Here is a 56,041-nt window from a genome sequence, read left to right on the forward strand (position 1 = left end):
AACGGCCAGGAGCCGGTCGTCATGGTCAACGACGACCCGCTGTTGTCCAGCCTGCGGCTGGAGGACTTCGACAACATCGTGGTCTCACCCGGCCCTGGACGACCGCAGAACCCCCGCGACGCCGGCCTCGTCGGCGACCTGCTGCGCCGCACCACCCTGCCCGTGCTGGGCGTCTGCTTCGGGCATCAGCTGATCGCGCACCTCGCCGGGGCGGCGGTGGTCGCCGCGCCCGAACCGAGACACGGGCACCTCGCCAAGGTCACCCACGAGGGAGACCCGCTGTTCGCCGGGGTTCCGCGGGAGTTCGTCGCGGTCCGCTACCACTCGCTGTGCGTGCGGGAACCGCTCCCCGAGGAACTCGTCGCCACCGCGTGGGCGGACGACGGTGTGCTCATGGCGTTGCGTCACCGCGATCTGCCGCAGTGGGGCGTGCAGTTCCACCCCGAGTCGATCGCCTCCCAGCACGGGCGTGAGATCCTGCGGAACTTCGCCGACCTGACCCGCCGGACGCGGCACGAACAACGACCGTCCGTCACCGTCACCGACCTTGCCACCGGCCCCGCACTGTCCGACGACACGCCCGGCGCGGCCGGGGGACTGGGGACCGTCAGCACGGTGGTGTCGACCCCCGCCGATTCCGAGGCCGTGTTCCTCGAACTCTTCGACGACGTCCCCTACTGCTTCTGGCTGGACAGCAGCCGGGTGGAGAAGGGCCTGTCGCGGTTCTCGTTCCTCGGCGACACCTCGGGTCCGCTCAGCGAGGTCCTGACCTACCGCACCGGCAGCGGCGCCGTGGAAGTACGCGATGCACACGGCGTCCGCCTCGTCAGCGGCAGCGTGTTCGACGTCCTCGAACAGCGGCTGCGCGCGCGGCGCGTCCCCGACCCGGACCTGCCGTTCGACCTGACCGGCGGCTACGTCGGTTACTTCGGCTACGAACTCAAGGCCGAGTGCGGGGCCACGGCCCGCCACACCGCCGAGACCCCGGACGCCGTCTGGATGTTCGCCGACCGCGTCGTCGCGTTCGACCACCAGGAGGGCCTGACCTACCTGGTGGCCGTCCACGACGAGCGGACCCGGAACGACGCGCAGGAGTGGGTGGACCGGACGGCCGCGCTCCTGACGGCCCTGAACCCGGCCGACGCCGAGCCGCCGGACGACCCCGCCGGGGGCCCTCCCGCGCAGGCCGAGGAGCACCTCCGCCGCGACCGCGGCCAGTACCTTGCCGACATCGCGGAGTGCCGGCGGCAGCTGAACCGGGGCGAGAGCTACGAGATCTGCCTGACCAACAAGATGCACCTGCCGTTCCATGACGACGACACCTCCTTCTACCTGCGGCTGCGCCGGGCGAACCCCGCACCGTACGCCGCGCTCCTGCGCCTCGGCGACGTCACGGTCTTCAGCTCCTCACCTGAACGGTTCCTGCGGATCGAGAGAGACCGCACGGTCACCAGCAAGCCGATCAAGGGCACGGCCCCTCGCGACGCCGACCCCGTGCGCGACGCCGAACTGGCCGCCACCCTCGCCTCCAGCGCCAAGACGCAGGCCGAGAACCTGATGATCGTCGACCTGCTCCGCAACGACCTGGGCCGGGTGTGCGAGGTGGGCAGCATCGAGGTCGACCCGTACCTGGCCGTCGAGAGCTACCAGACCGTGCACCAGCTGGTCTCCACGGTCCGCGGACGGCTCGCCGACGGGGTGAGCGCGATCGACTGCGCCCGGCGGTGCTTCCCGGGCGGCTCGATGACCGGAGCGCCGAAGCTGCGCACCATGGAGATCATCGACGGCCTGGAGACGGAGGCCCGGGGTGTCTACTCCGGTGCCCTCGGCTACTTCGGTCTCTCCGGCGGCACCGACCTGAACATCGTGATCCGCACCGCGGTCCGTGTCGGTGACCGGTTGACCATCGGAGCCGGCGGAGCGATCGTGCTCGACTCCGACCCGGACGACGAGTACCAGGAGATGCTGCTCAAGGCGGCGGCCTCGCTCCGCGCCTGGCGCGCGCCGACCGTGTCGTACCTGAGCGGCCCCCGGCGATGAACACCATGGCGGGCACAGCGACGGGGACGGCGCCGGGCCAGGGCGTCCGCCGGTGGTGGGACGCCGACGGCGGATGGGCGCCGGCCGACGCCGCCGGGACGGTCCTGGTCGCCGACTCCTGGCTCGTGGACGAGGGACGGGTACGGGGACTCGACCGACACGCCGGACGCTTCGGTTCGGCCTGCCTCCGGTTCCCCGGACCGGCAGCGGACACCACGGACCGGTTCCTGCGCGCGGTCGCCGCGGCACTGCCCGCCCGAGGCCGATGGTTTCCGCGCGTCGAACTCGTGGGGACCGGACCGGGAACACGGCTGCGGATGTGGCTGCGTCCGGCGCCACCGCGCACCGCGACCGTCCGGCTGTGGACCGCGCCGGGACCCGACCGACGACGGCTGCCGGCCGTCAAGGGCGCCGACCTCGACCACCTGGCCGCCCTGCGCGCCGCCGCGGTCGCGGCGGGAGCCGACGAGGCACTGCTGGTCTCGCCCGAAGGCCACGTGCTCGAAGGGGCGACCACGAGCGTCGTCTGGTGGCGGGACGACACGCTGTGCGGGCCACCACCCGGTCCCGGCCTGCTTCCCGGGATCACCCGCGCCCTGCTCGGTGAACTCGCCGGCACGGCAGGCCACCCGGTCGTCACCGAGCAGGCCACTGCCGCGGATCTCGCCGGCGTACCCGTCTGGACGCTGAACGCCCTGCACGGCATCAGGCCCGTCACCGAGGGCCTGGGCCGGTTCCAGGACACGGACGTCGCGACGGCCGAACACTGGCAGTCGCGCCTGGCTGCGCTCGCCGTCCCGGCGGACGCCGCCCTGATTCCCGTGGTGAACCCATGAGGGAGGTTTCCCGATGACCGCGGCACGTGAAGAGCCCGCCTACGAGCGCGACCTGCTGGTGCAGCTGACGCGCCGCTGGGGGAAGCGGGTGGCCGTCAAGAAGGACGAGCTCGACCTCGACGGCCACTTCGACACGACGCTGCCGGACTTCCCCGAACACCTCGTCCCGGTGCTGTTCCTGCCGGGTGCCGACCGGCTCGACCGGGAGGCCCGCGAACGCATCCTGTCCGCGGCGTGGATCTCCTACAACGCCAAGACCGCGGCCATCGAGGACGAGATCATCCTGCCGGCCTGTCGGCTCATGCTCCAGGAACGGATCCCCGTCCGCCGTGACGACGTCGCCGTCGACGCCCTGCACCAGACGATCATCGACGAGCATTACCACATCCTGATGTGCCACAACGCCGTCGGCGTCACCCGCAGGCGGCGCGACCTGGCGGACCTGAGGTTCGCGCCGGACGTCTGGTCGGTCGTCCAGGGGCGGGACGCGGTCCGCGCCGGGCTGTCCGGGTTCGACCGCGACATCGTCGACATCGCGTTCTCCCTGGCCGCGGAGACCACCATCAGCGGGTTCCTCTCCGCGCTCGCCACCGCCCAGGAGATCCAGCCGATGAACCGGATCACTACCGATCTGCACCGCCGGGACGAGGGCGGACACGCCGTCGTGTTCCGCGAGTTGTGCGGCTCGCTCTACCGGAACCTGGACGGCGCACAGCAGCGGATGTTCCGCGAAGCACTCGTCGACGGACTGACCGCGTTCCGCTCCGCGGACCTGGAACCCTGGGTGACCGTGGCGGCCCAGGGCGGCCTGGAGATCGACACCGGTCAGCTGCGCGAGTGGGCCGCGTCCCGTCCCGTACCCGCGCGGGACACCGGCCCCTTGCAGCTGCTGCTCGACGACCTGGGCATCAGCCACGACCTCGTCGAGACGGTCCGGCGCTGACCGCCCCGCACCGCCCAGCCATGAGAAGCGGACGGAGACCATGGTGACCCGCACCGGCGAAGCCGCCGCGCACTGGCGGACACTCGTCGCCCACCAGCGGCCGGAGTGGCCCAGCCCGGCCGAACTCGGTGACGTGGTGGACCACCTGGCCGCCCAGGCCCCCTTGGTCACGCCGGAGGAATGCGACGTGCTCACCGCACGACTCGCCCAGGCGGCGCAGGGCAGAGCGTTCCTGTTCCAGGGGGGCGACTGCGCCGAACGCTTCGACCGCCTCTCGACGCAGGCGATCCACGGCAAACTGCGCCTCCTCCAGCAGGTGGCGGTGATCCTGTCGCACGCGTCGGCGGGGCCGGTGGTCACGGTGGGCCGGATCGCCGGACAGTACGCGAAGCCCCGGTCCCGTCCCACCGAGACAGTCGACGGCCGCACGCTCCCCGTCTACCGCGGCGACGCGGTGAACGGCACCGGCTTCAGCCAGGCCGAACGGCGGCCGGACCCGGGCCGGCTCCTGCGGATGTACGACGCCTCACGCCACACCCTGGACGTCCTGCGCGACCTCACCCGCGACGGCCCCGACCTGCACCGGCTCCACCAGGAGAACCAGGACTTCGTCTCCCGCTCGCCCGCCGGTGAACGCCACGGAGCGCTGGCCGGCCGCATCGGCCAGGCACTGTCCCGCAAGGACGCGCAGGCCGGCGAACCACCGGGCGGCACGGAGGTGTTCGCCAGCCACGAAGGACTGCTGCTCGACTACGAGGCGGCGCTGACCCGCCGTCACCCGCGAACCGGCCGACGGTACGCGGGGAGCGGCCACATGCTGTGGATCGGCGAACGCACCAGACAGCTCGACGGCGCCCATGTCGCCTACTTCGCGACCATCGACAACCCGATCGCGGTGAAGCTGGGCCCTGCGGGCACGCCCGCGCAGGCACTGGCCCTGATCGACCGCCTCGACCCCGATCGGCGGCCGGGCCGGCTGACGTTCATCGTGCGCATGGGAGCGCACCGGGTGCGGGACCTGCTGCCGGAGCTCGTGGAGAAGGTCACCGCTTCCGGTGCGCCGGTGGTGTGGGTGTGCGATCCGATGCACGGCAACACCTTCGAGGCGCCCAGCGGACACAAGACCAGACGGTTCGACGACATCCTCGCCGAGGTGGCCGGCTTCTTCGAGGTGCACCGGGCACTGGGCACCCACCCGGGCGGACTGCACGTGGAGCTGACCGGCGAGGACGTCACCGAGTGCGTCGGCGGTGGCGCCAAACTGGGTTTCGAGGATCTGCACCGCAGGTACGAGTCGGCGTGCGACCCGCGCCTCAACGGCGACCAGGCGCTCGAACTGGCCTTCCAGGTAGCTGAGTTGTTCACCACCGGAGCGTCCGGCGCCGTGGCGTCGGACGCAGCGGTGAGTGCCGCGGCCTGGAGCGGACGTCAGTGATCGCCGCCTTCCTGCGACTGCGTCCCTCGCCCGGCTGCCGTGGCCTGCCCCGTGAGTTCCCGCCTGGCGGCACGTGCCCTCGCCAGCACCTTGTCCCGGTAGGGATGCGCTGCGCTCGCCCGTACGACCATGTCCTGATCCATCGATCCCCCTCCGTCCCTCACCCCACCTGCACCCGTCCCACGACGAGACAGCACGACGAACGCGTCGGCACCCGAACGGGATGCCGACACGAGGCGTAACCGGTTTCCGGCCAGGTCACAGCAGTGAACCGAACTGCCCCCTGCTTACCCCGAAGCGCGTGCCCGGCGCGTCAACTGTTGTGCCGACGGCGTAAGTCGCTCACGGTCGCGCCGAATTCGCGTTTCAGGGCTCTGCCCAGGTGTTTCACGTCGTGCACTCCCCACTTGGCCGCGATCGCGGCCGTGGAGATGCCGGAGGAGGCCGGGGCCACGAGGTCGAGGCGGATCCGCTGGAGGCGTTCGTGCCGGACCCAGGCGGCGAACGTCAGGTCGCTGCCTTTGAAGAGGGAGTGGAGGTGACGGACCGAGATGCGGTGCAGGCGTGCGACGCGCTCCGCGCTGAGATGGGGATCGCTCAGGTGGGCCAGCACGTAGGCCCGGATGCGGTCGACGAGACAACTGGTGACAGAGGTCCGCTCGGGACTCGTGTCGGTGAACGCCGCGAGCAGGAGCGCGACGAGAGCGTCGGCGAGATGCGCACGAGCCGCACCGCCCTGGACGCCGCCGCCGTCGACCGTGGACAGTGCGTGACCGAGGAGCCCACCGATCCCGTCCTGCACCCAGACGGGGTGTGCGGTGCGTCTGCTGACGGAGTCCGCGTGCCTGCCGAGACGTGCACGCGGTACGCACAACACGGTCATGTCAATCGGGCCCGCACCGACGAGCCGGTAGGGCCTGGTGTTGTCGCAGGCGAACAGCTGGCCCGGCTTGACGGTCGCGCTCCGGTCGTCCTGGACCGCGGTGAGCGGACCGCGGTGCTGGAGGTTGAAGTGCATCCACTCCACGTCGCTCGAGGTGATGCTCCGATCGTCCCGGGTCACCGTGGCGGCAGTGGCGTTGATGTGAGCAACGGTCACGGGCCCCATGACCACGTGGTTGACCACCGCTTCGAAACCCGGAGGGCCCGCGTCGCCGACGCGCAGGGGTGCGAACAAGGCTGAGGCGACCGTCTCGAACGCCTCCGTCCCTCGTAACCGGAATCCTGCGCAGTCTGTCATGACGATCTGCCTCCTTGGCTGTCCAGCTTGAACGGGCACCGGCTCGCGTGGTGCGCTGTGCACGAACTGGGGTGGCTCGGTGCACGTATTGGTGCCTGCGAGCTGCGGCTTGCTCCTACGGTCGTCAACAGCGGTGCACATGGCCGACTGTGCCGCGAACTCACCATGTCGACAACTCAGTTCGTCGGAAGCCGGCCCCCTCCGGCCGGTTCGGTCACGGTCATGCGCCCCGACGCGCCGGTCTCCGCTGGAAAGGTGAAGGATGATCAAACGTGCTGTGGGCAGAGGCCTCGCCGGACTTGTTGCCGCCGTCGGTCTGCTCCAGGGCACCTCGGGTGTCGGCCACGCCGAGCAGGCGGACGTCGTCGGACCGGGCGGTGTCGCCGTGTCGACAGGCGCCGGGCCATCGGCCGCGGTGCTGTCGGCGGCCGTCGCGCCCCGTTATGACGTCGTTCCGTACAAGGACGCCGACGTCCTCAGCCTCCCGGGCACACGCGGGGTCCACGTCGCCACACTGTCTGCGGGCAGGCCCTATCCGGCCTGGTGCTGGGTCGTCGGCGAGACCGTGGTCGACCACGGGGTCAGCAGCAACATCTGGATCGTCTTCGCCGAGGGCTACGTCAGCGCCCTCTACTTCGACGGGGGCGAGTACGGGGGTCTGCCGCCCGAAGCCCGTTGCTGACGCCGCCGACGCGCCTTGCGTTGCGTCACACATCATGAAGGAGAAGCAACATGCGTCCTCGTTTCCTCACATCGGCCATGCTCGCCGCCCTGGCGACGGCGGGGCTCATGGTCACCGCCCCGCAGGCTCTGGCCGCCCCGCAGGTGCCCCATGCGCCGGCCTCGGCGGCCACGTACAACCTCACGACCGTCATCGACCAGTGGACCCACTGGAGCCCGGACGCGAACACCTCGTCCCATGCGGGCACCCTCTACCGCGGCACCAGCTACTTCTACTGCTGGACGTACGGCGCCACCTACTCCAACAACGGCCACACGGACAACGTGTGGCTCAGGACCGACGACGACACCGGGAACCGGGGGGTCTACGTGAGCGACGTCAACCTCGACCTTTGGGGTTGGCAGCACGACCAGCAGGTTCTGCCGCAGTGCTGAGACCGCCGGTGCAGTAGTTCCGAGGCCACGGCACGCAGCCTGACATGACCGGCCCGTCCGGACTCGATCCGTCCCTCGCCGCCCCTTTCCCGGGCGGCGAGGGACGTTGACGTGGAAGGCCTCGGCCGGAGTTGTCAGGTGCACGTCCATTGCGGCTCATCGGCCGGACTGTGACATGGCCGGCTGGTCCTTGACCCACGGATCGAACACCGCCAGTCGATGGGCCGCCGAAGGGTAGAACATCGCCAGCTGATCGGCGATCCACGGATCCGTGGGCTGTCGTGCGGAGCCATGGCCCCTGACGCCCGCCGTGGCGCCGGTGACCGGATGATGCGCGCAGGCCTGGGAAGTGGCCGCCACGGCCGAGCCGCCACCGGCCAGTACAGCGCCTCCGGCGAGCGCAGCACAGACGGCTGCGCCGGTGATCCGTCGCGTCAACTTCATGCTCTTCTCCTCCTGGCTCCGTCCGGCCTGCGCGATCACCCTCGCGAGGTGAGCCGCGCCGCGATCCGGAAGCATTTGTTCCGGTTGGTGTGTCTACCCGCGCGTGCTCCGCGCACACCTGTGCCCGCGACGGCGCATCCACTTCCGGGGTGGTTCGGGAAGGAAAGGCGAGGGTTCGGGCCGATGTGCCCGTTCGAGCGCCCGCCGACGCGAGGGATACGGGAGGCGGCGCGCTCCCGGGCCCCTGCGCGGCGGTGCACGGGGCCCGGTCCGAAAGCCCTGGGAGCCGGGCCTGGCTCCGGACCGGGAACCAAACGGGAACGGAGACGGAGAAGGTGGCGGCTGACGGACAGCGGCGGGGTCCGATGCCGCCGCTTCGCCGTTCCTGGACTCGTTCCAGCGACCCAGCGACCCAGCAACCGTTCGGGAGACTCGTATGCACCCCCTGTTGCGTATCAGTGAGGAAGTCGGTGACGCGCTGGCCGAGAACCGGCCCGTCGTCGCCCTGGAATCGACGGTGATCGCGCACGGCCTGCCCTATCCGCAGAACGTGGAGACGGCGCTCGCCATCGAGAAGGCGGTGCGGGACTCGGGCGCCGTGCCGGCGACCGTGGGGCTGGACGGCGGCCGCTTCACCGTGGGCATGTCGCCCGACGACATGGAGCGCTTCGCCGCCGGTACCGGTGTGCCGAAGGTGTCCAGCCGGGACGTCGGTGTGGTGCTGGCGGCCGGCGGGCTCGGAGCCACCACGGTGGCGTCGTCCCTCGTGGCCGCCGATCTCGCCGGCATTCCGTTCTTCTCCACGGCAGGGATCGGCGGCGTCCACCGGGGCGCGGGCGAGAGCTTCGACGTCTCCGCCGACCTGGTGCAGTTCACCCGGAGCAAGGTGGCCGTGGTGTGTGCCGGTGCCAAGAGCATCCTCGACCTGGGACTCACCCTGGAGTACCTGGAGACGCTCGGCGTACCGGTGATCGGCTACCGCTTCGACGACTTCCCCGCCTTCTACTGCCGCTCCAGCGGCCTGCGCGTGCCGCAGCGGCTCGACGACCCCGGTGACGTCGCGCGGGCGCTGCGGATGCACTGGGCGGCCGGTCTGCCGGGAGGCGCGCTGGTCACCGCACCCATCAGCGAGGAGCACGCGCTGGACGGGGACCTGATGGAGGGGGTGATCCAGGAGGCGCTGCGTGCCGCAGAGCGGGACGGGGTACGCGGTCCCGCCGCCACCCCCTACCTGATGAAGGCCGTCTCGCGCGCCACGGAGGGGCGCTCCGCCGCCGCCAACCGCGAGGTCCTCATCAGCACCGCCCGGCTCGCCGGACACCTGGCCTTCGCCTACGCGGCCACCGCCGTGCCCGCGGAAGGAGTCGCGGCATGACCTCCGTGTTCGTCTTCGACATCGACGGCACCCTGGCCGACACGCCCGCCGCCATCGCGGAACTGATCGGTGACGTGGTCCGCGACTTCGGCGCGCGTCCCGGCCGCCGGGAGGTGCTGGCGACCGTGGGCAAACCTCTGGAGGCCTCCCTCGCGAGGCTGCTGGGCACCGGTGTGCACGACGCCGTGACCGCCGAGGCCGCGGCGCGCTACCGCAGCCGCTTCGCCGTGGACGTGCTCAGCCGGGGGCCGGAACTCCTGCTGCCCGGCGTGGCCGAGGGGCTGGCGCGGATGCGGGCGGCGGGGCACCCGCTCGGTGTCGCCACCTCCAAGGTCCACGCCAGCGCGCACGCGCTGCTGGACGCCACCGGAATCCTCGACAGGTTCGACACCGTCGTCTGCCACGACATGGTCGAACGCGGCAAGCCGCACCCCGACATGGCGCTGCGGGTCGTGTCCGAACTGGGCGGCCGGCCCTCGCGCTCCTGGTACGTGGGCGACACCGTCACCGACGTGGAGATGGCGCGGGCCGCCGGTCTGCGGACGGTGGCGGTCTCCTGCGGCGTCGACACCGCCGACGCGCTCACGTCCGCCGGTGCCGACCACGTGGTGGCCGACTTCGCGACGGTCACCGACCTGCTGCTGCAGAAGGCGGCACCCGCCGGGACCCGCACCGCGACCGGCACCGGGCTGACCGGAGTCCGCTCATGACCGTCCGGAGCGAAGAGACCACCGTCCCCGCCACCCCTGCGGCCCCCACCCGGTTCACCGGCCGCATGGCGGCCGCGCTGCTGGCCCTGTCCATCGCCCAGTTCCTGGTGGCGCTCGACTACTCGATCATCTACGTGGCACTGCCCAGCATCGGAACGGGACTGGACCTGGCCCCGGAGCGGCTGCAGTGGGTCGTGTCGGCGTATGCCGTCTTCTTCGCCAGTTTCCTCGTCGTCGGCGGCCGAGCCGCGGACCTGACCGGCCCGCGCAGGCTCTTCCTCGGTGCGCTGGCGCTGTTCGGCCTGGGCTCCCTCGCGGCCGGTCTGGCCGGGGACCAGTGGCTGCTGATCGGCTCGCGTGCCGCCCAGGGCATCGGCGCGGCCGCCCTGACCCCGTCCATGCTGGCTCTGATCGGGGCCGCGTTCCCGGCCGGGAACGTGCGCTCCCGGGCGCTGGCGATCTGGGGGGCGATCGGCGCGGTGGGGCTCGCGGCGGGTGTGCTGATCGGCGGAGTGCTCACCTCGGCGCTGTCCTGGCGGTGGGTGTTCTTCGTGAACGTGCCGCTCATCCTGGTCACCGTCGCCCTGGCCCTGCGGGTGCTGCCGGCCGGCGCCCGCACCAGGGCTTCGGTCCGGGATCTCAACGTCCCCGGCGCGGCCCTGTTCACCGGATCCGTCCTGTGCCTCGTGGCGGCGCTGACCCAGGCCGCGGTGGACGGCTGGACCTCCGGGTCCTGCCTCGGGTGTCTGGCGGCGGCCGTCGCGCTGGCCGCGGCCTGGACGGCGTACGACCGGCGCCCGGCCGCCACCCCCCTCATCCCGCGGCCGCTGCTGCGGGTGCGCTCACTGGCGGGCGCGAGCGCGATGTCGGCGCTCTACATGGCGAGCGTGGGCGCCGAGTTCTTCCTGATCACCCTCTTCCTCCAGGACGTGTGGGGCTACGGTGCCCTCGAGGCGGGCATCGCCTTCCTGCCGCTGACGCTGAGCGTGGTGGCGGGCAACCTCGTCACCGGGAGGCTGGCGCAGCCCTGGGGCATCCGGCGTACCCTCGCCACCGGCTTCGCGGTCGGCGCGGCGGGGCTGGCCCTGCTCGGCATCGGCACGAACGGCTCGGGCTACTGGACCGCCGTACTGCCCGGCCTGCTGGTCAGCGGCCTCGGTCAGGGCATGGCCTTCGCGGGCATGTACATCGGGGGCACGAAGGACGTGCCGGACAGCGAGCAGGGCACCGCGTCCGCGGTGCTGACGACGACGCAGTACACGGGCGGGGCCATGGGCCTGGCGGTGCTGGTCCTCATGCTCGGTGACGCACCGGGCGACGCGGCGTTCGGCCGGGCCTACGCGCTCACCGCCGTGCTCGCCCTGGTCGCCGCCGCCACCGCGCTGACGACGCTGACCACCCGCGCCGAGGACGGCGGGCCGAACGCCCGGGCCGAGGACGGCGGGCCGGCTACCGGGGGCGAGCGATGACGCTGCCCCGGGTGATCGGTCCCGGCGACGGCCCCCGCGCCGTCGTGGGCGGCACCGCCGTCTCGTTCCTGGTCACCGGGGACGACACGGCCGGCCGCTTCGGCCTCACCGAGCACCGGATCCCGCCCCGGGCCCCGGGGGCACCGCTGCACTTCCACAGCGAACTGACGGAGATGTTCTACGTGGCCGAGGGTGACGTACTGCTCACGCTCGGCACGGAGCGGCGGGTGGCCACTCCCGGCACGTTCATGCTGGTGCCACCCGGAACCACCCACGCCTTCGGCAACCCCGGCAGCGACCCGGCCACCCTGCTGGTCATGTTCACCCCCGACGGGGGCCGGGAGAAGTACTTCCGCGAGCTGGGCGAGCTGCTCGACTCCTCGCCCGAGCCGACCCCGCAGATGCTGGAGGAACTGGCCCGCAGATTCGACCAGTTCCCGGCCTGAGGGCCACAACCGACCCACGAAGTGAGGAGAAGACCATGCCTGTCGTGACCGTGGACTGGTGGAAGGGCAACGACCGACAGAAACGAGCCGATCTCGTGCACGAGGTGACGGCCGCCGTGGCCCGGATCGCTGGATGCCCGGCAGCCGCCGTGACCGTCCTGGTGAGGGACGTCGATCAAGATCACTGGGGGAGCGGGGGCGTACTCGCCGACACACCGGCCGGGGCGCCCGCGGACCGGTCACCGGCGCTCGTGGACCTCCCGCACCAGGAGGCCGGTGTGCACTGAAATGACCATGCGCATACGGTGGGTGGCCGACAGCAGCACGCTGTCGGCCACCCACCGTATGCGCCCAGGACGCCGCGGGCGGTTCTGATCGGCCCCGCGGAGGACATTCCCCTCGAACGCGCCGCCTGGGACACGGCCGTCGCGCGCCTGTGTCCCGCAGGAGAGAGGTGTCCCGCGACCGGCGATCGGCCGGCGCACCCGGCCAAGGCCGAGGAGGCTCCGGGAGAGAGCGACGGCTACACACCGTAACGTCCTTGCGGAAGTGCGGGGCGCGGCACACCCACCCTGTCCGCACCCCCGTGCGCCCCCTTCATCGGCCGTGGCGCCCGCCGTTACCCCCGGCCGCCGCCGCCGTTCGCCTCCCGCGGCCCGCCGTACCCCCCGGGCCTGCGCAGGGGGCGCCTGGCACCCGCGAAAACCTGTCCGATATTTAACAGCGTGCCCCCTGGCGCGCCCGCAACCACCACCCACGCGCGCCACGCGGTCCACCGCATGGGTGAGAATGTCGGCATCTACGTCGGCCGCCCTGTGCCGTTCACTGCAGAACGTGAGGGAACGGGAAGCCGTCTCCGGTCCCTCGGTCCCTGTGGTCGCGGTGTCGTGGCAGCCGTTCAGGACCGAGGAGAGGACACGCGCCATGCGCCAGACAGGGCCCATCCGCTTTCGCATCCTCGGATCCCTGGAATGTTGGGACGGGGACGAACGCGTCCACGTCGGAGGACCCGTCAACGAGCGCGTCCTGGTGACGCTGCTCCTCGAACCGCAACGGGTGCTTCCCGTCCACCGGCTCATCGAGGCCGTCTGGGACCAGGACGCTCCCGCGACCGCCGCGCACCAGGTCCGCAAGGCCGTTGCCGAGCTGCGTCAGCGCATCCCCGACGGACGGACCCTCATCGCGACGGACGGACCTGGCTACCGGGCCTCCGTGACCCTCGAACAGCTCGACCTGCTCCAGTTCACCGACGCGCTGCAGCGGGCCCGCGACCACATCGCCGCCGGCCGGACCACGGAGGCCACCGCACTGCTGAGGAAGGCCCTCGCCCTGTGGCGTGGCCCGGTGCTGTCCGGCAGCGGCGGCGCTGTCGTGGACGCGGCCTCCGCCTCCCTCGAGGAACGGCGGACGACCGCGGTGGAGCAGCTCTTCGAACTGAGACTGGAGGCGGGCGAGAGTGCCGCGCTGATCGCCGAGATCCGCGAGGCGATCCGCGACAACCCACTGCGCGAGCCCCTGCGCGGACATCTGATGCTCGCCCTGTACCGCTCGGGGCGCCAGGCCGAGGCGCTGGAGGAGTACGGCACGATCCGCGCCGTCCTCGACGAGGAACTGGGCATCCAGCCGGGCACCTCGCTGCGCGAACTCCACCAGGCGATCCTGCGCAACGACCCCTCGCTGAACGGCCACGCCCCCAAGGCCCCGGCGGCGCCCGCGGTGAGCGGCGGCCGGTCCACCCTCCCCTACGACCTGCGCGACTTCACCGGCCGCGAGGAGGAACTGCACAAGCTCCTCGGCTTCGTCGAGGACGCCGACGGCTCCGGGCCGCTCATCGTCGCCATCGACGGCATGGGCGGCAGCGGCAAGACCTCACTCGCGGTCCGGGCGGCGCACCGGCTCGCCGAGCGGTACCCCGACGCCCAGCTCCACCTCGACCTGCGTGGCTACACACCCGACGAGGAACCGCTGACTCCGGCGGCCGCGGCCGAGGCCCTGCTGCGCATGCTCGGCGTGCCCGGCGAGCGGATACCGGACGATCCGCACGGCCGCATCGCCCTGTGGCGCGCCACCATGATCAAGCACAGGATGATCCTCCTGCTTGACAACGTAGTCGACGAGTCCCAGGTGCGGCCGCTGCTGGCGTCCCCCACCAGCACGATCGTCCTGGTCACCAGCCGCGCCCTGCTCGTGGACCTGGACGCCGCGCACTCCATCTCGCTCGGCACCATGGCGCCGCCGGACAGCGTGGCGCTGATCGTGAGCATCATCGGCGACCGACGGGCCGAGGCCGAGCCCGAGGCGGTCGCCGAACTGGCGGATCTGAGCGGCCACTTACCCCTGGCGCTGCGCATCGCCGCGGCCCGGCTGCGCAAGCGCCCCCGCTGGAGCGTGCGGTACCTCGTGGACCGGCTCCGCGACGACACCCACCGCCTGGCGGAACTCAGCGCCGGCGAACGCAGCGTGGAGGTCACGCTGCGGCTGTCGTACGAGGGACTGGACGCCGGGTACCGCAAGTCCTTCCGCCTGCTGGGCCAGTACCCGGGCGCCGAGCTCGACGTGTACACGGCTGCGGCACTGCTCGACCTCGGGGTCCGGGACGCCGAGGACGTCCTGGAGTACCTCCTCGACATGCACCTGGTGCAGCAGCACGAGCCCGGCCGCTACGCCTTCCACGACCTGGTGCGCAGTTTCGCCCACATGCTGTCGCGCACCCGGCGTTCGGGAGGCACCGGCGAGTTCAGCGAGGAGGCGGCGGGGGCGGTGCGTCGGCTCATGGAGTACTCGCTGACGGCCTCGGACGTCGCCTGCGACCTGCTCTTTCCCGGCCGGGTGCGGATGGCGCGGCCGGCTCCGTCGTTCCATCCCGAGCTGGCGCCCCTGCGCACGCCGGAAGCCGCTCGCGACTGGTTCGAACGCGAGCAGGACAGCCTCCTCGCGGCGATCGCCCTGGCGTTCCGCAGGGACCTCGACCGTGAGGTGGCGCTGCTCGCGGCCAACGTCGTCTTCCACCTCGATCTGCGCGGCCGGCTCGACGAGTTCCTCGCGCTCTGCCATACGGCGGTCGCCGCGGCCCGTCGCCTCGGCGAAGCCGATCTGCTCCGGCTGAGTCTGTCCAACCTGGCGGTCGCCTGCTGGAAACGCGGCCGGTTCGAGGACGGCATCGCGGCCGCCGTCGAGGCCCACGAGCTGGCGGTCCAACTCGGCGACCGCCGGGGACAGGCCAAGGACACCGGGGTGCTGGGCCTGCTCCTGGCCACCACGGGCCGGTTCGACGAAGCGCTGTCGCGGCTGGAGCAGTCCATCGGCCTCAAGCGCGAACTCGGCGCGGAGCGGGCCGAGGCGGAGTCCCTGTCCAACATCAGCGCCGTCCACATGGAGCGCGGGGACTTCCAGGAGGCGGTGCGTACGGCCACCCGTTCCGTCCAGCTGGCCCGCAAGATCGGGGCGCTCGAGAAGGAACTGGTCGGCCTCGGCGACCTCGCGCAGGCCCAGCTGGCGATGGGGGACGCCGAGGCCGCGGCCCGCACGCTGGCCACGGCCCGCGAGCGTATGCCCGCTGTCGTGGCGCCTGCCGAACGGGCGCTGTTGCTCATCCTCTCCGCGGAGGCGGAGGGCCGGCTCGGGCACCGGCAACAGGTGCTGCACTGGGTGGAGGAGGCTCTGGCCACCAAGGGACTCGAGGACGCGCCGGTGCGGGAGGCCACCGTGTGGAACACCGCGGGGCGCTTCTTCCACCGCTGCGGCGATCATCAGCGGGCGCTGGGACTGCACCGGCAGGCACACGAGTCCGCCGCCCGGCTCGGCCACCGGGTGGAGGAGGCCTACGCCCTGGACGGCCTCGCCCAAGCGCTGGCGGCCCTCGGGCACACGGCGGAGGCAGCCGAGCGGAGGGACGCCGCGCACGCGGCGTTCCGTGCCATGGGAATCCCCGGCCGGATTCACCGGGCGGACTGAACGCCGGGAACACGACACGCCGGTGCCCGCCGTTCGTCACGGCGGGCACCGGCCCAGGACGCTCCGCGCCCTCGCTCAGACGGCGACGACATTCGGCCCTTCGTCGCCGTCGGTGCCCGCCTTGATGACGTTGGGCCCTTCGTCGCCGTCGGTGGCGGCCGTGATGACGTTGGGCCCTTCGTCGCCGTCGGTGCCCGCCTTGATGACGTTGGGCCCTTCGTCGCCGTCCGTGCCGGTCGTCGCCGCGTTCGGGTTCCCGGTGCGGGCGTGCGTCGTGGCGACGGTTCGGACGAGCGAGACGCTCGGGACGAGGTTCGGGCCCTCGTCCGAGGTGGGGTGTGTGACCGGCGAGCCGACGGCGACACCGAAGCCGAGAGCCACGGTGATCGCCGCGGTGGCGAAGAAGCCCGCCGGGTTCGTGAATCCCTTGCTGGTCATGATGCCCGCCTTCTGTCGGTCGCGGTGTGCGGTGCTGACAGAAAGAAAGGTCGCGGCCTCCGCTCCCGGCACATTCCGCATCCGTTACCGCGTTGTCGGCCCCGGAAGGGAAGGACTCAGGAACGGACCGGGCGGGTACCGGCCGCCGCCGTCGGCACCGACGGGAACCGCCCGCACAACCCCCTCGGGCCGTGCGGGCGGTCCATGCGGACGGACGCGGTCAGACCTGGTCGGGGCGCCGGCTCACCTCCGCCCGCAACAGTTTCCCCACCGCCGCGACGACCCCCGCGACCTCCTGCGGGGAGTCCGCGGTCAGCATCACGTAACCCTCCCCGCCGTGCCCGTCGCCGGGAATGTCGTCCCCCGACCGGTACGGGAAGTGCACCCGGTGCACCCCCGCGAGCTCGGACACCGCTTCCAGTCCCGACACCGACAACAGCCGCCCCGCCGGCAGACGGTAGGACGCCACCGCCGCGTACCGGTCGGCCGTCGGCACGCCCACCGGTTTGCCGGCCAGCGCCTGCACCAGCTCCTCGTCGGCCCGGAAGCCCGTGGCGGCCTCGATCAGGGAGGCCACCGGCTCCTCCGGGTACGCGGCCCGCGAGCGGACCACCCGCGGTCCGTCGGCCGTCAGCACGACCACGGTGTACGCGTACCCGAACTCGTACCCGGCGAGATCGAGCAGTTCGGTCACGAGCGCGCGCGCCTCGGCCTCGTCCCGCTCCGGCAGGGGCGCCGGGAACAGGTGGCAGCCCGCCTGCCAGGCACCGTGCAGCGCCACCACGCCCACGACACGGTGCATCCCGTCCACGGTGAGCGTCACCACGCCGTACTCCGGGCCTTGCAGATATCGCTCCACCAGGTAGGCACGCCCACCCGCCGCCGACGGGCAGCCGGACTCCTCGGCACCGGACGGCAGCGAGCGTACGGTGACCGGCCCGCCGATCTGCTCGACCGCGGCGGGCAGTTCCTGGGCGGAGCGGGCCCGCGCGGCCGGGACGTAGGAGTGCCGACTGCCGTTGAGCAGCGCCCGCATGGCGGCCGGCTCACTCAGCAGGCGGGCCGCGTCCGCCGGGTTGGGCGTCACCCGCAGCCGGGCCGCGGTCCCGGCCACCGCGGGCAGCTCCGCCGTGCCGGCGCAGGCCAGCAGACGTTGTGTGCCGTGGACCCGGACCGACAGCTCGATCGCCTCGGCCAGCGCGGCACCGTCGGCGAGGTCCACGAGGTCCACGGGCACCCCGGGCGGTATGCGGTCGTCCGGCGACACGGGGGTGTCGGAGATGATCCGGACGACGAAGCCCGCGCCGACGGCGGCGCGTACGAGGTCCGGTGACGGGCCGATCAGCAGCAGCCGCTGCGGAGTGCCGTCCACGGGGCATGGCTCGTTCTCTTGGTCGGCCGTCGCGCTCATGGCTGGGTCCTCGTTTCCTCGTCGGCAGCCGGTATCCGCTGGACGTCGTGCCGGCCCGCGTCCCGGGTGCCCCGGACAACTGATGGTTCGCGCATGGGTATTGCTCTCTCGCACGGGTGGGGCGCCGTATCGGCCGTCCTGGCCGTGCCCCCGCTCGTCTCGGCGCGGAGGGGCGCTCGGGGGGAGTGTCCCTCCGACCGTTCCCGGTTCGCTCCCCGGCCGCTCCCGGCACCGTCCACGCCGCCGCGGTCGCGCGCCGACGACCGGGGACCCGGGCGGGAAGAGAACGGGAACGGCAGCGGCGATGCTCTCCACGATCCCCGGACCCCGCGGCGACCACCGGGTTACCCCTCCCTGCCCTGGGACACGGGTCCCGGCCCCGCCCGCGACCACCCCCTGCGAAGACTGGAGACTCCGTGAGCGCCACCTCGAAGGAGCCCGCGTCCGTCCTTCCGTTCCGGCGGGCCGGCTCGGACGCTGCCCGCGCCGTGCCGTCCGCCACCCCACCCGACACCACCCGCACCGGTCTGCTCCGTCTGATGCGCGAGGACCTGGGCGTCGTGGTCGAGCGGGACCCGTCCGTCCACGGACGCCTGGAAGCGGCACTGCACCCCGCGCTGACCGCGCTGTGGACCCACCGGGTGGCACACCGGCTGCACACCCGCGGACACCGGATGACGGCACGTCTGCTGGCCCGCTGGGCACGACGGCTGACCGCCGTGGAGATCCACCCGGGAGCGGTCCTCGGCCGCCGGGTCTTCATCGATCACGGGGCCGCGGTGGTGATCGGCGAGACCTGCGTCGTCGGCGACGACGTGACGATCTACCACCAGGTGACGCTCGGCGCGGTCGGCTGGTGGAGCGACAACGAGAGGCCGCCGGGTGCCCGCCGGCATCCGGTGGTGGGCCGCGACGTCGTGCTCGGCACCAACGCCACGGTGCTCGGTCCGGTGACCGTCGGCGACGGCGCGGTGATCGGCGCCCAGGCGCTGGTCAACAAGGACGTGCCGGAGGGGACGCGGATGCTGGCCGCCACCGCCACCGGGCGTGTGCCGGGCCGCCCGGCCGAGGACGTCGTCGCGAGCATCGCCTCGGCCGGTTCCTGGTAGCCCCGCGCCCCGTCCCGTCTCCCCTCCCGTTCCCCGCCGGCTCCTCTCCGCCGGAACCGGCCCGCCACCCCCCAGACATGACGAGGAATCACATCATGCGCACCATGACGCCGCATACACCCCTGCCCGCCCTGGTCCGCCCGGCGGTCGCCGACGGGATCGACGACCTGGTGGGCGGCACCCCGCTGATCCGGCTCAGACTCGCGGGACTGGCACCGGGCGCCGAGGTACTGGCCAAGCTGGAGGCGGCCAACCCGATGTCCAGCAGCAAGGACCGGGCGGCGCTGTACATGCTCAGGGCCGCCGAGGCACGCGGTGACCTGGCGCCGGGGGGCACGATCGTCGAGGCCACCTCCGGCAACACCGGTATCTCGCTCGCCGCCCTGGCCGCCGCGCGCGGCTACCGCTGCGTCATCGTGCTCCCCGACAACGCGACCAGCGAGCGGATCCGTCTGCTGTCGGCGCTGGGCGCACAGGTGGTCCAGACCCCCGCCGAGCGGGGCTACCCGGGCGCGATCGAGCGGGCCGAGGAGATCCACGCGGCCACCTCGGGCTCCTGGTTCCCGTGCCAGCACGAGAACGCGGACAACGTCGAGGCCCACTACGCCACGACGGGTCCCGAGATCACCGCCGCCCTCGCCTCGACCGGGCGCCGCGCCGACACCCTGGTCTGCGCGGTGGGCACCGGCGGCACCCTCACCGGCATCGGGCGTCACCTGCGGGAGCAGGACCCCGGCGTGACGATCGTGGCCGTCGAGCCGGAAGGATCCCCGCTGCTCTCCGCCGGACGCGCCGGACGCCACCGCATCCCCGGTCTCAACGGCGGTTTCGTCGCCCCGACCACCGACGTCTCCCTGATCGACGAGGCCATCGCCGTCAGCGACGCGGACGCCCTGCAGACCGCCCGTGAACTCGCCGCAGGTCAAGGCCTGTTCGTAGGTGTGTCGGCCGGTGCCGCGGTGCACGCGGCACGCCTGGTGGCCGGCCGCCCCGAGTACCGCGACCGGTGTGTCGTGACCGTCCTGCCCGACACCGGCGAGCGCTACCTGAGCATGTGGGAAGACGGCTCATGACCCTCCTGGTGTCGACCCTGAAGCGGTTCGGCGACGCCGTCACGGTCCGGATCGGACAGACGACGACCACCCGGTACCTCGCGCTCGCCGAGACCACCGACGGCCGCCTCGGCCTCTTCCACCACCACATGCTGCCGGGCGCCGCCGGAGCGGCCCCGCACTACCACACCCGTATCTCGGAGTCCTTCTACGTCATCTCCGGAGAGGTCACCCTCCACGACGGCACCGGCTGGCACACCGCGCACGCCGGTGACTTCCTGCACGTGCCCGAGAACGCGGTGCACGGCTTCCGCAACGACAGCGACGCACCGGCCGAAATGCTGATCATCTTCACGCCCGCCGAGAACCGCGAGGCCTACTTCACGGGCCTGGCCGAACTCCTGGCCGACGGAAACATCCCCACGCGCGCCGAGATGGTGGCGCTGATGGAGAAGTACGACCAGTTCGAGGTCGACGAACCCTGACACCGCCGCGTACCCGAGTCCCCACCCCACCTCACCCCATCCCTTCCGCAACCTTCAGGAGTCATCGGATGCACCCCGTCAACTGGGCCCGCTTCGGCCTGCTCGCCGCTCTGTGGGGGTGCAGCTTCGCCTTCATCAAGGTGTCGCTGCACGCCTTCGCCCCCCTCCAACTCGCCTTCGGACGGCTCCTGGTGGGCGCCCTCGTCGTCTCGGTGATCCTGGCCGTGACCAAGGGCTCCTTCCCCGGCCGCAAGGTCTGGGGGCACATCGTCGTCGCCTCGGTCTTCGGCAACGTCGTACCGTTCACCCTCTTCGCCGTCGGCGAGCAGCACACCACCGCGAGCGTCGCCGGCGTCATCCAGGGCGCCACGCCCCTGGTCACCCTGGGGCTCGCCGCCATCGCCATCCCCACGGAGAAGCCGACCGCCCGTAAAGTCACCGGTCTCGTGATCGGCTTCGTCGGGCTGATCGTCGTCGTCGGACCGTGGCACACCCACGGGTTCGGCTCCGTCGGCGGCCAACTCGCCTGCGTCGGCGCGGCGGTCAGCTACGCGATCAGCTTCGTCTACGTCCGACGCTTCATCGCCCCGCACAAGTTCCCTGCGCTCGCCGTGACCGCGGCGCAGCTCACCTCCGCCATGGTCATCACCGGTCTGATCACCGCGTTCACCGTCGGCTGGGACCTGCCCGGCGAGCTGACGGCGGGCCCGCTGCTCTCCCTCCTGGTCCTCGGCGGCGCCTCCACGGGCATCGCCTTCGCCCTGATGAACCGGCTCATCGCGGACGCCGGCCCCACCACGGCGTCCGGCGTCAACTACCTGGTCCCGGTGTTCTCCGTGATCGTCGGCGCCGCCGCCCTCGGCGAGAGCGTCACCTGGAACGTGCCGGTGGGCGGCGCGGTGGTCATCGCGGCACTCGCCCTCGCGGAGGGCCGGCTGCCGTTGCCGTCCCGCCGCGCCGCCGCCACACCGGTGGCCAGGACGGCGCCGTCCGCGTCCGACCGGCCCCCGGCCCCGGCCGCCCGCGAGGCCTGCTGACGGCTCCTCCCACCGGCCGCACACGGCCTCCCCACGAACGCCGTACGGCGCACCCCTGCCCCGGGTGCGCCGTACGGCGTTCACGCGTGGGGACGACCGGGACCTCCTCCCGCCGTCGTTCCCCTGAGCAGTCCCGGGCCGGGAGCGACACGGGAGACAACCGGGAACCCGGCGCGCGAACCTTCCACAGACGAAGGAAGAACGACACGGCGGCCCGCACCCGCCGACGTGAACTCCTTCCCCGCTCGGCCACCCCGCCCCGGCCCCTCATCGGCGCCCCCCGGCAAGCCGGCACCGCTTCGCCCCGTGCGAACGGCCGCGCGGCCCGCTCCCGGCGCCCGGCCCGCGACGCCCCCGGCCGAACGGCAACCGCCCGGCCTCTCCGCTCCGCCACCGCACCCGCAGGCCGCACCACCCCACAGCACCAGCCACAGGCCGCATCACCCCAGGCCTTCGAACACAGGAAGCAGCCACAGCATGCCCCCAACCACCCAAGCCCCCGCCGCCACCGCGCTGGGCGACGCCCGCATCATCACCGCGGCCGAGTTCACCTTCCACCCCGTTCCCGGCACCCGCACCACGGTGGCGACACCCGTCAGCCCGGCGGCCGGCGCCACCCACGTCACCCTGCACGTCGTCCGGATCGCCCCGGGGGAGTCGTACGTCCCCGAGCACAGCGCGGCCGAGGAGAACACCGTCGTCGTCTTCTCCGGAGCCGGCACCGCCGCGGTCGGCGAGCACACCCGCCCCGTCGGCCGCGGCGCGGCCGCCTACGCCCCGACCGGCCACCCCCTCACCCTCAGCGCCGACGACCAGGGGATGACCGCCTACGTGTGGCGCACTCCCCTCGCGGGCGCCCCCACGGGCAGCGACCCGGTCCTGCACTCCTCGCTCTGGGACGACACCACCCAGCTGCGCGGCTTCGGCGGGACCGGGCAGATCGAGGCGGCCGAACGCCGGGCCACCATGAACTTCGTCTTCTGGCCCGGCACCGGCAGCAGCCGGCTGTGCCTGCACTGCGGCATCCAGCAGCCGGGCGAGACCTTCAACGTCCACCTCCACCCCGACAGCGACGAGGCGTTCATCGCCTTCGAGGGCGTCGGCCAGATGTACCTGCGCGACCGCTGGATCGACGTCGGCGCGGGTGACGTCCTGTACGCGGCGCCCGGCGTCCTGCACGGGGCCCGCAACCCGCACACCGGCCCCACCGCCCGCCGGTTCGTCACCTGCGGCGGACCCAGCCCCTACGACCCGGCGCTCTACTCCGCCGCCGGCCACTCCTCACAGGTCAGGTGAAAACAGCGTGTGCCGCATATACGGAACCTTCAACGTCCACTCCGACGAGGCCGAACTGCGCCGCGTCGCCGACCTGATGCTCCACGGCGGTCCCGACGCCCAGGGCGTCACGCACCGGGCCGACTGGGCCCTGGGCAACAACCGCCTGTCCATCATGGACCCCGAGGGAGGCGCCCAGCCCTACCACCTCGGCCGGATCACGGTGGTCTTCAACGGCGAGCTCTACAACCACCGCGACCTGCGCGAACGGCTGACCAAACGCGGCTTCCACTTCGACGACCAGTGCGACGGCTCGATCCTGCCGGCGCTGTACCTGACCTACGGGGACCGGTTCGCGGAGCAGCTGGACGGCATGTACTCCGTCGCCGTCATGGACCTGCGGTCCACCCCGCGCATGGTCCTCGCCACCGACGACTCCGGCATGAAGCCGCTCTACTACCACTACGAACGCGCCGCCGGCCGCTTCCGGTTCGCCTCGGAGCTGCCCGCGCTGCTCGGCTTCACCGGGCTGCGCGCCGAGGAGGACGAGGCGGGCCTGGACGCCTACCTGACGTCCAAGACCCCGTTCGGGGACCGCACCATGTTCCGCGGGATACGCGTGCTGCCGCCCGCCGCGACCGCCGTCGTCAGCCACCGGGACGGACTGCGGATCCGGCGCCGTCCCATGGCCCACGAGCAGGGCCTGCGCCCCGACGAGGGCCGCACCCTCGACGAGGCCGGCGAGCAGCTGCGCGCCCTGCTGTCCGAGGAGGTGGCACGGCTGCTGGTGGCGGACGCCCCGGTCGCGGCCGTCACCTCCGGCGGCCTGGACTCCAGCCTCGTCACGGCGCTCGCCGCCCAGGCGCTGTACGACGCCGGCGGCCAGGGAAGCCTGCACACCTTCAACATCGCCTACACCGGTACCTGGCCCAGCGACGAACGCGCCTACGCGGCGGAGGTGGCGCGCGTCGCGGGCACCCGCCACCACCAGGTCGAGATCGACCCGGCCACCTTCCCCGACCTGATGACCGACGTGGTCCGCCACCTCGGGCAGCCCAACGCCGACCCCATCACCCTGTCCACGTTCTCCCTCTTCCGCGCGGTGCGTGACGCCGGCTTCAAGGTCGCCCTCACCGGCGACGCGGCGGACGAACTCTTCGGCGGCTACGCGCGCATGACCCAGGCGGTCGCCGCCCACCACGGATCGGACTGGGCGGAGGACTACCTCGACCACCTGGCCGCCGTCCCGCGGGCGCTGCGCGAGAGCCTGTACACCGACGAGTACGCCTTCACCGTCCGCGCGGCAGGCTCCGCCCTGCCCGCCGACATCCGCCGGATCCTGCGGACCAGCCCCGGCACCCGGCTGCAGCGCATCGCCGCCGTCGAGCAGCGCTACCGGCTGCCCGCCTACCACCTGCGGCGCGTCGACCACCTGTCGATGGCCAGCTCCATCGAGGTCCGGCTGCCCTTCTGCCAGCCCTCCGTCGTCCGCTTCGCGAGCACCCTCACCGACGCCCACCGGCTGGTGCCGGGCCTGGGCGTGAAACGAGCCCTGTACCGGGCCGCGCAGGGCCTGATCCCGCGCAGCGTGCTCGACCGGCCCAAGCAGCCCTTCACCCTGCCGGTCACCGCGATGCTCGCCCCCGGCCAGCCGCTGTGGACCCTGGCCCGCGACGTGCTCTCCCCGGACACCCTGCGCGCCGACGGCCGGATCCGCCCCGAACGGGTGGCCGCGCTCTTCGACGAGCAGGCCGCCCGGCCGAGCGACACCGCCTCCCTGGCCCTGTGGTCGCTGATGTCGCACCAGCTGTGGCGCCAGGAGTTCTTCGCGGCGGCGCAAGCCCCGACGGCCCTGCGCGCACCGGCCCGCGTCCTGCTGGAGGCGGCATGAGCGTCAGTCTCGCGCGGGCGCACGGCACCCCCTGCCCGACGGCCGTGGTGGACGCGCGCACGCTGCCCGAGTCGGAACCGGAACTGCTCGCACGGCTCACCCAGTTGCGTACGGTCCTCGCCGACCACGGTGCCGCCGACGTCCTGAAGAACGCGCTCGTCCAGCCGTCCCGCCACCCCCTGTTCGACCTCGACTACCGCTTCGTCCAGTCCATGCCGGACCGGCTCGACAGCTTCGACCTGCGCGGGTCCTGCGGGCACTCCATCCTGGCGGCGGTGGAGGCCGCCGCCCGTACCGGCATGATCCAGCCGCTCGTGCCGGGCTGCCGGGTCCGGGTGAACGTGCTCAACAACGGGGACAACGTGGTGTGCGAGGCGGAGGAGACCTCCCCGGAGGGCACCCGCTTCACGGCCCACTTCCTGTGCTCGCCACCCCGGCCGGTCGAGCAGCTGCTGATCACCGGCGAGCCGGTCACCGGGATCCCCTTCGAGGAGCGTACGGTCCCCGTCTCCCTGGTCTCCATGGGCAACCCGTACCTCTTCGTGAACGCCGCCGAGCTCGGCGTCCGCACGGTGCGGGAGCTGTTCGCCGACGACCCCGTGCTGTTCGACCGGATGAACCGGCTGCGCCTCGCGGTGTGCCGGACGCAGGGCTGGGACACCGCCGGCGCCTTCCCCAAGGTCGCCGCGCTGCTTCCCGACGGCCCGGGAGCACTCGCCGTCCGCGCCATATCCGTACCGTCCTGGCATCCGACGGTGGCCCTCACCGGCGCGACCTGCCTCGCCGCGGGCGCCGCCGTGGAGGGCACCATCCCGCACCTGCTGTCCGGTGTCTCGCAGCAGCCGGAGGGCGGCATGCTCGCCCTGCGCACCCCGGGTGCCACCGTCCGTGCCTCGGCCCGCACGACGGGCGGCCCCCGCGACCGCAGGCTCGCCTGGATCTCCGTGGCGGACAAGCAGGTCGACTACCGCGGCCCCTTCCTTCCCGCCTCCGCCTCCACCTCCACCTCTGAGGAGTTGTCATGGCTTCCGCTGACAGCCTGACCGTGCCCGACGTGCCGACGCTCACCCGGGCGCCGCTCGCCCGGCCGGCCACCGGGCTGACGCCCGCGCTGCGCGAGCGCCTCGCCGCCTGTGCGCGGACCGCGGACACCGACGGGGAACCCGACCGGCAGGCACTGGCCCTGCTGCGCGAGTCCGGGCTGCTGGGCCTGCCGCTGCCCTACGAGTACGGTGGCGCCGGCGTCGACGCCCAGGGCCTGAACACGGCCGTCGAGCAGGTGGCACAGGTGAACGCCTCAGCGTCGATCATGCTGTTCCAGCACTACGCGGTCAGCAGCCGCATCTTCGAACACGGCAGTCCCGCCCAGCGCCGCAGGCTGCTGCCCCGGCTCGCCCGCGGAGAGTGGCTCGCCGCCTCCGCGTGGAGCGAGACGGGTGCGGGCGCGAACAAGAAGAACCTGTCCACCACCGCCCGCCGTACGGCCGACGGCGGCTGGATCATCGACGGCGCCAAGTCGTTCACCACCAGCGCCGGACTGGCCGACGTCTACCTGGTGCTGGCGCAGAGCGAGGAACCGGCACCGGACGCCGCCGCCGACACCGGCTACGGCGCCGCCGGCCAGACGTTCTTCCTGATACCGGCGGACACTCCCGGGCTGGAGCCGGACACCTCGCTGCGGCTGACCGGCATGCGGGGCTCGGCGACCGGCTTCGTCTCCGTCCACGACTGCCGGGTGCCCGACACCGCGCGGCTGGGGCCGGTCGGTACCGCCGCGTCGATCATCGCGGGCGTCCGGGACAGCGGCGCCACGCTCGGTGCCGTGTCCGTCGGTATCGCGCAGGCGGCGCTCGACCTGGCCCATGAGCACGCCGAGCGGCGTGGGCTGACGGCCCAGCAGGCCGTCCGGCACCGCCTGGTCGACATCGCGGGCGAGGTGGAGGCGGCCCGGGCGATCGTCGAACGGGCCGGCCGGCGCACCGCTCCCGACCCCGGGATCGCGACGCTGCACTCCAAGCTCTTCGCCGCATCCGCCGCCGAACGGGTCGTCAACGCGGTCGAACGGCTGCTGGGTTCGGCCGGCTATGTCGCCTCGCACGAGATCAACCGCTACGGCCGCGACGCACGCGCGGTCGCCCTGATGGGACCGACCAACGACCTCTGCAAGGAACTGGTGAGTCTGACGTGGAACAGCTGAACACCGTGTCCGGGCACCTTCCCGCCGATCTGGTCGTCGAGGGCGGCCGGGTCGTCACCCCCGACGGCGTCCGCGACGCGAACGTGGTCGTCCGCGACGGCCTGATCGCCGAACTGCCCCCGCCCGACGCGCCGTTGCCGGCGGGCCCGCGGGTCGACGCCCGTGGCCGTTACGTGCTGCCGGGCCTGATCGACTCCCACGTGCACTTCCGTACTCCCGGCCTCGAGTACAAGGAGGACTGGGACCACGGCAGCCGGGCCGCCCTCGCCGGCGGCGTGACGACCGTGATCGACATGCCCAACACCCGCCCGCCGTCCCTGGACGAGGCCGGCCTGCTCGCCAAGGCCGAGCTGATCGAAGGCACCTCGTGGACCGACTACCGCTTCCACATCGGCGCCGACCCGGACCGTCCCGAGCTGCTCGCGGAGCTCGACCCCCGGATCGCGACCTCCGCGAAGATCTTCATGGCCGGCCACCACACGGCCCCCGTCGTGTTCCGGGACGAGGAGCGGCTGCGGCGGGCCTTCGCCGCGGCGGCCCGCGGCGGCGTCCGGCTCGTCCTGCACGCGGAGGACCAGCACGTCTTCGACCTCCTCGACGCCGACTCGGGCACTCCCGACTCGTACGCCCAGTACGAGCCGCACCGCCCGCGCTCCGGCGGCATCGTCGCCGTGGCCCGGGTCATCCACCTGGTCCGCGAGTACGGCACGAAGGCCCACGTCCTGCACGTGTCCTCGGCGGAGGAGGCCGACCTGCTCACGGCGGCGGCCGCCGAGGGGCTGCCGCTCACCTTCGAAGTGACCGGCCACCACCTGTCGTTCACCCACGACGACACCACCCGGCGTGGACCGCGCACCCGCCTCTCCCCGGCCATTCGCGAATGCCGTGACCAGAAACGCCTGTGGCGAGCGGTGCTGAACGGCGAGGCCGCCACGCTCGGCAGCGATCACGCCCCGCACACGGTGGAGGAGAAGAACCGCCCGCCGGCCGACGCGCCGCCCGGCCTGCCCGGCGTCCAGGAGCTGGCCACCGGCGTCTGGACCGGCCTGCTCACCCGGGGCACCGGTCCGGACGCGGCGGCGGCGCACCTGGCCCGGCTCATGGGCGAGGGGCCCGCCCGGCTCTTCGGCCTGCCGGGCAAGGGCCGGCTCGAACCGGGGGCGGACGCCGACCTGACCCTCCTGGACCCCTCGGCACGGTGGCAGTTCTCGGCTCGTGACGTGCACGCGCTGTGCGGCTGGTCCGCGTACGAGGGCTGGACCTTCACCGGACGCTTCACCACCACGGTGAAGGCGGGCCGGGTCTGCTGGGACGCTCGTACCGGATTCACCGGCCGCCCCGAGGGGCGCTGGCTGCACGGCCTGGCCCGCCCGCTGGAGGTGGCACGGTGAGCCCGGCCCTGCTGGCCGACCAGGCCCCGGCCGACGCGCGGCCCGGTCTCGCCGACTCCTTCCGCGCCGCGATGTCCGCCCTGGCCGCCCCGGTCACCATCGTCACCTGCTACGACGACCAGGGCAGGCCGCGCGGCCTGACGGCGAGTGCCGTCAGCTCCCTGTCGCTGACCCCGCCGCTCTTCCTCGTCTGCCTCGACCGGACCTCACGCACCCACGACGTGCTGACCGTGGCCGAGGACTTCGCCGTCCATCTGCTCGGCCCCGGCGAGGAACACCTCGTAGAACACTTCAGGCGCCCGGCCGAGCACCGCTTCGACGGCCTCTCCCTCGGCGCACGGTCCGATCGGGCCCCCGTGATCGCCGGCGCCTCGCTCACCCTGCACTGCGTCCGTCACCAGCTCATGGAGGGAGGCGACCACACGATCCTCGTCGGACGGGTCACCGAGGTCAGCGGCGAGCCCGCGCACTCCGGCGGCCTGCTCTGGCACCGGCGCGGCTTCGCCCACGCACGACGCGCGTGACCCCGGGTGGGGCTGCCACCGCCACGGCGCGGGGGGCAGCCCCACCGAGGCGGCCCCGGCGGTCACACCGTCCCGTGCTCCGTGGCCGGTGCGGACCAGTGGTAGACGAACCTGAGCGTACGCACGGCCTCCTGGGCGTGGCGCAGTGCCTCCGCGGGCGTGTCGGCGGTGGTCAGGACGCGAGCGGAGCGGTCCCCGCTCTGCAGGACGGCGGTCTGCGGGGAACCCGGCTGCTTGAGCAGGTCGACCCGGTGCACGGACGGCAGGCGCCGGACGCGTTCGACCTCCTGCACCTCGACCAGGGTGTTGGTCGGGGGGCCGGACGGGTCGGCATACCAGACGGCCGCGCCGCGGTGCGCCGTGACGGGCTCCGGCAACAGGGCCGAGACGTCCTCACCGATGCTCTGCCGGGCCACCAGGTCGTGCACGTCCACCCCGGTGGCCAGTTCCACCAGGTCCATGATCGCATCGCCGCCGATGCGGTTGTGGGTCTCGATGAGCCGCGGCCCCCGGTCCGTCAGGACGATCTCGGTGTGCGAGGGGCAGTCGTGGAAGCCGAGCACGTCCAGGACGCGTTCGACGTAACGGGTGACGGCCTCCCGGTCGGCGTCGTCCAGCGGGGCCGGGACCAGGTGCCCGCGCTCGACGAACGTCCGGTCGTCCCTGAACTTCCTGGTGATCGCGAGGACGTGGTGGCGGGTGCCGACCGACACGGCCTCCACGCTGAACTCCGCACCGACCAGGAACTCCTCGACCACGACCCCCCGCTCGACCTGCTCCTCGCCCAGACGGAGCAGGGCGGCGTCGACATCGGCGGGCGAGTCGATCCTGGCGACCCCGGCGCTGGCCTCGCCGTCGACCGGCTTGACGATGCACGGCAGGCCCACCGCCCGGATGGCGGCCGGCAGGGAATCGCGACCGCGCGCCAGACGGTGACGGCAGCCCGGGACACCGTGCTTGTCCAGGATCTCCCGGGTCCTGGACTTGTCCAGCACCCGCTCGAAGAGCTCCACGTCCACCACGGTGGGTACGCCCAGCCGGTCGCTGACGGCGCGCACGATGCGGTACGTGTGTTCGTTGAAGGCCGTCACGGCGTCGAACGGCGCGGCGGCGTGCAACACCTGGGCGACACCGGTCCACAGGCCGATGTCGGCCTCGTCGTCGAGGACGACGACGTGCCGGTAGGGCCCGGCCGGGTCCTGCGGACTGGCCCGTCCCCGGGGCACCAGGAGCACCAGCTCGTGCCCCTGCGTGTGCAGACGGTCGTGGCACATCCGGTTGGTGCCCACCACCAGAACTCGCATCTCGCACCCTTCGCGTCGTGGACCGGTCGGCCCCGTTCAGTCGGCCGCCACTTTGGGCTCCTTGCGGGAGGAAAGGGAGCGCAGGCTCCCGTTGGTGACGCTCAGCCACCGGGCCAGGGCCGCGGCCACGACGGCGAGCGCCGTGGCGATCAGCCAGAAGTCGGGGCCGTGCCCGCTGCCGGCCAGCCACCGGTACACCGCCACTCCGAGGCCGCCGCCGACGCCCTCGCCGACGGCGTTGGCGATCGAGAACACGCCGTAGCCCAGCGCCCGGCTCTGCTGACCGAGCAGGCCGAGCAGGAGCACGTCCATGGTCGGCACGAACATCATCTCGCCCAGCGTGAACAGCACCACGCCGGCCACCGCCCCCGGAAAGCCGGGCAGCAGGTAGACCGCGAAGAATCCCAGCGCGAACGACGTGTACGCTGCGACGGTGGTGACGGTCCCGCGGCCCTTGGACAGCTTCTCGGCGACGCGGGTGACACCCAGCTGCGCCACCACGATGAGCAGTGCGTTCAGCGTGTACAGCCAGCCCAGCCGGTCCCTCGCGCCCGGGACGGCCGACACGTGCAGGGCCAGCGCGTTGAACAGCTGGCCGTAGCAGCACCAGCCGAGCAGGTTGATCAGCATGAACGGCCGCATGCCCGGCAGGCGGAGGACGGTGAGGTAGCCGCGCAGCGAGGAGTCGGGGGCCCGCACCGGGCTGTCGGGCATCAGCAGGCGGTAGTTGAGGTAGGTGGTCACACCGGCCAGGCAGTAGATCGCGGCGACCGCGGTGAGCACCTGTCCGTGCTCGTGGTGCTGGACGAAGAACAGCGCGACGGGGGCCGCCACCGCGGAGGCGACGTTCACCGCGACGTTGATCAGTGAGAAGATCCGGGCGCGGTCGCCCGACCGGTCGCTGGCGTCGGCCGCGAGCTGCTTGCTGGCAAGGGCGTTGACGGAGACGCCGAGGCCGGCCAGGGCCAGGGTCGCCGCCGTCGCGGCCAGGCCGCCGGCGATCCGCAGCCCCAGGAAGCCGACGGCCGCGGTGAGGCAGCCCAGCAGGACGGAGCGGGCCGCCGAGATCCTGTCCAGCCACCGGGCGAGGAACACCTTGGACACTTTGTTGGCGATGGTGAAGACGAGGACCAGGAGACCTGTCCGCCCGCCGTCGAACCCGGCCGCCGTCAACGACACGGCGAGCGTGGACAGCAGGCCGAACAGGCCCAGGTTGGTCATGAAGTAGTGCAGCGTGATGGAGCGGGTGGCGCTCGTGCGCCCGGCGCCCGCGGTGTTCTCCATGGCGTCGTCCGGCCTCATGCCTGGCCGAGCGGGGCCCGCTCGATCCGCACCAGGTCGCGTGCGGCCTCGGCCTTGGCGACCGCGTCCGGTGTGTCCTCGCCCTCGCACAGGACGTAGCCCTGCCGGGAATCGGAGGACAGGACGGCACCGAGGGTGCGTCCGGGGGCCAGTGTGCACAGCAGCCTCAGGACGCCGGGTGCCCGGCGGGCCTCGTCCAGGCCCCGGACAGCCGTGACGGTGGTGTTCTCGAAGGCCAGGAAGCGGATCGCCGCGGCCCGGGCGCGTGGGGTACGGGCGGGAGCCGGGAGACCGAGCAGTCCGGCGAGCGTCTCCGCGATCATGTCGACACCCGTCACCAGTTCGGTCATCTCCCAGATCTGGTCGCCGCCGACCCGCGTCTGGGCCTCGATCAGCCGGGGGCCGGCCGGCGTGAGACGCAACTCCGTGTGGACGGGGCCCGTCCGCTGCCCGATCACGTCGAGGAAGCGGAGGACCAGGGAGTCGATCGCCTCCCGGTCGGCGCTGTCGAGTCGCGCCGGCATCTGGTGGCCGAGTTCGACGAAGCCCGGGGCTCCGAAGGTGCACTTCTCCGTGACCATGACGATCTCGTGCTTGCCGTCCTGGGACACCGACTCGACGCTGAACTCGGGGCCCTGGAGGTACTCCTCGGCGAGAACCGGTCCGTCGGTCCACCGGGTGGTCCAGGACCAGCGCTCGGCCAGCTCGGCCTCGCTGCCGACCAGGTAGACGCCCTCACTGAGACCGCCGGCCGGCGGCTTCAGGACGATCGCGCGGCCGCCGAGGCCGGCCATGAACTCCCGTGCCTCGGCCGGTTCGGCGCACAGGCGATGCCGTACGGGGCTCAGCCCGTGGCGGGCCAGCGACTCGCGTGTCCTGGTCTTGTCCCGGGTGAGCAGGACGGCCGCCAGGTTGTCGCCCGCCACGCCGAGGTCGATCGCGCACCGGGACGCCGGCTCCAGGCCGTACTCGGTGAACGACAGGACGGCGTCGAACGGGTCCGCCGCGTGCCAGGCGCGGACGACCGGCAGGATGGTGTCGAGCCGGCGGTAGTCGAGCACGGTGTAGTTCTCCGCCGCTGCCGCGTGTTCCCGGTCGGCCCGTTCGGGGATCTGGACCATCGAGTAGCGGATGCCCAGCCCGCGTACCTTGGGCAGCTCGTGGCCCCGCCCGCCGACCAGCAGTACGTGTCGTCCCGTCACCGGGTCTGCCTCCCGACCAGTTCGTCGTCGCTCGCCGTCGCGGAGCGTCGGTGGTGTGTCCGGCTCACTGCCGCAACCTGGACAGGTCGATGTCCATCTGGTGGGCCAGGGCCCGGCCGCGGGCCATCACGACGTCGAACAGCTCGGAGTGCGTCCTGCGCAGTTCGTCCGGGTTCAGGGCGAGCGCGAGCAGTTCACCGATCCGCTGGCGGACGTGCAGGCGCAGGTTGGCCTCGTCGAGGGCCTTGCGGCCGAGCCCGATCGAGTCGCTCAGCAGCTCGATCCGGTGGAACCACCAGGCCGGCAGGTAGAGCACGTCACCGGGTCGCAGCACGAACCGGGTGAGCTGGGTGGCGGGGGAGTCGAGCAGGGCCCGGACGTCGAGTTCACCGTCGGGGCCGGGCAGCAGCTCGGAGTCGGGGCCCATGATGTACCAGAGCTTCTCCCCGACGATCTGCGCGTGCAGCACGTCGACCGAGTAGGAGTCCTGGTGCAGCCGGGTGATCCCGCCCTTCTGCCCCAGCCACAGCTGGTGGTTGGTCGAGGCCGCGTCGCCGTACAGGTTCCGCCGGAAGTCGTACTGGGCGATGTCCAGTTCGGGCATGTCGTCGGCCAGCTCCGGGGCGGTGGTCTTGTAGTACCACTCCTGGAGGTAGATCGGGGGAGCACCCGTGCCCGCGCTCTCCTTGAGCAGCGTCACGAACTCGCCGAAGGTGGTCGACCTGGCGGCCTTGCTGCTGTAGCTGTCCACGACGACCGGGACGGAGCCGCAGCGTTCGGCCAGGGAGTCGAAGGACCAGGTCCGCACGGACGGCCAGTGGGCCGCGTACCCCTCGAGGACGACCGGTCGGCCCTTCGCGCGGTACTCGCTGTCGAACTCCTCGCGGGACAGACCGCGGCGGCGCTCGATGTCCGGCGCCGAGGCGAGGGCGTCGGCGAGTGGACCGGCGCGGAAGGCGGCCTCCACCGCCCTGAGGCTCTCCACGTCCCGGCGCTTCAAGTAGTTGGGTTCGATCGCCATCGTGGTCAACTCCTCTGCGAGGTGGGAGCGTCCGCCGCCAGCACACGCAGCGTCGCCCGCACCACCCGGTCCCGGTCCTCGGGGTGGTCGGGCAGCCGTCGGTGGACGAAGTGGTCGTAGCCGTCCAGCCGGACGACCTCGGTCGAGCGGGCGCGCTGCGCGCTCTCCAGATATCCGTCGACGACCGCGGGAGCGACCACCTGGTCCTCACCGGCCACGAAGATCAGCAGGTCGCCGTCGAACTCGCGCAGGCCGGCGTAGGCAGGCGAGTCCGGGTAGCGGCCCGGCTTCGTGAGGCTGCCGTCGAAGCGCAGGTCGGCGGCGTCGGCCGGGTAGGCCGCGGGGCAGAAGAACACGAGCGCCCGGGGCCGCAGCCGGGGCACCGCCGACGCGGCCAGATGCGCCCCCATGCTCGTGCCGAGCAGTACGGGCGCGGCGGCGGTGTCCAACTGGGCCGCCGCGGCGAGCGTCTCCGCCATGCGTCCGCGCAGCGTGGACTCGGCCAGGGTGCCCGCGCTGTCCCCGTTGCCGGAGAAGTCGAACGTGAGCCATCCGTGGCCGTGGGGTGAGAGGGCGTCCAGCAGGTAGCGGATGCGGTGGCGGCTCGACGTGACGCCGAGACCGTGCAGGGCCAGGACGGTGGGCCGTGACCCGTCGACCGGAGCCGTACGGGTGCCGGCCAGCTTCCGGCCGTCGCCCTCGAAGACGAAGTCCTCCGTGTCCACCGTGTCCATCCCCCCTGTGAACGTGCTGCTGACTGGTGCCGGTTCAGCCCGCGTCGACCTGGCCGAAGCGCTCGCGGCGCACGTCGGGCCACTCGTCGCGCAGGATGCTGTAGTAGACGACGTCGCGGCGGCGGCCTCCGGGCATGTAGTTGAAGCTCCGCAGGACGCCCTCCTCGGTCGCACCGATGCCGGAAAGCCCACGCCGGGCCCGGGCGTTGCGTACGTCCGTCTTGAACTCGACGCGCTCACAGCCCAGTTCGGAGAACGCGTGGTCGAGCAGTGCCAGCTTCGCGGCGCGGTTCACACCCGTGCCCCGGGCCGCTCCGCAGACCCACGACCAGCCGATCTCGATCCGCCGGTCCGCCTCGGCGAGATTTCCGTACGCGCTGCTGCCGACGATCCGTCCGGTGGCGTTGTCGACGATCGCGAAGACGATACGGCTGCCGTTCAGGGTGTCCTTGATCGCGGTCTCCACGAACGCGTGGAGATCCTCCGGCGAGCTGACACGCGTGACGAAGTACTCCCAGGTCTCGGGCTCGTAGGCGATGCCCGAGAACTCCTCGACGTCGCCGATCCGCACCCGTCGCAGCGTCACCCGGTCGTTGGACAGCACCGTGTTCGCCAGCTTCTCCCAGCTCATCATTCCTCCGCCTTCTGCGTCCGCGGCCTGCCGACCGCCGCCGTCACCAGGACGGGGGCCCCGTCCGTGGAGCCGTCGTTGTACACCGCGTGCTTCTGGTAGACGAGGTCGAGATCCTCGCCGAAAACCCGGCCGATCTCGGCCCGCACCAGCTTGAACTGCGCGTTCAGCAGACCGTTGTCGACGGAGAACCGCTCGCCCGCCACCACGACCGCGTAGATCCTCTGCTCGTAGCGCAGTTGCTCGTTCAGACGGCTGACCGCGTCCGCCAGGGACTCGGGGTCGGTGTCCGGGGCGGCCGGTGACACCACGGCCGTCAGGTAGGGCTTGCCGTCACCGAACACGGCGCAGTCGTGGATCTCCGGTATCTCCCGCAGACGCTCCTCGACGAGGGGCACCAGGATGTTGAGGGCGCTGCTCAGGGTGACGATGTCGTCGACCCGGCCGTCGATGTAGAGGAAGCCGTCCTCGTCGACATGGCCGATGTCGAAGGTCTTGACCTCGCCGGTCGGCAGGTACACCTTCTCGTTGGCACCCGGCCCGCACCACGTGTAGTGGGTGTTGACCGGGTCGAGGCCGCCGACGATCAGGATGCCGTCCTTGTCGAAGCGGATCCGCTTGTGCGGCAGTACCTTGCCGACGCTGCCCACCCGGACGGCCCCCGGGTGGTTCTTGGCGACGATGCAGGTCTCGTTGAGGCCGTACCCCTCGTAGAGCGGGACGCCGCAGTCGTTGAAGAAGTCCAGCATGGGCCGCCCGGCGGGCGCCGAGCCCGTCCACAGGTAGCGGACGGCGCCCCCGAGTTCGGCCTGGACTGCGGCGCGGCGCGCGGCCGGGTCGGCCGGGGCGCCGGCGGCCTCGACGCGTGCCTTCACCTGCTCGTAGAAACCCGGCACACCCATGATCACGGTCGGGTGGACGGCCTGCGCCACCTCGAACACGGTGACCCGGTCGGCGAGGGTGACGTCGTGTCCGTTGACCAGCGCCGAATAGATCCAGTACCGCTGCTGGAGGAATCGCGTGGGCAGGAACACCAGGACGTTGTCCCCGTCCCCGTGGTGGAACATCTCCTGGACGGCGGCCATCGACCGGTTCACGCTGGCGACCGTCGCCTCGATGCCCTTCGGCACACCGGTGCTCCCCGAGGTCTGCTTGATCGCGAAGACGTCCGCGGGGTCGTAGGCCTCCCGGGCGGGCAGTGCCGCGGGGTCGGCCCCTTCGTCCTGCGCCCATCCGCGGACGCCACCGATGTCCCGTACGGCGCCCCGCTCGGGTTCGTTCTCGGTGAAGAGCAAGGTGAGACCGAAGTCGGCGATCACCTGCTCGGGCTCGTAGCGACCCGGCTCGACACCCGCGACGACCGCACCCAGCTTGACCGCGGCCAGGTCGAGGAGCACCCACTCGATCCGGTTCCGGGACATGATCCCGATCCGGTCCCGCGCCCGGACACCCGCGGCGTGCAGACGGCACGCCACCCGGGCCGCGCCACGGTCCAGTTCGGCCAGGGACAGCGAGCCCATCCCCTCCTCCTCACGGAACCAGAACCGGTGCGCGGTGTCCTGACATGACGTCAGGGCGATGGTGCTGACCACGTCCGGGGGCGCGGTCATGCCGGGGACGGGGACGGGGACGGGGACGGGGACGGTGTTCTGCTCAGCCACTACGGGACCTCCTGGGGTCGGCGGGCGCGGCGGGTGGGCGTCGGCCGGCCGCTGCCGGTGGGGAAGGACGGGGGACGGCCACGCCGACCGCGCCGTGCCGTCGACCGGGCCGCCCCGGCCGACGGCGCCGTCATCCGGGGGGTGCGCCCGCGAGATGACGGGTCGCGAGGGAGTAGGGCCGCAGCCGTTCCCAGCCGCGTGACTCGTACCAGACCTTGTCGAAGCCGCCCACCGGGCGCACGGGAACGGTGCCGTCCTGGAGGCCCTGGGCGAGGGTCCGCCACATCTCGTCGACGAGGGAGCAGTGCCGTACCGCTTCGAGGAGTTCCGTCATGGTGAACGGCGGGCCCTCCATCCGGACCAGCCGGACGTCGTAGCACCCCCGGTAGCCGTGGCCGAAGACCGTGAAGGGCGGGTGCCACACCTGGGCGCCGGGCGCGCGGATCGTGTAGCGCACGCGCGAGGCGACGTGACCGCCGTGGTGGTGCTCGGAGTGCTCCGCGATGTCGGGAACCTGCGGCGGGAAGAAGTAGTGCCGCTTCTCCGGAATGTCCGCGCGAGGGAACTCCCCGGGGGCGAAGTGCCACCGGTTGTACATCATCCGCTGGGCGGACCGCCAGAGGATCGGTGTCGTGTCGTCGCCGGCCTCGGCCATGCGGGTCGTGTGCGGCAGGCAGCAGCAGAAGAAGTCGCCCTTCTTCAGCGTCAGCACGCCGTCGGGTCCACCGGGCTCGGCCCCGCGCAGCCCCGCCAGGTCACGCACGGAACTGCTCATGCCGTAGTCGGCGTCGGTGCAAAGGATCGCCGACAGGACGATCGCGCCGAGCAGCTCGCCGATGGCGCTCTGCTCACCGGGGGCGGCCTGTGCGTCCACCTCGGTGGCGGCCAGGGTCATCGCGCGCAGATCCCCCCGGACCCGGCCGGAGGGGGAAACCCCGAGATGGAGCTTGCCGTACTGGGCGATCAGATCGGGCATGATCCCCGGGTCGCGCGGCAGGGGGAACTCGACGAGGCGTTCGTTCTTCACGAACGTGAAACCGTTGATCCGCCGGTAGCGCATCATCGGCGTCCGGTCGACCTCGTGCATCAGGGTGCGGACGAGCTCCGCGAGCTCCGGCAACGGGAGCGCGTGCGCGTTGTCCGGCTCGCGCCCCAGCGCGGCGCAGTACTGTGCGCAGCGGTTCAGCAGGAAATCGCGGAGCCGGGTTGCGGAAAGCTGGCTTCCGTTGAATTCCTCGAATCGCACGGAACGGCCGCTCACGAAAAGGCAGTGGGCCAGTACCACGAAAAGCCTGTCGGTCGGGCGCCAGTCGCCTAAGGGGCATTCCCTCAGATTCGCCAGGAGTCTTTCCCGGGTCAGGGTGTTCGTTCCCGCGTCGGACTTCGAGAACACGTCCCGGCCGATCAGGATGTAAACCGTCTCGACCCTTTCCACCCAGTCGGCCAGTTGGACGAGCCGGCCGTCGAGTTCGCCGCTTGTCTCCCACCGCTCCAGCAGTGTGTCGGCCTCGTGCCGCTCGGCGGCCTCCCGGGCCTCGATCACCCGGGCCTCCTCGGCGACCACGTCGAGAACCTCGGGTGGCACGAGCAGGCTGCCCAGCCGCTCGGCGCCGGGTTCCGGCAGCTCACCGGGGGCCCAGAAGGACAGACCGGCGAGCGCCGACCGGGTGACGAGGACGGTGCCGCGGGCGTGCGGCGCCGGTTCCGTGACGAACTCGACGTCCGGCCTGCCCAGGACGTGCTGGACGAGCAGGTGCTCCCAGGCGGTCAGTCGAGAACAGGCGAGGCGGAAGGACAACCTTCCATTTCTGGTGAGTTCTGCGAGAAGTAAGCTCGTCGTGTTCGGTGTGCCCGTGAAAGTGTCGCCGGGACGTAACGAGCCACCAGGTCCTGACGGAACCACGTTTCCCCCAAACGCTTGGTCCGGCGCTGAGCCCGGCGATGAGAGTACACGAACGGTTGTTTCCGGAACAGGGTTCCCGGATATTTGCTGTCGGCACCGTGATCATTACGGTTGACGCAATCCGGTGGCACGCCAATCGCCGGGGCGCCGGGGCGAGCCGGAGGTCGGTGGAAGCCCGTCCGGGCCCTGACCAGGAGGGCGCGGGTCAGGAAACCGGCTGGCGGGAGCGGGCCGCCTCGATCTCCGGGACATGCTCCTCGGCCCAGAGCCGTACGGCGCGCAGCGGGACGAGCAGGGAGTGGCCCAGGGGTGTCAGGGCGTACTCGACGCGGGGCGGGTTCTCGTCGTACTCGTGGCGGCTGATCAGACCGTCGGCTTCCAGGGAGCGCAGCGTCTCGGTCAGCGCCTTCGCGGTGATGCCCCGGATGTGCCCCTTGAGTTCGGTGAAGCGGCGGGGACCGTCGGCGAGGGCGTTGATGACGAACACCGTCCAGCGGGCGCCGATGCGGTGCAGCACCGTGCGGCTCGGGCAGGTGGCTGCCATCACGTTGTACGCCTTGCCCATCGCTGCTCCAGTTTCGTTGAAGATACCGGTATCAAATCTATACCGTGAGGTCCGGTCCTGCGAAAAGGAGTGGAAAAGCATGGAACGGATCCTGGTCATCGGAGGCGCACGGGCGCTGGGCGCGGCCGTCGCGAGGCGTGCGGCGAGGGACGGGTACGACGTGATCGTCGGTGCCCGTGACCTGACCGCGGCCGACGCGCTGGCGGGCGAGATCGGTGCCACGGCGGTACAGGTCGACCTGCAGGACGAGTCGACGCTCGCGGCCGCGGCGCACCGGCTGGGGGACGGAGTCGACCACATCGTGACGACCGGTTCGGCGCCGCACGACGTCCGCGCAGTCGACCTGGACCGTGACAGGCTGCTGGCCGCGTTCACGGCTAAGGTGGTCGGCCCGATGCTGGTGGCCAAGCACTTCGCGCCGATCCTGCGGCCGACCGGGTCGATGGTGCTCTTCTCCGGTGTGGTCGGCTGGCGCCCCGGGCCCGGATCGCTCGTCAAGGGGGTCACCAACGGAGCGGTCGAGTTCGCCGCGCGCCACCTGGCGGCGGATCTGGCACCGGTCCGGGTCAATGCCCTGTCGCCGGGCGTCGTGGACTCGGGCGCCTGGGACCGCCTCGGTGACAAGAAGACCGCTCTGCTCAGCAGGAGCGCGGAGGCGACCTTCGTCAAGCGCCACGGTGCGAGCGAGGACGTCGTCGAGGCGGTGATGTGGCTCCTGCGCGCGGGCTTCGTCTCCGGCGAGACGATCCACATCGAGGGCGGCGCCCGCCACAGGTCCGCCTGAAGCGGGGGTGCTGGCCGTACAGGCACAGGTACAGGCACAAGCGCCGGCGCCGGTCATGCCGTGAGCAGCGCCCGTGGACCCGGCGGCATCCGCCGGCCACGCGGCGCGGACGGCTCTCGCCGCAGGAGCGCACCCGAGCGCACGTCGTCCCCGTCGTGCAACTCCGCCCGCGAGCACGGCACTTCCGCTGGTCACCCCGTAAGAACTCGCGGCTCACGAAGCCACTGCGAAGAGGCTCCAGACGGACGGGGGTCGAGAAGCGAGTCAAACGGCGGCGGGAAGGTAGTACCAGTCCTGGTAGTGGTTCTCACCGTGTGCGTTGCAGCCGTTCTCCGGAAACCCATAGGTGTCCCCGTAGCCGCCGTCGAGGCAGACCCGGTACTGGAAGTTGAAGTAGTTGATGTAGCCGTCCGCGCTACGGGTGCTTGCCCATTCCTGGGCGGCCGAGTTGTTGCAGGGGCGCGGAGACACCTCGTTTCCGAACCCCGCCGGCTGCGCGACCTGGTTCAAGACCGTGAGGCACTCGCCCGAGCGCTGACTGCGGATCGCGACGTTCGCGTAGGCGCCGCCCGGTGCGTCCGGATAGGCTGAATAGACGTGCCAGTTGTCCTCCGAGCCCCACAGGAGGCAATCGCTGATGTAGCTTCCCTGCGCGGGGTCGGCCCTGATGCACTGGCCGCCGTCCGAGCTGAGAGCCCGAAGACCGATCTCCGTGTTCGGAATGTCGACCGCGGCGTTGGCGGTTCCTGTCACGGCCGTGAAAACGGCAGCGGTCATGGCGGCGACAGCGAGTGCGGATCTGATCATCACGTTCAAGGTGCGACTCCCTCGGTATACCTCGTGACTCGGCGGAGTCCGCCGAGACCGGACCTGGCAGGCGGTGGAGACGGTACGCATTCGGTTCCTTCGGTCGTCCTGGATCCGTCCTAGGTGCATGCACCACGAAGGTTGGCGACGCGCGGGGCGCGACGCGTTGCCGCTCGGCGCGCGCCACCCGGGCGGGCGTAGGCTCTCAGGGATGCGGATAGGCGAGTTGTCCAAGCGCACGGGTGTGAGTCCGCGCTCACTGCGGTACTACGAAGAGCAGGGCCTGCTGACCAGTTCACGCTCCGACGCGGGGCAGCGTCACTATTCCGATGCTGCGATCCAGCGCGTGTCACTCATCCGCCGGCTGTTCGACGCGGGTATGTCCAGCAGGGTGATCGCGACTGTGCTGCCGTGTGTGGACGTCCCGGGTGACCTGGGCGTCGCCGAGGAGACGTTCGCGGCGATGGTGCGCGAGCGCGACCGGATCGACGCCGACATCGCGCACCTGATCGACACCCGGGATGCACTCGACGTGCTGATCAGGGCCAACAGCCGCCACCGGGCGGAGCTGTCCACGGCCCCGGAACCGGTGGCCCGTTCGGCCTGATGCTGTGATCTGCATCTCAGCGGCTTGCCCCTCACACCCATGTCAGAGGTGAGGATGGCGACAACGCCCGGAATCACCGGGTCGGTCGTACGAGAGGTGGCGGAAGATGGCGCAGGCGTGGGGTTTCAGCAGGTACGGCGGGCCCGAGGTGCAGGAGTTCTTCGATCGTCCCGACCCCGTTCCCGGTCGCGCCGAGGTGCTGATCCAGGTCGACGTCGCCGGCGTGAATCCTCTAGACCACCTTCTGCGCTCGGGTCTGGTCGACGGGCTCGACGGCGGGCGCCCGTTCCCCCGCGTGCTGGGCATGGAGGCAGCCGGAACCGTTCTCGCCCGGGGCGAGGACGTCGACGGGCTGGAGGTGGGTGACGCGGTCTTCGGCTTCGCGCTCACCGGTGGCGGCACCTACGCCGAGACGACGGTGCTGTCCGCGCCGAACACCGCGCGTATCCCGGAGGGTCTGTCCGCGACCGCGGCGGCAACGCTGCCCGTAGCCGGGACGACCGCGGTGGACGCGCTCGACCAGCTCGGCCTCCCGGCCGGTGCCACGGTCCTGGTCAACGGAGTCGGGGGCGGGGTCGGCCTCGCCGTCGCCCGGCTGGCCATCGGGCGCGAGCTGCGTGTGATCGGCACCGGGAGTACCGCCAAACGCGAGCACGCCGAGGCCCTCGGGGTGCGGTTCATCGACTACACCGCCGAGGACGTCGCCGCCGCGGCACGCGAGCTGGTCCCGGACGGTTTCCACGGCATCGTCGACCTCGCCGGAGGCACCTCGCTGCGAACGGTCGCTCCGCTGGCCCAGGATCCCCGCAACGTCATCGCTGTGGGGGATATGTCTGTGCCCGCTCTCGGCGGGCGTTTCGTCGAGCGTCGCGTCGACCGCGAGAACCTGGAACGGTCGGCCCGGCTGGCCCTCGACGGACTCCTCGCACCCGTGATCACCGCGGTCCATCCGCTCTCCGACGCCCCGGCCGCCCTCGCCACCGTCGAGAACGGTCACGCCTCGGGCAAGGTCGTCATCAAGGTGGCATGAGAAGTGCCCGGCCGTCTGCCGCCAGTTGTGGCCCGGGCGGTACCTCTGAGGTTCCTCAAGTCGGTTGGCGCGCACGGCCGTGGCCGTCAGGCTGACCTCCATGACAGGTATCACGGCTCTGGGCAGGAAGAACACCTTCGTGTTGACCATCCGGGACACGGACGAGGTCGCGGCTGCCCTGCGTGAGGCGCTGGCGCAGGCTTCGCCGGAGGAGCGCCCGGGCCTGGAACGCGCCGCCGCACTCGTGGAGTCCACCGCCGCCGCCACCGAGGGCCTGCTGCGCGCCCGTTGGGTCCGCTCCCGGCTGGCCGCCGTCGGCTTCACCGGAGACGTCGGCTCGGTCGCCGCGGTGAAGGCGCTGCGTCAGGCGGAGCCGACACTGAGTCTGCTCGCGGCGGTGCAACTTCAGCGAGAGGCGGTCGCGCACCCTGAGTGATCCGATGCCCACCTGACGGACTCGGGCGGGCGATCAGGTGTGTGTCGTCCGCATGTCAGTGTGCGATATGACTGCATCGGCTCGCAGGTGCCCGTAGTACCTCGCCTACGCACCCACCGACACGGCTGTCCACGAGCTGCCCACATCGCCGGAACCCGCTAACCGGGACTTTTGGGCCGTGGGCGAGCAGGGCGGTCGCATCGCTCTGGGTGTACGCACTGCGCAGGGCGAAGCGCGTAGGTGACCGGGTGCTGCCACGCCTCGCTCTGGAGGGCGGCGATGCCAGTAGCATCGCCGAAGAGGGCACCGCCGGGGCGTTGACCGGCACGGAATCGCCGTCCTGGGCGTGGCCCCATGCTGGGCCCGGGCGGCGGGCGGGAGCAGGACACCAGTCTCGTGCGCCGCGCACTCCGGTCAGCGTCAGGTGAGGCAGGGCCTGCCACCATGGCCGGCGATTGGAGGGCGCCAGTCCGCGAAGGCGAGGGGGCGGAATCTGACCGACGGGACGTGAACTTCGAGGGCGACCCCTCGGTGGTCGAGGTTCCAGTCCACCGACTGCGCCGGAAAGTCGGCGCGGAGCCGCGGATGCCCGAGCTGCTCGTCGACCTCGCCACGCGGGTGGTCGTCCCGGTCATGACAGCCGCATGATCCGGGTAACCCAGGGAGCCGTGGCTGCCCGGGTTTCACTACGACCACCTCCGGACCAGCCCCCCACCTCCAGGGCCCCGGTCTGAAGAAACGCCCGCTGGCCGAGGGACACGCCGCATTCTCTGGGTGCTGCCCTTGAACGGCTCTTCGACGAGTACGCGATCGTCCCGACCGACCCGAGGCGGCCGTCCGTCATCGGAACCTCGCGGGCACGGCCCCGGCACCGGCGACAGGCGGGGTGTCGCTGCGCGGTCGACGGCATGGCGAGGCCGTCACCGCGCGCCGCGGTCCGCCGTTCACCCACAGAGCGGCGCCGCGGCGTCGCCCGCCTGCTCCTGCGAGAGGCGGAGCAGGAAGAGGACGGGATGGGGATGGCCTCGTACGGGGTAGGCGAGCGGGACGACGCGGGGCGGTCCGGCGCGCTGCTTGAGGGAGGGTCAACGTATGCAATTCGACGACGATGCTGCTCTGGACACGTCCGAGGTCGAGGACGGTCGGGGAGGTTCCCTGGGCGGGATCCCGGGCGGCGGGAAGACCATCGGCGGGGGACTGGTCGGGCTCGTGGTGCTGGTCGCGTCCGTGCTCCTGGGTGTCGACCCGGGCATGTTCGGCTCGGGCAGCAGCGACACGTCCTCGTCCGGCAAGTCAGCCGCGGACCTCGCCGCGGACTGCCGGACCGGTGCCGACGCCAACCGCAAGGAGCAGTGCCGGATCGTCGCCGTGGTCGACAGCGTGCAGGCATTCTGGAAGCAGACGGAGACAGCCGCCGGCAAGCCCTACCAGCAGGCCCCGACGTTCCTGTTCACCGGCAGTGTGAACACCGGCTGCGGAAACGCGACTTCCGACGTCGGCCCCTTCTACTGCTCAGCCGATGACAAGGTCTATCTCGACCTCGGCTTCTTCAACGACCTGAGCAGCAAGTTCGGCGCCGAGGGCGGCCCGTTCGCCGAGGCCTACGTCATCGCGCACGAATACGGCCACCACTTCCAGGACCTCGGCGGAACGATCTCCCGCGGCAGCGGAAAGGGCCAGAACAGCGGCTCGGTGAAACTCGAGTTGCAGGCGGACTGCTACGCCGGAGTGTGGGCCCACCACGCCACCACCACCCCCGACCCCAAGAGCGGTAAGCCACTGATCACCGACTTGACGAAGGACGACATCAACCGCGGGCTGGACGCGGCCGCCGCCGTCGGAGACGACCGTATCCAGCAGCGCTACCAGGGCAAGGTCACACCCGACACCTGGACCCACGGCTCCGCCGGCCAGCGCCAGCAATGGTTCTCCACCGGCTACCGCTCCGGCCGCATCGCCAGCTGCAACACGTTCAGCTGACCACACTGACCACCACGGCACGACGCCCGGCTGTGGGCCGCGATGCGAGGTGAGCGTGCTGTCGGTGCAGGACGCTCAGGCGATGGGGCTTGCCGTGATCTGACCGGCGAACCCCATCGCCCTTCTTCTCGGAGTCCGCCGGTACCCGAAGCACTCCCTGGGCGCCCGTACGGCATGCCCGTTCCGGGGTGGTCCAAGGTGGAGCCCCAGCCTCGTCGAGGAAAAAACACCCGGCGTGCCACTACGGCGCCACAACGGGAGCCAAGACCGGACGAAGCCCCGTCGACTGGGGCAGGACGGGCGGTAAACACCACCTGATCACCGATGCCACCGGCATCCCGCTCGCCGAAACCCTGACGATCGCCGTCCACCAAGCCTTCCTCGCCCTCCGATGCACACTCATCTGCCGGTCTTTCCGACAGCAGTGCTTACTCCGTCATCCCAGCCAGGAGACAGAAGCGGAGCCGAAGACGCCGGTGCGGGGCTGCGACCTGCGGGCATACCAGTGGTAGGCGTGCCGAATGAGCGAGCCGAGGTGCGTATGTGCGCTCGAAGGACGCGATATGTACGGTCCAGCTCAGCCCGGTCAACGGTGGGGCGGCCGGCTATGGACCGCAAAGCTGCAGGCACTGGCAGCGGGCATCGGGGTAGATGCTGGAAGGTGGCGGCGGGCCCGGCACCGGAAGGCAGTGCCAGGGCGACGGGCACTGTCCGTGGCAACGAACGTAAGGCCAGGCGGATATGGGGCGTACGCGTGCGGATGCGAGTACCAGGCATCCCCGTCATGAGCGCAGAGGAGAGGCGCGGCTGCCGGCGGTGGTCGCGACGCTCGCCGCGATCTCCCTGTACCTGCTGCTGCCGCAGCGGCTGCTGATCGCCCCTCGGTACGTGCTGCCCGCCCTGGAATGCCTGCTGCTCATCCCGCTCATCGCGATCAACCCCAAGCGGCTGACCCGGCAGACCAAGGCTTTCCGCGTGCTGTCACTGACGCTCGTCGGCGTCATCGCGGTCAGCAATCTTGTCGCGCTGGCCATCCTGATCCATGAGCTGCTCTACGCCGGGGTGAAGGACGGCCGGTCCCTGCTGGTGGCCGCGCTGCAGGTGTGGCTCACCAACATCATCGTCTTCGGGCTGGCCTACTGGGAGCTGGACCGGGGCGGCCCGGTCAGCCGCACTCAGGTGCCTCGCTCCGCCCTGCCCCTGGCGGACTTCCGTTTCTCCCAGGACGAGAACGACGACGCCGTCCAGGAAGTCGCCGACGGCGCCAGCGCCACCTCGGACTGGGTCCCCACGCTGATGGACTACCTGTACGTGTCCACCACCAACTCAACGGCCTTCAGCCCGACCGACACCATGCCGCTGTCCACCCGGGCCAAGGCCATGATGAGCATTCAGAGCGTCTCCGCCCTGCTGACCTCGCTCCTCGTGATCGCGCGGGCCGTCAGCATCCTGCACTGACAGCCCCCCACGGGTACCGAAATCCTCCGCTCGCACGGCGTACGTGTCCCGCGTACGTCGACACCATGGCGGATCTGGGTGTCGAGGAAAAGCTGCTCCGGACGAGTTCCTGAAAGCAATGGACGGTTACCGCAGCCGTGATCCGGAGCCGGCGATCGTGGTGGGCGCGGTCAAGACGACCGTCAAGGGCGGCCGCAGACCCGGAACCTACACCTGGCAGTGAGTGATGGTCCGTTTGGATCACTCGCATGCCGTAGGCTTCGGTCTATCGACGCGGGGTGGAGCAGCTCGGTAGCTCGCTGGGCTCATAACCCAGAGGTCGCAGGTTCAAATCCTGTCCCCGCTACCAACTCCGGCCCCCTTGACGCCATGTCGCGGGGGCCGGATGTGCTATGCGGCATGGTGAATGACCTCGCCCCGCTCCTTCGTCCACGTTCGCAGAGGCTCACGGCTGCCGTGTATCCCCAGCCGGCCGCGGAACTTCTCCAACGCCACCTCGTGGTCGGTCCAGGTGTTTTCCACGGCCGGGCCGCTGGGCCTGAACTGCATCGTGACGTGCCATGTCCCCACGGGGTCATCCTGCCCGATCAGCCGCTACGGCGACGACACTCGCGACCGGTCCGGCCGGGCACGGCCAACCGGTGGATCTCGCTCCTGCTGGAGGTTCTGGACGCAGCCCCCGCCCCGGGGCCCGCCATGCTCCCGGGCTTCCGCCCGGCATCGTTGTCCATCTCATCGACGCCCTGGCCTGCCGACAACACCGCACCTGACCCAGCGGACGGTTCGGCATTCGCTCCGACGAGCCCACGCGAACATCGTCAGGCCGAGGACGGGTGACCGAGAACATCCGGTCCGTCACACTGTTCCAACTCCTGGTGCGCGTCAGGGGCGGGTGGAGACGTGCGGTGCGCCTATGCCCCTCATCCCACGGAAGTAACTCATATTTTGCATGCTTGTAGGGCTGAAGTAAGGGCATTCGGTGGCCAGGAGGTTGATAACGATGGTTCCCCTGCTTCTCGTTCTTCTGCTGGCTCTGATCCTCTTCGGTGCGGGCTTCGCACTGAAGGCACTGTGGTGGATTGCGGTGATCGTGCTCATCGTGTGGGTGCTGGGCTTTGTCGTCCGTACGGTGGACAGCGGCGGCCGCAAAGGCCGCTGGTACCGCTGGTAGGCGGACACGACCCGGTGCCGAGGCGCGCGCCGTCTGCGAGGAGTGAGTGGGGCCCGGCCGAATACGGCCGGGCCCCACTCGCACACCAGGGGGCCTACTGCGTGAGCGGCTGGGATGGATGGGGCGTATCGGACGCATTGCGGGGTACGTGAGTGATGCACCGGTCCCGCAGACCCAGCAGTGGAACCCTGCTCCTCCTGTCTGCGGGGCCGCTGTGCGTGGGGGAACTCGGCGATGCCGCGGCAGCCCGGCGGCTGTGAGGCTGCGACCCCGCACAGCTGTTGGGAGTGACCGACACGGTGAAGTCGGCGAGGCCGGCGGCGCCGCCGGCGCAGCTCCCGAACCCGCGCCCGATCACCGCGTCGGCGCACCGGCCTCGTATGCGGCGCCCCCCCCGTTCGGTCGTACGGCACCTCGCCGCCCACCCCGCCTTCGCCCCCCTCGCCGAACCCCCGTCCCCCGCCTGCCCGGAGCTGTGACGACTTTGGCCGATGGGCCGGGTCCCTCGCCCCATCGATCGGGTGATCTCGAGGGATTCGGGAGGGAGTGGCTCTGTCGACCGGGCAAGAACGGACCATGAAAAAGATGATCGTCACAGCAGTACTCGCAGTCGGCCTGCTCGGGATCGCTCCTCAGGCGACGGCCTCCGACAACGGCAGTGGCACGACGAGCCTCAGCGGCAACGGCGCCGCTACGACATTCGGCAACGCGAAGACCGACGGGGCCATGAGCCCCCAGCTGTCCCTGGTCGAGGGCTCGCTGAACCAGCTCTGCGCCGGCGTGCCGGTCAAGGTCGACGCCGCTGCCGTCGTCGGCGTCGTCCCGGTCTCCGTGCTCCAGGACGTACCGGTCCTGTCGGCGCCGCAGAACCAGCAGTGCACCGAGAACTCGACGCAGGCGAAGGGCGACGAGCCGCTGTCGCATCTCTTGGGCTAGGTGTACTGATCACGAGCAGTTGTCAACGTGGGTCGACTCGCCCACGGCGACGGCCCCCGTGTGGGGTGGAGGCGTCGCATCCTCACCCCACGGCGGCCTTCGCGTCCCACCCTGACGGCTGCCTTACCGTCCACGGCCGTCGACGGGAGAGCGACAGCGGACTCATCGACCGTTCCTGCCGTCCCCGCCGGACACCGCCCCACCGCACCAACGCGCCGCACCACCGCACCGCAGCGCCGCGATCGAGGCCGGAGGTGCCGACTGCGACCGGCCCGCACACTGCGACCGGCCCGCACCGTGCCACGGCCTTCTTCGTCACGGGCGGCATCGACCGCGTCGCGGCCACCCGGCGCGGTGTGAGGCGAGGCGGTCGACACGGCTCGCACCTGCGCGCGTTCACGCCTCGTGCGTGCCCTCCTCCGTGGCCGGCCCCGGCTCGGGAGCCGGCGTTTCCCTTATCGGCCAGGCGATCTCCAGACGGTTGTCCGGGTGGCCGGGTGTGCCGTTCCAGCGGTGGTAGATCTCCTGGACGGGGCCGGCGAAGGAGAACCCGTGATCGGTGATCCAGCCGGCGACGGCGTCGTAGGCGGAGTGGATCTCCGGGAAGGCGGCTTGCGCACCCTCCACCGTCGTTGCGGCACAGGGCGCCTCGGGGATGTCCAGCACGTACATGCCCTCGGGCAGGTCCGTGGGCTGCGCCGCGGTGGCCGAGAACGGCAGGCACGCCTCGACCAGCGCCTCGCTCTCCTCGTTGCACACCCCGTGGTAGCGGGCGAACGCCGGTCCCGTGAAGGTGAGCGGACCCCGGCCGGCGATCGTATACATGGCCTGGTAGCTGCTGCGCATGAAATCGTCCAGACCGGGCTGGCTCAGCGTCGCGCCGCAGACCAGCACATGAACGGGGGCGCCCTGGCGGATGGTGACACGGTGGTTCATCTCTGCTCCTCCGGTAAGACGGGCCAACAGGCCGCGGACCACTGAGCGCTGGATCTCCAGCCGACGCTCCGCGCCCTTCAGGTGCGCACGCAGGACGGGTCCCACGTCCTCAGCGCCCTCGTGACGCGCGAGCAGGCCACGCACGTCTTCGATCGGCATGTCCAGTTGCCGCAGCGCGCGGATCAGCTGGGCCGTCCTGACCTGGTCGTGCCGAAAGTAGCGGTATCCGCTGTCCGGGTCGACAAAGGCGGGTACCAGCACACCACTTGCGTCGTAGTGGCGCAGGGCGGTGACCGAGAGGCCACTGGCCTGCGCGAACTGCCCGATCGGCAGCAAGTGCATCCTGTCCACGGGCAAGACTGTGCCGTCTCGGGTTACCCGAGAGTCAAGCGACACCGTCTCCACGGAGTGCGAGTCGCTCGTGACGAACGGCGTCCTGCCGCCGACCTGGTCACCCACGACCGCCAGGTCTCCGAGGCCGCGCCCCGGCCGTGAACTCCGGAGTGCACGACGTCGCCACCCTCCCGCCGGGTCACCCAGGCCGACCGCTGCTCGGTCCTGGGGGAAGCCGCCAACGGTCCGCGCTGTCGCGTCGCCGCCACCGCCGTGGTCGTAGGTGTCGCGGCCATGTCCACCACCCTGCTCGTCCAGACGCTCCTGGACTGGATCGGCCTCGGTTGATCGACGGCCCTGCCTCCCCGGCGGGCCCCGGGAGATCATTGTTTCGGGAATGCTCCGCATCCCTGGCCGACCTCGTTGTCGCCGTGCGGTGCGTTCACGATGTACTGGACGTTCTCGTACGAGACGCCACGTCTGGCAGCGGACGGGGCGGGGTTCCTCGCGGAGGTGTGGTGGGCGTGAATCGACCGATGCCCGGGGCTCGGAGCCCGGGGGAGCCGGCGTCATGGCGTATGGGGCCGTGGCGGTTCGTGGTGTGGTTCGGCACGATCAGTCTGCTCGCGGATGTCGTCTACGAGGGCGCCCGCTCGATCACCGGCCCGCTGCTGGCCTCGCTGGGAGCGTCGTCCCTCGTCGTCGGGGTGGTGACCGGTGCCGGGGAATCGGCGGCGCTGGTACTGCGGCTGGTCTCCGGTCCCCTGGCGGACCGGACGCGTCGCTTCTGGGGTCTGGCGATCGGCGGGTACGCCCTGACGGTCGTCTCGGTGCCGCTGCTCGGTGTCTCCGGGGTGCTGTGGGCCGCCTGCGTCCTGGTGATCGCCGAACGGGTGGGCAAGGCGGTGCGCTCACCCGCGAAGGACACGCTCCTCTCGCACGCCACCGCGGCCACGGGACGAGGACGCGGCTTCGCCGTCCACGAGGCGCTGGACCAGATCGGAGCCATCGCAGGCCCGCTGCTGGTGGCGGGGGTGCTCGCGCTGACCGGCGGCGACTACGGCCCCGCGCTCGGTGTCCTCGCCGTCCCGGGCATCGCCGTTCTGCTGCTGCTGTTCTGGCTCCGGGCCCGGATGCCGGACCCGGAGGCCTACGAGCGCGAGACGACGGCTTCGGCACCCGCGGCCCCGGACGCGCGGGGCGGGCGTCTGCCGAGGGCCTTCTGGACGTACGCCGCCTTCACCGCGGCCACCACGTCCGGGTTCGCCACGTTCGGCGTGCTCTCCTACCACCTGGTCCAGCGGCACCTGCTGACCACCGCCTGGGTTCCGGTGCTGTACGCGGCGGCGATGGCGGTGGACGCCGTCGCGGCGCTGGCCACGGGCTGGCTGTACGACCGGTACGGCCCCCGGGTGCTGGTCGCCCTGCCCGTCCTCACGGCCGCAGTGGTGGCGCTGGCGTTCACCGAGAGGGTCGCGGTGGCGGTGGCCGGGTCGCTCGTATGGGGCGCGGCCATGGGGATCCAGGAGTCCACGCTGCGCGCCACCGTCGCCGACCTGGTGCCCAGCGGACGCCGGGCCACCGCCTACGGGCTGTTCGCGGGCGTGGTCGGCGCGGCGAGCCTGGCCGGTGGTGCGCTGACCGGTGGGCTGTACGGATACTCCATCCCGGTACTGATCACGGTCGTCGTCGCCATCCAGGTGCTGGCTCTGGTGCTGCTGGCCGTCACCCGAGCCGATCGGCGCTGAGACACCGGCGGGGCTCGTCACCGGTGCGGCCCGCGTGCCGGGGCGCACCGTGACCAGCCGTGTACGGCCGACCTCGCGCCTGACGCAGAGGTCTCACGTCGCCCCTGACGCAGACGGCCGGCTGCGTGCCTGGTGTCCGGGTGATGCGTTCCTGCCGGTCCGGAGAATCCGGCGCGTCGGGGGCTGGAGACCGGGCGACCGGGCCGAGTCGTCAGAGGCCGCCGGTGTATAGCAGCCGATTGGGTGTGTCGGAGCGGACGCCGCGCAGGACACCGCGGGTGGCCGCGCGGTCGAGCCAGACGTGGACCTGATGGGCCGTGGCGTGCGGATGGGCCGACAGGTACAGCGCGATCACGCCGGTGGCGTGCGGCGCGGCCCAGGACGTGGCGCCGTCGTTCTCCGTGGTCGTGCCGCCGCCGGCCAGGGCGGCGGTCACCTTCTGGCCGGGGGCGTACAGGTCCACGCACCGGCCGTAGCCCGACCCGTAGGAGCCGCCGTCGCTCCATGGGCGGTCGTCGGGGGTGGAGGCCGCGACGACGATCGTGCCGGGGACGCCGGCCGGGGAGTGAGTGCATGCGTCGTCGTGGAAGTTGCCTGCCGACACCACCGTCGGGATGCCGGCGTCGACCATCTTCTTCACGGCGGACTCCAGGGCCGCCGAACGGTGGTCGAGGTTGAGCGACATGTTCACCACGGCGGGCTTCCGGGCATGGGCGGTGACCCACTTCACCGACTTCACCAGCGCTGCCTCGGCCGCTGCCGGGGAGCCGCCGCCCTCGCTCTCGCACAGGACGCCCTGGACCCGGACGAGTTCCGCCTCGGGTGCCACGCCGTACCGGGCCCCGCCGATGATGCCCGCGACGAACGTGCCGTGTCCGGTTCCCGCCTCGCTGAAGCAGTCACCGGAGTCCGCGGGGCCCACGAAGTCGGCGCCGAGACGGGCGCGTCCCCCGAACTCCTTGTGGCCGATGTCCAGCCCGGTGTCGATCACGTAGACGTGTACGCCCCTGCCCGTGGCGGTGGTGGTGAGCCTCCCGTTCAGGGGCCGCGACCGCTGGTCCAGAATGTCCAGGTTCCATGGCACGCGCCGGGTGACGGAGGACTCGGCGGCCTGGGCGACACCGGACAGCGTTCCCACGGTGGAGGGCGGCACGGACTGCCTCGACGGGTGTGCGGGGACCGTCCCGCCGCTTCCGCCGGAGGCCGCGCCGGCTTCCCGGCCACAGGCCGAGGCCGCGAGCGCCGTCGCCATGGTCATCACCATGAGACCGGTCTTCATCACGTTTCGCTTCACAACGTCCCCCGCCGTCCTGCTTCGCACACAGCCAGCGCACAAGACGACCGCAGGGGACGGGCGGTTCCGGCAGGGTCGTGCGAGCGGGTTCCAGTGCTGGGCGCGGGCGACAGGAGCGGGGCAAACGCGACATCGTCATGGCGACGAGCACCAACGGCACCACCTGGTCGCCGGTGACCCGCATCCCGATCGACGCGACGACGAGCACCGCCGACCACTTCATCCCCGGCCTCGCGGTCGACCCGTCCACCGCGGGCGGCACCGCGCACCTGGCGCTGACGTACTACTACCACCCGGTCGCCAACTGCACCGCATCTGCCTGCCAGTTGGACGTCGGGTACGTGTCCTCGACCGACGGCGGCAGCACCTGGACGGCGCCGACCCAGCTGGCCGGTCCGATGACCCACTCCTGGCTGGCGAGCACCACGCAGGGCACCATGGTCGGCGACTACATCTCGACGTCGTTCTCCGGCGGCACGGCGCACCCCGTCTTCGCCGTGGCCTCCGCCCCCAGCGGGTCGTCCTTCAACGAGGCGATGTACACACCGGCACCGGGCCTCACCGCGGCCGCCGGCACCACCGCAGCCACGACCGCCACAGCCCGTGACAACGCCTTCTCGGCCCGCCTCGCCGCGATCGCCTTCGTGCAGTGGCTCGCCAACGGCGGCACCGAGGGTGGCGAGGACAGCCCCTGACCGAGGCGGGCGCCGGTGCCGCCGTCGGCGTCGACGCCGCGGTGGGCACGGGCGACGGGCCTCCCCGCGCCGTGCCGGGCCCCGGGCATCTCGTGTCCGGGGCCCGGCTCCCTGGTTCCCCCGCTGCGTCGTCCGCACCGGTGACCGCGCGAGCCCGCGGTCAGGTGCCGTAGAGCGCGGCCCAGGTGTGAACGCCGACCTTCCCGTCGACGGTCAGGTGGTGATCCGACTGGAAGCTCCGCACCGCTTGCAGGGTGTGGTCGCCGAACTTCCCGTCGATGTCGCTCACGGTCAGGTAGCGCCAGTGGGACAGCAGACACTGCGCCTGCTGGACCCGTGGGCCCGTGTCGCCGTAGACCGTCAGCGCGTCACCGCTGTAGTACGCACACGCGTAGGCCGGTGCGTTGGGGGCCGCCGACGCGGTGCCGACGGCCCAGCCGGCACCCGTGAGGGCCAGCACTGCGACCGCGGCGGTGGCGCCGAGGCGGTGGGCGGTGCATCGCATGGAGTGGTACCTCCCGGTGGGTCGGTGTCGTTCGTGGGATTCACCTTGTGGTGGACGGCACTGGCCGCGCGCCGGCCCGCTAGCAGTCCGGAACGCCCGATATCTTCCGGCCGCCCTGCAGGTACACGTTGCTCACCCAGGCGAAGTCGCTGCCCGTCGTGAGCGTCACCTCGCTCCACCAGGAGTTGGTCCCTCCGTTGGGGTCGGGAACCGCGGTGGTGTTCTTGTCCGTCTGGCAGTAGTCGTAGAGATAGATGTGCGACACCGTGGCGAGGATCGCGGCGCTGGTGTTGGGTGCCGCCCGCAGATGGACGTCGGTGGCGTAGACGTACACGGTCTTGCGGGCCGTCGGCTGCGCCGGGGTCTGTCCGGCAGCCTGGGCGGCCGGGGAACACAGCAGCCCCGACATGGCCACGGCCAGGGTTGCCGCTCCCGCGAGTAGACGCTTGCTGGACTTCATGACACTCCTTCTCCTGTGCCCGTCGGGAAACGGGCTGTGTCGGGATGAACGCGCGTCGGGAATCAGCCCCCGGCGACGAGACGAAGCCCCCACCAGGACTCGGGGCCGGGGAATCCGTCCACGCTGACGTGCTTGTGGTAGACGCTGTTGTACGTCTGCTGGGCGAGCTTCATCGCGGCCTGCGAGTGCGGGCCGAAGATGCCGTCGACGGCGTCCGTGTAGTACCCGATGAAACTGAGCAGGCACTGAGCCTCGATGCCCGCACTGGTCACCGAGGTCGACGACGGAACGACCGTGTTCCCGCTGTAGTGACCTGCGTACTCACCTCCTCCGGAGGCGTAGTAGTGACAGGAGTACGCCTCGGTGGTCAGGGTGTGGGCCTGGGCCGCGGAGGCGGTGGTCAGTCCGCCGCCCACCAGGGCGGCAGCTGCCAGGGCCGCTGGAAGACACCTGCGAATGTGCATGGCGAATGTCCCTCCGTCATGGGATGGATCCGGTCAGTCGGTGGTGGGCAGGTAGTAGTCGCAGCCGGAACCGAGCCATCCCAGGAGGTCGTCACCGGTCTCCGGGCCGACGATCCCGTCCACGCCGAGCCGTGGTTCGTAGGCGGTGTTCCACCACTTCTGGAAGGCGATCACGCCTTGGTAGGTGTCCGGCCCGAACAGCCCGTCCACCTTCACGTGGTACGGGGCCGGCGAGTTGTTGATTCCCTCCTGGGTGCACTTGACCGCGTTGTAGTGGTTCGGGTAGCCGTAGCCGACCCAGTCCGCGCCGACTCGTGCGTCGGCCGCGCCCGCCGGGCCCATGACGGCAAGCGCGAGAGCAGTACTCAGTACGGCGCTTCTCGCGGCCGGTTTCCTCATCGGTGTCCCTTTCCTGTGTTCCCGGTTCCTGCTGCCGTCCGGTCGTCGCGCAGGTGATGGGTGAGCCGGCGGAGCGAACACGACGACCCGCCGGTGACCCCGTTTGTACAGCCGTTTCGTTGTCCGGAATCGGGGGTTGAGTGCCGGACGACAAGCTCCGGACAATGAGCCGGATCTGGATCTCGGGGAGGTGTGGGGTGCCACGAGCCGAGCGTCCGCTGGCGGACGACGACGGCGTGCTGACCGTCTTCGCGGCCGACCTGCGACGATTACGGGCCGAGGCAGGGAGCCCGCCCTATCGGGAGTTGGCCCGTCGGGCACACTATTCGTCCACGACCCTCGCGGACGCCGCCGCGGGGCGCAGACTGCCGAGCCTGGCCGTCACCCTCGCGTACGTACGGGCCTGTGAGGGCGATCCGGCCGCATGGGAGGCGCGGTGGCGGTCGGCCGCCGCGGAACTGGCGGCCGAGGAACCGGCCGGGACGTCGCTCGGTTCCTCCGACGACGAACGCCTGAGCCCCTACGCGGGGCTCGCGGCCTTTCAGCCGGAGGACGCCGAACGGTTCTTCGGACGCGAACGCCTGACCGACGACCTGGTCGCCCGCGTCCGGGACCACCGCTTCCTCGCGGTGTTCGGAGCCTCCGGCTCGGGCAAGTCGAGCCTGTTGCGGGCCGGTCTGCTGCCCAGGGCCGATGCCGTCACCACGGGCAAGGGCGAATGGCGCACGGTACTGCTCGTGCCCGGCCCCCACCCGCTGGAGGTCTGCGCCGCACGACTGGCCGCCTTGAGCGGCGGATCAGCCACCGCCCTGTCCGAGGAGCTACGGGAAAAGCCGCGCGCCCTGCACCTGAGCGTG

General features: G+C 71.5%; 54 protein-coding genes and 1 tRNA gene (2 of these 55 cut by a window edge). 35 read left to right on the forward strand and 20 right to left on the reverse strand.

Annotation, left to right across the window (positions count from 1 at the left end):
- The 4 genes in view from pabB to ACZ3KP_RS05585 are tightly spaced (at most 40 nt apart) and all read left to right on the forward strand, a layout consistent with a single transcriptional unit that may run on beyond the window.
- Nucleotides 1-2,040: the 3' portion of an aminodeoxychorismate synthase component I gene (gene pabB / locus ACZ3KP_RS05570; protein WP_467496607.1), read on the forward strand. The gene continues 69 nt to the left of window position 1, outside the view; only the last 2,040 of its 2,109 coding nucleotides appear in the window; its start codon lies beyond the left edge, outside the window; it ends in the stop codon at nt 2,038-2,040.
- Between the two features lie 5 nt (nt 2,041-2,045).
- A complete protein-coding gene (locus ACZ3KP_RS05575) occupies nt 2,046-2,876 on the forward strand; it encodes an aminotransferase class IV (RefSeq protein WP_467496609.1) in 831 nt (276 codons plus the stop codon).
- Between the two features lie 13 nt (nt 2,877-2,889).
- Nucleotides 2,890-3,819, forward strand: a complete 930-nt coding sequence (locus tag ACZ3KP_RS05580) for an AurF N-oxygenase family protein (RefSeq protein ID WP_467496611.1) — start codon at nt 2,890-2,892, stop codon at nt 3,817-3,819.
- Nucleotides 3,820-3,859: 40 nt separating this feature from the next.
- Entirely contained in the window at nt 3,860-5,254 is a 1,395-nt protein-coding gene (locus ACZ3KP_RS05585) for a 3-deoxy-7-phosphoheptulonate synthase class II (RefSeq protein ID WP_467496613.1), read from the forward strand.
- A gap of 313 nt (nt 5,255-5,567) precedes the next feature.
- Here ACZ3KP_RS05585 and ACZ3KP_RS05590 read toward each other — a convergent pair whose 3' ends face one another.
- Complete coding sequence (locus ACZ3KP_RS05590) at nt 5,568-6,494, reverse strand: AraC-like ligand-binding domain-containing protein (RefSeq protein WP_467496614.1); 927 nt, start codon at nt 6,492-6,494, stop codon at nt 5,568-5,570.
- A gap of 262 nt (nt 6,495-6,756) precedes the next feature.
- Here ACZ3KP_RS05590 and ACZ3KP_RS05595 point away from each other — a divergent pair, with 262 nt between their 5' ends.
- Together ACZ3KP_RS05595 and ACZ3KP_RS05600 are read left to right on the forward strand one after the other, a co-directional pair.
- Nucleotides 6,757-7,176, forward strand: a complete 420-nt coding sequence (locus ACZ3KP_RS05595) for an SH3 domain-containing protein (RefSeq protein WP_467496615.1) — start codon at nt 6,757-6,759, stop codon at nt 7,174-7,176.
- Nucleotides 7,177-7,226: 50 nt separating this feature from the next.
- Nucleotides 7,227-7,610 (forward strand): hypothetical protein, encoded by a 384-nt coding sequence (locus ACZ3KP_RS05600; protein WP_467496617.1) that lies wholly within the window; start codon nt 7,227-7,229, stop codon nt 7,608-7,610.
- 156 nt (nt 7,611-7,766) lie between these two features.
- Here the strand turns inward: ACZ3KP_RS05600 and ACZ3KP_RS05605 are convergent, their stop codons facing one another.
- Nucleotides 7,767-8,093 (reverse strand): hypothetical protein, encoded by a 327-nt coding sequence (locus ACZ3KP_RS05605; protein ID WP_467496619.1) that lies wholly within the window; start codon nt 8,091-8,093, stop codon nt 7,767-7,769.
- Nucleotides 8,094-8,490: 397 nt separating this feature from the next.
- On the opposite strand from ACZ3KP_RS05605, the gene ACZ3KP_RS05610 reads away from it, so the two are divergent.
- The 6 genes from ACZ3KP_RS05610 (at nt 8,491) to ACZ3KP_RS05635 (ending at nt 16,008) form a co-directional block, all read left to right on the forward strand.
- Entirely contained in the window at nt 8,491-9,429 is a 939-nt protein-coding gene (locus ACZ3KP_RS05610; protein WP_467496620.1) for a pseudouridine-5'-phosphate glycosidase, read from the forward strand.
- Complete coding sequence (locus ACZ3KP_RS05615; RefSeq protein ID WP_467496622.1) at nt 9,426-10,139, forward strand: HAD family hydrolase; 714 nt, start codon at nt 9,426-9,428, stop codon at nt 10,137-10,139. Before ACZ3KP_RS05610 ends, ACZ3KP_RS05615 begins: the two co-directional genes overlap by 4 nt.
- Entirely contained in the window at nt 10,136-11,608 is a 1,473-nt protein-coding gene (locus ACZ3KP_RS05620) for an MFS transporter (RefSeq protein WP_467496624.1), read from the forward strand. The genes ACZ3KP_RS05615 and ACZ3KP_RS05620 overlap by 4 nt, the downstream gene beginning before the upstream one ends.
- Nucleotides 11,605-12,054, forward strand: coding sequence for a cupin domain-containing protein (locus ACZ3KP_RS05625; RefSeq protein ID WP_467496626.1), 450 nt, complete (start codon nt 11,605-11,607; stop codon nt 12,052-12,054). The genes ACZ3KP_RS05620 and ACZ3KP_RS05625 overlap by 4 nt, the downstream gene beginning before the upstream one ends.
- A 35-nt stretch (nt 12,055-12,089) precedes the next feature.
- The gene (locus tag ACZ3KP_RS05630; RefSeq protein ID WP_467496628.1) at nt 12,090-12,341 is read left to right on the forward strand and encodes a tautomerase family protein; all 252 of its coding nucleotides are present in this window, start codon (nt 12,090-12,092) and stop codon (nt 12,339-12,341) included.
- A 637-nt stretch (nt 12,342-12,978) separates the two neighbouring features.
- A complete protein-coding gene (locus ACZ3KP_RS05635) occupies nt 12,979-16,008 on the forward strand; it encodes an AfsR/SARP family transcriptional regulator (protein ID WP_467496630.1) in 3,030 nt (1,009 codons plus the stop codon).
- Nucleotides 16,009-16,083: 75 nt separating this feature from the next.
- On the opposite strand, the gene ACZ3KP_RS05640 is transcribed toward ACZ3KP_RS05635, so the two are convergent.
- Nucleotides 16,084-16,446, reverse strand: coding sequence for a hypothetical protein (locus ACZ3KP_RS05640; protein ID WP_467496632.1), 363 nt, complete (start codon nt 16,444-16,446; stop codon nt 16,084-16,086).
- 220 nt (nt 16,447-16,666) lie between these two features.
- Nucleotides 16,667-17,857, reverse strand: a complete 1,191-nt coding sequence (locus tag ACZ3KP_RS05645; protein ID WP_467496634.1) for a hypothetical protein — start codon at nt 17,855-17,857, stop codon at nt 16,667-16,669.
- A 527-nt stretch (nt 17,858-18,384) separates the two neighbouring features.
- On the opposite strand from ACZ3KP_RS05645, the gene epsC reads away from it, so the two are divergent.
- The 10 genes from epsC to ACZ3KP_RS05695 all read left to right on the forward strand — a co-directional run bounded on the left by epsC (nt 18,385) and on the right by ACZ3KP_RS05695 (nt 28,818).
- Nucleotides 18,385-18,966 (forward strand): serine O-acetyltransferase EpsC, encoded by a 582-nt coding sequence (gene epsC / locus ACZ3KP_RS05650; protein WP_467496788.1) that lies wholly within the window; start codon nt 18,385-18,387, stop codon nt 18,964-18,966.
- A 95-nt stretch (nt 18,967-19,061) separates the two neighbouring features.
- Nucleotides 19,062-20,039 (forward strand): PLP-dependent cysteine synthase family protein, encoded by a 978-nt coding sequence (locus ACZ3KP_RS05655; RefSeq protein WP_467496636.1) that lies wholly within the window; start codon nt 19,062-19,064, stop codon nt 20,037-20,039.
- Complete coding sequence (locus ACZ3KP_RS05660) at nt 20,036-20,503, forward strand: cupin domain-containing protein (RefSeq protein ID WP_358985550.1); 468 nt, start codon at nt 20,036-20,038, stop codon at nt 20,501-20,503. Before ACZ3KP_RS05655 ends, ACZ3KP_RS05660 begins: the two co-directional genes overlap by 4 nt.
- Before the next feature lie 68 nt (nt 20,504-20,571).
- Nucleotides 20,572-21,540, forward strand: a complete 969-nt coding sequence (locus tag ACZ3KP_RS05665; protein WP_467496639.1) for a DMT family transporter — start codon at nt 20,572-20,574, stop codon at nt 21,538-21,540.
- A gap of 477 nt (nt 21,541-22,017) precedes the next feature.
- Nucleotides 22,018-22,836 (forward strand): cupin domain-containing protein, encoded by an 819-nt coding sequence (locus ACZ3KP_RS05670; protein WP_360566020.1) that lies wholly within the window; start codon nt 22,018-22,020, stop codon nt 22,834-22,836.
- A gap of 7 nt (nt 22,837-22,843) precedes the next feature.
- The gene (gene asnB, locus ACZ3KP_RS05675; protein WP_467496642.1) at nt 22,844-24,706 is read left to right on the forward strand and encodes an asparagine synthase (glutamine-hydrolyzing); all 1,863 of its coding nucleotides are present in this window, start codon (nt 22,844-22,846) and stop codon (nt 24,704-24,706) included.
- Nucleotides 24,703-25,749 (forward strand): PrpF domain-containing protein, encoded by a 1,047-nt coding sequence (locus tag ACZ3KP_RS05680; protein ID WP_467496643.1) that lies wholly within the window; start codon nt 24,703-24,705, stop codon nt 25,747-25,749. The genes asnB and ACZ3KP_RS05680 overlap by 4 nt, the downstream gene beginning before the upstream one ends.
- Nucleotides 25,728-26,903, forward strand: a complete 1,176-nt coding sequence (locus ACZ3KP_RS05685; RefSeq protein WP_467496644.1) for an acyl-CoA dehydrogenase family protein — start codon at nt 25,728-25,730, stop codon at nt 26,901-26,903. The genes ACZ3KP_RS05680 and ACZ3KP_RS05685 overlap by 22 nt, the downstream gene beginning before the upstream one ends.
- Nucleotides 26,891-28,294 carry a dihydroorotase gene (locus ACZ3KP_RS05690; protein ID WP_467496646.1) on the forward strand — a complete coding sequence of 468 codons (1,404 nt, stop codon included), beginning with the start codon at nt 26,891-26,893 and terminating at the stop codon, nt 28,292-28,294. Before ACZ3KP_RS05685 ends, ACZ3KP_RS05690 begins: the two co-directional genes overlap by 13 nt.
- Nucleotides 28,291-28,818 carry a flavin reductase family protein gene (locus ACZ3KP_RS05695; RefSeq protein ID WP_467496648.1) on the forward strand — a complete coding sequence of 176 codons (528 nt, stop codon included), beginning with the start codon at nt 28,291-28,293 and terminating at the stop codon, nt 28,816-28,818. Before ACZ3KP_RS05690 ends, ACZ3KP_RS05695 begins: the two co-directional genes overlap by 4 nt.
- Nucleotides 28,819-28,880: 62 nt before the next feature.
- Here ACZ3KP_RS05695 and ACZ3KP_RS05700 read toward each other — a convergent pair whose 3' ends face one another.
- The 9 genes from ACZ3KP_RS05700 to ACZ3KP_RS05740 form a co-directional block, all read right to left on the reverse strand.
- Nucleotides 28,881-30,122, reverse strand: a complete 1,242-nt coding sequence (locus tag ACZ3KP_RS05700) for an ATP-grasp domain-containing protein (RefSeq protein ID WP_467496650.1) — start codon at nt 30,120-30,122, stop codon at nt 28,881-28,883.
- Between the two features lie 36 nt (nt 30,123-30,158).
- Nucleotides 30,159-31,406, reverse strand: coding sequence for an MFS transporter (locus tag ACZ3KP_RS05705; RefSeq protein WP_467496652.1), 1,248 nt, complete (start codon nt 31,404-31,406; stop codon nt 30,159-30,161).
- A 14-nt stretch (nt 31,407-31,420) separates the two neighbouring features.
- On the reverse strand, nt 31,421-32,626 hold the full coding sequence (locus ACZ3KP_RS05710; protein WP_467496654.1) for an ATP-grasp domain-containing protein: 1,206 nt from the start codon (nt 32,624-32,626) through the stop codon (nt 31,421-31,423).
- Nucleotides 32,627-32,690: 64 nt separating this feature from the next.
- Entirely contained in the window at nt 32,691-33,647 is a 957-nt protein-coding gene (locus tag ACZ3KP_RS05715) for a cupin-like domain-containing protein (protein WP_467496655.1), read from the reverse strand.
- Between the two features lie 5 nt (nt 33,648-33,652).
- On the reverse strand, nt 33,653-34,381 hold the full coding sequence (locus ACZ3KP_RS05720; RefSeq protein ID WP_467496657.1) for an alpha/beta hydrolase: 729 nt from the start codon (nt 34,379-34,381) through the stop codon (nt 33,653-33,655).
- A 34-nt stretch (nt 34,382-34,415) separates the two neighbouring features.
- A complete protein-coding gene (locus ACZ3KP_RS05725) occupies nt 34,416-35,012 on the reverse strand; it encodes a GNAT family N-acetyltransferase (RefSeq protein WP_467496659.1) in 597 nt (198 codons plus the stop codon).
- Complete coding sequence (locus ACZ3KP_RS05730) at nt 35,012-36,673, reverse strand: AMP-binding protein (RefSeq protein WP_467496661.1); 1,662 nt, start codon at nt 36,671-36,673, stop codon at nt 35,012-35,014. The genes ACZ3KP_RS05725 and ACZ3KP_RS05730 overlap by 1 nt, the downstream gene beginning before the upstream one ends.
- Before the next feature lie 130 nt (nt 36,674-36,803).
- Nucleotides 36,804-38,471 carry a hypothetical protein gene (locus ACZ3KP_RS05735; RefSeq protein WP_467496663.1) on the reverse strand — a complete coding sequence of 556 codons (1,668 nt, stop codon included), beginning with the start codon at nt 38,469-38,471 and terminating at the stop codon, nt 36,804-36,806.
- A gap of 310 nt (nt 38,472-38,781) precedes the next feature.
- Nucleotides 38,782-39,141: a winged helix-turn-helix transcriptional regulator gene (locus ACZ3KP_RS05740; RefSeq protein WP_467496665.1), complete on the reverse strand. Its 360-nt coding sequence runs from the start codon at nt 39,139-39,141 to the stop codon at nt 38,782-38,784.
- 79 nt (nt 39,142-39,220) lie between these two features.
- Here ACZ3KP_RS05740 and ACZ3KP_RS05745 point away from each other — a divergent pair, with 79 nt between their 5' ends.
- Nucleotides 39,221-39,925, forward strand: a complete 705-nt coding sequence (locus ACZ3KP_RS05745; protein ID WP_467496667.1) for an SDR family oxidoreductase — start codon at nt 39,221-39,223, stop codon at nt 39,923-39,925.
- A 264-nt stretch (nt 39,926-40,189) separates the two neighbouring features.
- On the opposite strand, the gene ACZ3KP_RS05750 is transcribed toward ACZ3KP_RS05745, so the two are convergent.
- A complete protein-coding gene (locus ACZ3KP_RS05750) occupies nt 40,190-40,741 on the reverse strand; it encodes a hypothetical protein (RefSeq protein ID WP_467496669.1) in 552 nt (183 codons plus the stop codon).
- Nucleotides 40,742-40,943: 202 nt separating this feature from the next.
- On the opposite strand from ACZ3KP_RS05750, the gene ACZ3KP_RS05755 reads away from it, so the two are divergent.
- The 9 genes from ACZ3KP_RS05755 to ACZ3KP_RS05795 all read left to right on the forward strand — a co-directional run bounded on the left by ACZ3KP_RS05755 (nt 40,944) and on the right by ACZ3KP_RS05795 (nt 48,350).
- Complete coding sequence (locus tag ACZ3KP_RS05755) at nt 40,944-41,339, forward strand: MerR family transcriptional regulator (RefSeq protein ID WP_467496671.1); 396 nt, start codon at nt 40,944-40,946, stop codon at nt 41,337-41,339.
- A gap of 106 nt (nt 41,340-41,445) precedes the next feature.
- Entirely contained in the window at nt 41,446-42,369 is a 924-nt protein-coding gene (locus tag ACZ3KP_RS05760) for an NADP-dependent oxidoreductase (protein WP_467496673.1), read from the forward strand.
- Nucleotides 42,370-42,469: 100 nt separating this feature from the next.
- Entirely contained in the window at nt 42,470-42,805 is a 336-nt protein-coding gene (locus tag ACZ3KP_RS05765) for a hypothetical protein (RefSeq protein ID WP_467496675.1), read from the forward strand.
- A gap of 507 nt (nt 42,806-43,312) precedes the next feature.
- Complete coding sequence (locus ACZ3KP_RS05770; protein ID WP_467496676.1) at nt 43,313-43,453, forward strand: hypothetical protein; 141 nt, start codon at nt 43,313-43,315, stop codon at nt 43,451-43,453.
- A 444-nt stretch (nt 43,454-43,897) separates the two neighbouring features.
- Complete coding sequence (ypfJ, locus tag ACZ3KP_RS05775) at nt 43,898-44,785, forward strand: KPN_02809 family neutral zinc metallopeptidase (protein WP_467496678.1); 888 nt, start codon at nt 43,898-43,900, stop codon at nt 44,783-44,785.
- Nucleotides 44,786-45,601: 816 nt separating this feature from the next.
- The gene (locus ACZ3KP_RS05780) at nt 45,602-46,243 is read left to right on the forward strand and encodes a hypothetical protein (protein WP_398793165.1); all 642 of its coding nucleotides are present in this window, start codon (nt 45,602-45,604) and stop codon (nt 46,241-46,243) included.
- Between the two features lie 272 nt (nt 46,244-46,515).
- Nucleotides 46,516-46,592, forward strand: a tRNA-Met gene (locus ACZ3KP_RS05785).
- A 651-nt stretch (nt 46,593-47,243) separates the two neighbouring features.
- On the forward strand, nt 47,244-47,414 hold the full coding sequence (locus ACZ3KP_RS05790) for a hydrophobic protein (protein WP_358985508.1): 171 nt from the start codon (nt 47,244-47,246) through the stop codon (nt 47,412-47,414).
- Nucleotides 47,415-47,990: 576 nt separating this feature from the next.
- Complete coding sequence (locus tag ACZ3KP_RS05795; protein WP_467496681.1) at nt 47,991-48,350, forward strand: rodlin; 360 nt, start codon at nt 47,991-47,993, stop codon at nt 48,348-48,350.
- Between the two features lie 396 nt (nt 48,351-48,746).
- Here the strand turns inward: ACZ3KP_RS05795 and ACZ3KP_RS05800 are convergent, their stop codons facing one another.
- Nucleotides 48,747-49,628 carry a MerR family transcriptional regulator gene (locus ACZ3KP_RS05800; protein WP_467496790.1) on the reverse strand — a complete coding sequence of 294 codons (882 nt, stop codon included), beginning with the start codon at nt 49,626-49,628 and terminating at the stop codon, nt 48,747-48,749.
- 569 nt (nt 49,629-50,197) lie between these two features.
- On the opposite strand from ACZ3KP_RS05800, the gene ACZ3KP_RS05805 reads away from it, so the two are divergent.
- On the forward strand, nt 50,198-51,367 hold the full coding sequence (locus ACZ3KP_RS05805; RefSeq protein ID WP_467496683.1) for an MFS transporter: 1,170 nt from the start codon (nt 50,198-50,200) through the stop codon (nt 51,365-51,367).
- Nucleotides 51,368-51,578: 211 nt separating this feature from the next.
- Here the strand turns inward: ACZ3KP_RS05805 and ACZ3KP_RS05810 are convergent, their stop codons facing one another.
- Nucleotides 51,579-52,646: a S8 family peptidase gene (locus ACZ3KP_RS05810; RefSeq protein ID WP_467496685.1), complete on the reverse strand. Its 1,068-nt coding sequence runs from the start codon at nt 52,644-52,646 to the stop codon at nt 51,579-51,581.
- Nucleotides 52,647-52,798: 152 nt separating this feature from the next.
- On the opposite strand from ACZ3KP_RS05810, the gene ACZ3KP_RS05815 reads away from it, so the two are divergent.
- Nucleotides 52,799-53,356 (forward strand): sialidase family protein, encoded by a 558-nt coding sequence (locus ACZ3KP_RS05815; protein ID WP_467496687.1) that lies wholly within the window; start codon nt 52,799-52,801, stop codon nt 53,354-53,356.
- Between the two features lie 160 nt (nt 53,357-53,516).
- On the opposite strand, the gene ACZ3KP_RS05820 is transcribed toward ACZ3KP_RS05815, so the two are convergent.
- From ACZ3KP_RS05820 to ACZ3KP_RS05835, 4 genes are all read right to left on the reverse strand, one after another.
- Entirely contained in the window at nt 53,517-53,861 is a 345-nt protein-coding gene (locus ACZ3KP_RS05820; protein WP_467496688.1) for a peptidoglycan-binding domain-containing protein, read from the reverse strand.
- Nucleotides 53,862-53,940: 79 nt separating this feature from the next.
- Nucleotides 53,941-54,321, reverse strand: a complete 381-nt coding sequence (locus ACZ3KP_RS05825) for a peptidase M23 (RefSeq protein WP_358985487.1) — start codon at nt 54,319-54,321, stop codon at nt 53,941-53,943.
- Nucleotides 54,322-54,383: 62 nt separating this feature from the next.
- Nucleotides 54,384-54,785, reverse strand: a complete 402-nt coding sequence (locus ACZ3KP_RS05830) for a peptidoglycan-binding domain-containing protein (RefSeq protein WP_467496689.1) — start codon at nt 54,783-54,785, stop codon at nt 54,384-54,386.
- A 33-nt stretch (nt 54,786-54,818) separates the two neighbouring features.
- The gene (locus ACZ3KP_RS05835) at nt 54,819-55,184 is read right to left on the reverse strand and encodes a peptidoglycan-binding domain-containing protein (protein ID WP_467496691.1); all 366 of its coding nucleotides are present in this window, start codon (nt 55,182-55,184) and stop codon (nt 54,819-54,821) included.
- Nucleotides 55,185-55,381: 197 nt separating this feature from the next.
- On the opposite strand from ACZ3KP_RS05835, the gene ACZ3KP_RS05840 reads away from it, so the two are divergent.
- Nucleotides 55,382-56,041: the start of an nSTAND1 domain-containing NTPase gene (locus tag ACZ3KP_RS05840; RefSeq protein ID WP_467496693.1), read on the forward strand. Its footprint extends 3,195 nt past the window's final position; 660 of the gene's 3,855 nt are visible here — the first part of the coding sequence; its start codon is at nt 55,382-55,384; its stop codon lies beyond the right edge, outside the window.

It is taken from the genome of Streptomyces sp. NPDC020958 (genome assembly GCF_055562175.1).

Bases quoted from the DNA above. Each gene is read 5' to 3' on its own strand.
- ACZ3KP_RS05575 (WP_467496609.1), top strand. From the start codon at position 2,046: ATGGCGGGCACAGCGACGGGGACGGCGCCGGGCCAGGGCGTCCGCCGG.
- ACZ3KP_RS05580 (WP_467496611.1), top strand. From the start codon at position 2,890: ATGACCGCGGCACGTGAAGAGCCCGCCTACGAGCGCGACCTGCTGGTG.
- ACZ3KP_RS05585 (WP_467496613.1), top strand. From the start codon at position 3,860: ATGGTGACCCGCACCGGCGAAGCCGCCGCGCACTGGCGGACACTCGTC.
- ACZ3KP_RS05590 (WP_467496614.1), bottom strand. From the start codon at position 6,494: ATGACAGACTGCGCAGGATTCCGGTTACGAGGGACGGAGGCGTTCGAG.
- ACZ3KP_RS05595 (WP_467496615.1), top strand. From the start codon at position 6,757: ATGATCAAACGTGCTGTGGGCAGAGGCCTCGCCGGACTTGTTGCCGCC.
- ACZ3KP_RS05600 (WP_467496617.1), top strand. From the start codon at position 7,227: ATGCGTCCTCGTTTCCTCACATCGGCCATGCTCGCCGCCCTGGCGACG.
- ACZ3KP_RS05610 (WP_467496620.1), top strand. From the start codon at position 8,491: ATGCACCCCCTGTTGCGTATCAGTGAGGAAGTCGGTGACGCGCTGGCC.
- ACZ3KP_RS05615 (WP_467496622.1), top strand. From the start codon at position 9,426: ATGACCTCCGTGTTCGTCTTCGACATCGACGGCACCCTGGCCGACACG.
- ACZ3KP_RS05620 (WP_467496624.1), top strand. From the start codon at position 10,136: ATGACCGTCCGGAGCGAAGAGACCACCGTCCCCGCCACCCCTGCGGCC.
- ACZ3KP_RS05625 (WP_467496626.1), top strand. From the start codon at position 11,605: ATGACGCTGCCCCGGGTGATCGGTCCCGGCGACGGCCCCCGCGCCGTC.
- ACZ3KP_RS05630 (WP_467496628.1), top strand. From the start codon at position 12,090: ATGCCTGTCGTGACCGTGGACTGGTGGAAGGGCAACGACCGACAGAAA.
- ACZ3KP_RS05635 (WP_467496630.1), top strand. From the start codon at position 12,979: ATGCGCCAGACAGGGCCCATCCGCTTTCGCATCCTCGGATCCCTGGAA.
- ACZ3KP_RS05640 (WP_467496632.1), bottom strand. From the start codon at position 16,446: ATGACCAGCAAGGGATTCACGAACCCGGCGGGCTTCTTCGCCACCGCG.
- ACZ3KP_RS05645 (WP_467496634.1), bottom strand. From the start codon at position 17,857: ATGAGCGCGACGGCCGACCAAGAGAACGAGCCATGCCCCGTGGACGGC.
- ACZ3KP_RS05655 (WP_467496636.1), top strand. From the start codon at position 19,062: ATGCGCACCATGACGCCGCATACACCCCTGCCCGCCCTGGTCCGCCCG.
- ACZ3KP_RS05660 (WP_358985550.1), top strand. From the start codon at position 20,036: ATGACCCTCCTGGTGTCGACCCTGAAGCGGTTCGGCGACGCCGTCACG.
- ACZ3KP_RS05665 (WP_467496639.1), top strand. From the start codon at position 20,572: ATGCACCCCGTCAACTGGGCCCGCTTCGGCCTGCTCGCCGCTCTGTGG.
- ACZ3KP_RS05670 (WP_360566020.1), top strand. From the start codon at position 22,018: ATGCCCCCAACCACCCAAGCCCCCGCCGCCACCGCGCTGGGCGACGCC.
- ACZ3KP_RS05680 (WP_467496643.1), top strand. From the start codon at position 24,703: ATGAGCGTCAGTCTCGCGCGGGCGCACGGCACCCCCTGCCCGACGGCC.
- ACZ3KP_RS05685 (WP_467496644.1), top strand. From the start codon at position 25,728: ATGGCTTCCGCTGACAGCCTGACCGTGCCCGACGTGCCGACGCTCACC.
- ACZ3KP_RS05700 (WP_467496650.1), bottom strand. From the start codon at position 30,122: ATGCGAGTTCTGGTGGTGGGCACCAACCGGATGTGCCACGACCGTCTG.
- ACZ3KP_RS05705 (WP_467496652.1), bottom strand. From the start codon at position 31,406: ATGGAGAACACCGCGGGCGCCGGGCGCACGAGCGCCACCCGCTCCATC.
- ACZ3KP_RS05715 (WP_467496655.1), bottom strand. From the start codon at position 33,647: ATGGCGATCGAACCCAACTACTTGAAGCGCCGGGACGTGGAGAGCCTC.
- ACZ3KP_RS05720 (WP_467496657.1), bottom strand. From the start codon at position 34,381: ATGGACACGGTGGACACGGAGGACTTCGTCTTCGAGGGCGACGGCCGG.
- ACZ3KP_RS05725 (WP_467496659.1), bottom strand. From the start codon at position 35,012: ATGAGCTGGGAGAAGCTGGCGAACACGGTGCTGTCCAACGACCGGGTG.
- ACZ3KP_RS05740 (WP_467496665.1), bottom strand. From the start codon at position 39,141: ATGGGCAAGGCGTACAACGTGATGGCAGCCACCTGCCCGAGCCGCACG.
- ACZ3KP_RS05745 (WP_467496667.1), top strand. From the start codon at position 39,221: ATGGAACGGATCCTGGTCATCGGAGGCGCACGGGCGCTGGGCGCGGCC.
- ACZ3KP_RS05755 (WP_467496671.1), top strand. From the start codon at position 40,944: ATGCGGATAGGCGAGTTGTCCAAGCGCACGGGTGTGAGTCCGCGCTCA.
- ACZ3KP_RS05760 (WP_467496673.1), top strand. From the start codon at position 41,446: ATGGCGCAGGCGTGGGGTTTCAGCAGGTACGGCGGGCCCGAGGTGCAG.
- ACZ3KP_RS05765 (WP_467496675.1), top strand. From the start codon at position 42,470: ATGACAGGTATCACGGCTCTGGGCAGGAAGAACACCTTCGTGTTGACC.
- ypfJ (WP_467496678.1), top strand. From the start codon at position 43,898: ATGCAATTCGACGACGATGCTGCTCTGGACACGTCCGAGGTCGAGGAC.
- ACZ3KP_RS05790 (WP_358985508.1), top strand. From the start codon at position 47,244: ATGGTTCCCCTGCTTCTCGTTCTTCTGCTGGCTCTGATCCTCTTCGGT.
- ACZ3KP_RS05795 (WP_467496681.1), top strand. From the start codon at position 47,991: ATGAAAAAGATGATCGTCACAGCAGTACTCGCAGTCGGCCTGCTCGGG.
- ACZ3KP_RS05800 (WP_467496790.1), bottom strand. From the start codon at position 49,628: ATGCACTTGCTGCCGATCGGGCAGTTCGCGCAGGCCAGTGGCCTCTCG.
- ACZ3KP_RS05805 (WP_467496683.1), top strand. From the start codon at position 50,198: ATGGGGCCGTGGCGGTTCGTGGTGTGGTTCGGCACGATCAGTCTGCTC.
- ACZ3KP_RS05810 (WP_467496685.1), bottom strand. From the start codon at position 52,646: ATGAAGACCGGTCTCATGGTGATGACCATGGCGACGGCGCTCGCGGCC.
- ACZ3KP_RS05815 (WP_467496687.1), top strand. From the start codon at position 52,799: ATGGCGACGAGCACCAACGGCACCACCTGGTCGCCGGTGACCCGCATC.
- ACZ3KP_RS05820 (WP_467496688.1), bottom strand. From the start codon at position 53,861: ATGCGATGCACCGCCCACCGCCTCGGCGCCACCGCCGCGGTCGCAGTG.
- ACZ3KP_RS05825 (WP_358985487.1), bottom strand. From the start codon at position 54,321: ATGAAGTCCAGCAAGCGTCTACTCGCGGGAGCGGCAACCCTGGCCGTG.
- ACZ3KP_RS05830 (WP_467496689.1), bottom strand. From the start codon at position 54,785: ATGCACATTCGCAGGTGTCTTCCAGCGGCCCTGGCAGCTGCCGCCCTG.
- ACZ3KP_RS05835 (WP_467496691.1), bottom strand. From the start codon at position 55,184: ATGAGGAAACCGGCCGCGAGAAGCGCCGTACTGAGTACTGCTCTCGCG.